The following is a 40950-nucleotide window of genomic DNA, read 5'->3' as shown; positions in this document are numbered from 1 at the left end:
TGCACGCTAACTTACTCTCCATTTTTGGAAACAATACCTAATTTACCAGGGTTTGAGCCTTAACTGAACCGTATTGACACAGAATCCGTGCATCGGTAGGAAGTTCAGAAAGTACAAAGCGGATCAGTAAATGAAGTGCGTCGCGCATCGGAGCCAATTTAGCGAATCTTTTGTCGTAGGAAGAAGCGCGTTCTCGATCGAAAACAATAGGTGACTCTTGATTGTGCATGATGAAAGCAAATAAGCTTGCAATCTGTATTTTAATAGCTATGTGAATTAGATTTTAGCGCCTCGCTTCAAAACTTACTGGGTTCCGGCAAAACAAAAGTAATAAGAATCCTAAAAGCTCGATCGCCCTAAAAAAAATAGAAAACCCCAAAACCCGTTTAATCATCGAGGTTTTGGGGTTTTCTTCCTCGCATCCGGTTCAAATTACAACTTGCGAGGGTGCGATCGCCCTTGACAAACATCGCACTCTTCGCATAACAATAACCCGATAAACTAAGAGATCGCATTGAATTGAAAGGCGATCGACCTTATGGTAATTTTGAAGTATTGGGTATGGCGATCGCGATCTAAGGGCTAAGATGAGTGGCGGCAGATCACCTCGGTATCACAGCCGACATCTCCCGTCCGTCAGCAGAAAGTGCGTTGTGAGGTGGCTGGTCAGCAGATGAATTTTTGATTCCCTGTAAGCTATCACGATTTTGGACTAATACGAATGTGGCGACTACTAGCAGGAAGTAACCGAAGCCTTTTTGAAGTTGTTGCGCTGGAATAAACTGTGCAAGATAAGCCCCAATCACCGTTCCGCATCCAGCTAAAAAGGTGAATGAAACCGTGAGATTCCAGTCTAAGGAAATATGCCCTAAATAACCTAGCAAACCCGCGACAGAATTACACGCAATAATTAGCAGAGAAGTCCCGATCGCCTGTCGCATGGGTACGTTCCCCAATAAAACCAAGGCCGGGACGATCGCAAACCCGCCACCCACACCGACTAATCCTGTCAAAATCCCTACTGCAATCCCTTCAGTCATCAGCCATAGCCAGCAGTATTTGCAAACAGGTTTGACGTACTGGATGGCCTCTAGCTCATCCTTACTAGATACGGTCTTTGATAAGGTGGTGCGATAAATCATCAAGCCTGCGGCAATCAGCATCGACAATCCAAATAGGGTCATCTGGAATGCGCTGGTAATGAACGGCAGCGTCGCAATTCTTGCACCGAGGTAAGCCCCCAACATGGTTGCAGTTCCAAAAATAACTGCGGTTTTGAGATTAAGATTACCGCGCCGCCCATGGGGAATGCTGCCCAATAAGCTAACAGTCCCGACAATAATCAAAGTCATGGCGATCGCAGGTTTAGGCGCAACACCCATCACATAAACCAGCACAGGCAGTGCTAGCACAGAACCACCACCGCCCAATAAGCCTAAACTCACACCAATGCCAACTGCCAGGAAATGTCCAATTATCCAGATCATGATTTATTTCCGGCTTGTTGGTTATAAGGTAACTTTGCCAGTAGCATTCCCATCGCACAGGTGTTAGTGATTCCAGCAAACACTAAGCCAGCACCCACAAATCCACTCAGAAGTAAAAAATTAGGTGAGACAAACACCCCTAAAACTGTTCCCAGCACAACCAATGAGCCTGCAACAATCTGCACTTGCCTAAACAAGCTAATCGGCGCATTGTGACTTTTTTCAATTGGATAGCCTGCATTTTTCCAAGTAGGAATTCCGCCATGCAGATGAATCACAGAATTGAATCCTGCGTCTAAACATTGTCTGGCGGCTTTGGCAGAGCGATTTCCCGATTGACAGTAGAGAACGAGTTTTTGTCCCGCAGACGGTCGTACTTGAAGTGGATCGAACTGTGAAAGTGGATGAAATTTTGCGCCGGGAATACGTTCAGTTGCATATTCGGCAGATTCCCGAACATCCACTAAAGTTACGGCTTTTTCCTCAAGCAATTGTTTCAAGGTTTGAGCATCAATTTCTTGAAGTTGAGAATCGTTAGTCAGTGTCATAGTTGTACTCCAAAAAAAATAGATCAAAGGTCTAGGCAGAAATTGAGGTGAGGTTGCCACACCGTTCATTAGCTGGCACGGCTTCCATCATTTTTTGAGGGTTGGGCAGATTCAGTGCATTCATAAATTGAATAAACTCATCCCGACTGCGCCCTGTAAACCTAGGGTTCCAGCGTTTTTCTTCCTCAATGGAAGAAACAGTTTGCCCGCGATAGTCGTGTCCTGGATAGATCGAGGTAGAGTCAGGCAAGGTAAATAATCGTTGAGTGACTGAATCAAACAAGGTTCCTGCATCCCCGCTTTGAAAATCTGTGCGTCCACAGCCGCGAATAAATAACGCATCGCCGGTCAGCAAGTGACTTCCATTGACGAGGTATGCCATATGGCTATCTGTGTGTCCTGGCGTGGCGATCGCCTGCACTTCCACAGTTCCAAGCTGTAGCGTTTCCCCTGGATGGATAAAACGGTCTGCACAGTTAACCTGTGCTTGGGCTGGAACCACACTCACACAGCCTGTTGCTTCCCGCAGTTGAGACGCACTGGTAATGTGATCGGCATGAACATGGGTTTCCAAGCAATAACGCAATGTCAAACCCAGTTCTTTCAGCAATTTGAGATCTCGCTCAACCTGTTCCAACACTGGATCGACCAATACGGCTTCTGCGGAACCCCGATCGGCAATCAGGTAAGTATAGGTACTGCTTTCCCGATCAAAAAGTTGACGAAACAGCATAGCCATCAGCCTCTCATTACATATTTAGTGATAATATTACTATATAGTAGTATTATTTTAAAAACAAGTCTCGCTCAAAATCTATTCACTCCTGCTTATGTCTCAAATTCCTGTTTCCGCTCTCGCTCAGGTTGCTGACTACTTCAAAGTTTTATCAGAGCTTAGCCGCCTGCAAGTGCTGTGCGCGCTTAAGAGTGGTGCTAAAAATGTCACTGAAATCATTGAAGAAACAGGGCTGGGGCAAGCCAATGTTTCCAAGCACCTCAAGATTTTGACCCAGGCAGGCATCGTTCAACGGCAGCCGCAGGGAGTCAGTGTTTACTATCAAATCACTGACCCGATGATTTTTGATTTATGCGAACTTGTGTGTCAGAAGCTCGAAACTCGATTGCAAGAACAGTCACAACAGTTAAAAAAGCTCGACAGATTGCGTCAACTCTAACCACGCTTTGTTGGCTGCAACTGTTGTGTGCGCTCAAGAGTGGTGCTAAAAATGTCACTAAATCTAGCTATCTGCACGCTTATAATTCATCACCAATGTCGCAATAGTCAGACCATTCTGTCAAGCTTGACAGATAAGCATTCTGTCAAACGGATCGCGATGTAATGGTGGCAGTTTAGCCAGTTGAGCTACGCTACTTTCATGAAGAGCAAGACTGACAAGTTGATGAAGATCACGCTGTTTGGGTAAATATGTTTCGGGAGGTTCCGGCAGAGGTAACTGACCCAACTGGTACTTGACAATTGCTTCCCAGACTGAAACTGCACTCAAATAGACCTGATTATCTGGATCGCGAATTGCATCTCGAACATCTGTTGATAACTGGGCGTCACCACTGATGAACCATAAAAAGATGTGCGTATCTAGCAGAATCTTCATTTACCTTCAAATGCACAGAGGATATCTTCTGGCAAAGGATCGTCGAAATCATCTGGAACAGTAAACTCGCCTGCACACAAACCGAATGGTCGCAATTGCTTGCTGCTAGAAATAGGCCTGAGTTCGGCGATCGGCTTATCTGCAAGCAGAATAACAAAAGTTTCGCCTGCTTCCACTTGACGAAGAAACTTTGAAGGATCGCCCTGAATTTCATCAACTGTCACGTTCAACATAAAAATGCCTCAGTATAAAGCTCACTCAATTGTATAGTCCTGGACGCATCAGGGCCTAGAAACCGGGTTTTTTTACTAAAAGGCGCGTTCCAGCCCGCAGATTCGGTAAAAAACCCGGTTTCTCAACGTGATACTCAGCCATTGCGTAGGCGGGTTTACTCGTAGAGCTTAGGCTGTGGCATAACGTTCGTGTTCAGCGGCGGTGAGTAACTACTGCGTCACAACAAATATCTCCAAACTGTCCGCTGCAACATGGTTGTTATGTACTGATATTACTGACGGTTTCATTAATTTCATGGATTGCAGTCTTCAACACGTGGAGACAGATTTTTGCAGTGTCCTGTCGAGGGTTAAAGCCCGATCTCATCTGATCGAAAGGATGAATATAGTTTCTGAATTCCCTCATAGAATGGCTAAACTTCTCGGTATCATGTTGAATTAGATTTATATCTCTTGCAACATCAATAAAAGAACTCAGCGACCACTCATGGAACTTCTTTACGTTTCCAGAAGGGTCCTTTGGTGCCTTTCTGGAGGTATTAAATTGCTGTGGATGCTTTTTTGCCAAGCCCAAGAGAATTCCTTCAAGTGTGCTGCCAGCCAATAAGATCACTGATAAATATGCACCGACCGAAAAGCACTGTTCAATTTCCTTGATCCTTTGCTGAAGAATATCTGACAAATCACTTTCAAGACCGATTTCCGCAATCGAAATATTAGAGAACTCTCTCTTCAAGAATTCATCTTCTGTTGGAGTTGCAGTTTCATCGATTTCGATTTTCTCAAGCTTAGCAAAACCTATATTAGCGCCATCACGAACTACCTTCCATTGGTCAAAGGCGATATATTGGTTGAATTCTGCAATATGCTTGTCTAGTTCGGGAATCCGATTGATAAAATTTACTGGTGAAAGAACACTTTTTATACATTCATCAAGTTCGGGCTTGCCATTAAGCTGGCGGAGACGCTCATCAGTGAATATCCAGCGAGACGGAAAACCTTGACGGTAAGAATCACTGAACCCTAACGCATTAAAAAATTCAACGAGTTGCGGCCCTGAGCGATACTCAGTTTCTTCATTGATTAGGTTCCTAAGCTTCTCAAGTGATTTTGGATTTAGGATCATTGACTTATTGCATATCTAGCAAAGTGCATAACTATCAATTATACCGAAGTTGCGGTCTAACACTCCGATCGCCCTACTTGACCGCCTGCCCATTTTATTTCTCAAACCCAACTCCAAATTGCTTGAGAGCAAAAGTTTCCCTGAGCTGTCTATCAATAAAAATAGAAAACCCCCAAACTCTATCTTTCTAAGATTTTGGGGGTTTTCTTCCTAAATCCAGTTTAAATCACAACTTGCTCGGCTCGATCGCCGGAGCACGCAGAGAGACAGTTTGATCCGCAGCAGCCTTAGCCACAAGCGACGGCACAGAATCGCGCAACTTTGCAGTCAACTGAACAGTAGTCGCATCGTAAACCTGAGTCAGCATCTTCGGATACAAACCAATGCCAATAATCGGCACTAACAGAGCCGCAATAATAAACACTTCTCGCGGTTCGGCATCCACCAATTCTTCGTGTTCCGACAATTCCTTATTCTCCGGGCCGTAGAAGATTTCACGTAGCATAGACAGCAGGTAAATCGGAGTCAAAATCACCCCGACAGCAGCTAGAAATACCACACAAACCTTAAACACAGGATTGTAAGCATCGCTGGTTGCAAAACCTACAAACACCATCAATTCTGCTACAAAACCGCTCATTCCCGGCAAAGCCAAGGAAGCCATAGAACAAGCAGTCCACATCGCAAAAACCTTACGCATTTTCTTCCCGACACCGCCCATTTCGTCGAGCATGAGCGTGTGAGTGCGATCGTACGTGCAACCCACCATAAAGAACAAACTCGCCCCAATTAAACCGTGGGAAACCATTTGCAGCATTGCACCGCTAATTCCCAAATCAGTAAACGAAGCTATCCCAATCAGTACAAACCCCATGTGCGAAATCGAAGAATAAGCAATTTTCCGCTTCAAATTTCGCTGAGCAAAAGAAGTTAATGCCGCGTAAACAATGTTAACCACACCCAAAATTACCAAGATGGGCGCGAAGGTAGCGTGAGCATCTGGGAGCATTCCCGCATTCATCCGCAGTAAAGCGTAACCGCCCATTTTTAGCAGAATTCCTGCTAGCAACATATGGGCGGGTGCGGTTGCTTCGCCGTGAGCGTCAGGAAGCCAAGTGTGCAGCGGAAAAATTGGCAGTTTGACGCCGTAAGCTATTAAAAAACCTGTATACAGGATCAATTCTACATTGGGGGCATAATCTTTAGCTGCGATCGCCCGCATATCGAAAGTCACCGTATCGCCGTAAAACGCCATCGTCAGCCCGCCAAGCAAAATAAACAGCGAACCGCCTGCGGTGTACAGGATAAACTTAGTTGCTGCGTAGAGGCGCTTTTTGCCGCCCCAGATGGACAAAATCAGGTAAATCGGGACTAATTCCAGTTCCCAAACCAGGAAAAACAGCAACATATCCTGCACGGCAAAAACTGCGATTTGGCCGCCGTACATTGTCAGCATCAAAAAGTAAAAAAGCTTCGGTTTAAATGTGACAGGCCAAGCAGCTAAAGTAGCCAGCGTAGTAATAAAACCAGTCAGCAGAATCAGCGGCATTGATAAACCGTCAGCACCCACCGACCAATTCAAATCGAGTTGCTGCACCCAAGTATAGCTTTCTACCAGTTGCAAATCTGGATTGCTGAAGTCGTACTGAGTGTAAAAAGCGTAAACAAGTAGGGCAAAATCGATTAAACCCACAATTAGGGCATACCACCGCACCGTCTTGCCATCCTTATCGGGAATTAAAGGAATCAGCAAGGACGCAGCAATGGGAAACAGAATTGTTGTTGTTAACCAGGGAAAGTTAGCTGTATCCATTGCGTTTTAAAATGATCCATCAGTTATTAGGTTTAAACACATTTTGGCAATTTTGGCCTAAATTTTATACTTTCTTTAGACGGAACATTTTTTTTTGCTATTATTTGGACAATTTATGCGATCGCAACAGTTAAGTTTAATGAAAGATTTATTTCTATAGCAATCCTCGCATCATTTGTGAATTTCTTACTCCCTCCCCTTGGCAAGGGGATGGTTGGGGTGGCGTAAAAAATTTATGACTCCTGCAAGGATTGCTATATTTGCTAATTGTCAATTGTGATTTATTAACCTAATACCATTTTTTAAAATATCTCCTAGTGGGGATACGGTCATGCCCAAAGCGTGTATACTTACGCCTAAAATCCTTGATAAATATTGCTTTTACCTGAGTCTAGATCCTCCTAAATCCCCCTTAAGAAGGGGGACTTTGAGAAGATTCCTGTCCCCCCCTTAAGAAGGGGGGCTAGGGGGAATAGAACCCTAATCGTCAGAGAGCAGACCCGTACTAGGTTTGACATGGTTGTTGACACCATTTGGACAAGGCCGTGTCCCTACAGATTTAACCGACTCCAGAAACGATCGCAAAACCCAGAACTGCGACAAACACAATCAGGGCATAAAATTGAGCGCGACCGCTCTCAAAGTATTTCAAACCTTCGCCGCTAACAAGGGTGATAAGCCCGGTTAAGTTGACGACACCATCGACGACTCGCAAATCCACTTCCATGACTTGCCGCGCTAAACGGCGGCTGCCTTTGACAAAAAGAAAATCGTTGATATCGTCGAGATACCACTTGTTGAGGGAGAACTCGTAAAGCGGTTTGATTTTTTGGGCGATCGCACTTGCGTCAATTTTACGGCTCAAATACATCAGAGAAGCCAAAGTAATGCCCAGCAAAGCAATACCTACAGAGCTTCCGCCCATAATCAAAAATTCCGTCAAATTGAACTCCGCAGCGTGTTCCAAAACTTCTTCAAGAGACTCGCCTGGAGCGCGAACAAACTGCTCGAAATAATTGGCAAACGGCGTACCGAGAAAACCGATAAACACAGAAGGTACTGCCAGCAACACTAACGGCAGAGCCATTGTCAGAGGAGATTCGTGAGGCAAATGGTCGTGCTCATCGTGACTGTCGCCCGTTGATGCCAATTCCTTAACGTTCATCGCTCCCGGGCCGAAAACAACACTGGGTTGCAAGAGTTGCCGCTTGATGGCGCTGTCATTGCCCCGGAATTCGCCCTCAAAGGTGCTGAAATACATTCGGAACATATAAAAGGCGGTCATCCCGGCCGTCAGCCAGCTAACAGCCCACAAAGCGGGATTTGCTGCGAAGGCGCTGGCGAGGATTTCGTCTTTTGACCAAAAACCAGCAAACGGCGGAATTCCGCAGATTGCCAAATTTCCGATTAAAAAGCAAGCAGAGGTAATCGGCATATATTTCCGCAACCCGCCCATGACTCGCATATCTTGAGCAAGTGCGGGGTTGTGGCCTACAACTGCTTCCATACCGTGAATCACTGAACCTGAACACAGGAACAGCATTGCTTTGAAATAAGCGTGAGTCATCAAGTGGAAAAGTCCGGCACTGTAAGCGCCGACGCCCATTGCCATCACCATGTAGCCGAGTTGGGAGATGGTGGAGTAGGCGAGGCCTTTTTTGATGTCATTTTGGGTAATCGCGATCGAAGCACCCATAAATGCCGTAAAACAGCCAGTACAGGCGATCAAATTCATGACAGCAGGCAGCCCTTCAAACACCGGGTACATCCGAGCGATCAGGAATACGCCGGCGGCTACCATTGTCGCGGCGTGGATCAGGGCCGAAATCGGTGTCGGGCCTTCCATTGCGTCTGGCAGCCAGACGTGGAGGGGGAATTGAGCGGATTTGGCTGCTGGTCCCAAAAATATGAGGACGCCGAAGATGGTCGCCAGAGTCGCGCTGAGGGCGCCGGATTCGACTAATGAGTGCAGGCGTTCGCCCATCACCTCAAATTCAAAGCTGCCGGTGGCCCAGTAAATGCCGAGGATGCCCAGCAGCAGGCCGAAGTCGCCGACGCGGTTGGTGACAAAAGCTTTTTGGCAAGCGTCAGCAGCGGGTTTGCGATCGTACCAAAATCCGACTAGCAGGTACGAACACATACCTACGAGTTCCCAAAAAATGTAAATCTGAACGATGTTCGGGCTGATTACCAGACCCAACATCGACGCGCTGAAGATGCTCAGGTAGGCGTAAAAGCGCACGTACCCGTCATCGTGAGCCATGTAGCCGTCGGTGTAAATCATCACCAAAAAGGCGACCGTAGTGACGATCGCCAGCATCACCGCCGTCAGCGGGTCGATGATATAGCCCATATTCAGCGAGAAGTCGCCTGCAGAAGCCCACTGAATAGTGCGGGTGTAGGGTGCGTGGCCCTGTAGTTGACTCCACAGCAATGCGAAGGATAGTACCATTGACCCTCCGAGCGCGGAGACGATTAATATCGCATTCGCTTGTCGGAGTTTGTTGGTTGCCTGGTTAAAGGTGATTAAGCCTAGACCTACTAGCATTGCGCCTGCCAGCGGCAGGACTGGAATCAGCCAAGCGTATTGATAAAGCAGTTCCATGACTGATAGGTAGTTTAAAGTTTCTACTAGATTGACAAAACTGTAAACAATTGTGACACAGGCTTGGACGACTGGGCATAAATGCTTGATATTTTTTGAAGTATGCTGAGTTGGCGGCCTTATGGATTTAGGTTGTTAGGAGTTAATGTGCCATAAATCTCACCCCGAACAGAGTCGGGATGAATGAATGCCCGTGAAACTGATATTGCGGAGGTCGATCGCGATTACCCCAAGTTTAGAATCGAATCTGTAGTGGATGCGATGAATGTGGAACTGCGAACAGTTGCCGGTGTTGCATTTAAAACATTCGCTAAAATGTCGCCATTAGCTAACAAGATTAGCGTGTTTGCACCCTCCGCATTGAAAGTGATGTCATTAAGACTTATACTGCCTGCGATCGCAATTCTATCCCCTTGATTTAAATCGGTAATTCGATCGGCAAAATTTGCATCCCGCACCCCTGCATCAACATCTATTTTGATAATAAAATTATCTATTTCGCCGCCGCCCGTAAGAATGTCAAAACCTGCATCGCCTAATAAAAAATCATTACCTTCGCCGCCGCTGAGAGTATCATTTTCTCTCCCTCCCCGCAAAAAATCACTGCCACTTCCGCCGTCTAGACTATCATTATCTTGACCGCCGGTGAGCAGATCGCTACCATCATCTCCGAAAATTAAATCGCTGCCTTTGCCACCCCGCAGCAAGTCGCTACCAGCGCCGCCGCGCAGCAGATCATTTTCAGCATTCCCATTAATTACATCATCATCTGATGAACCACTCACGGTATCGTTACCGTCTAAGGCTCGCACGCCGCCAGGAAATTGAGTCGCACTGTTTGGAGGTATTTGAAATAAATCATTGCCCAGAGTTAAGTCAAAAAAACCTCCGCTAGCGGATGCAGTCAATAACTTATTAAAAACGCTCAACTGCTCAAAGTCTGTGATACTTCCAGGAAGCTGGCGCACAAATTCCCGCGACTCCTGCGAGGGAATCAAAATCAATTGGTTCAAGAACGCGTCGTCCTCAGTACGCAAAGCTTCCAAAACGCTCTCCAAGTTCACCACCTCAATCTTAATTGTGGCAGTGAGATTCGGCTGCTGCTGCTGGAAGCGCTCCACCAGTTCCTGCAGTTCTTCCTTGTTAAAAAACAAGGGAATCACCTCTTGCTGGTTGCGCTGAATCGTCAAATAACCATTTTCCGGGCCACCTCTGGCCAAAAACAGAGGTACACCGTTGAACTCGTTAACCTGTTGACCAGTCTGCTGAAGTACAGTTTTAGCCAACTGCACCTGCTGCGGAGCCGGAACGTAAGAAAATTGGATCTCCTCCGGCTTGCCTTTATTTGCTTGAGAAAGCTGGTAAATTTCCCCTAGCGACACCGGCGTCACGCGCACGGAGGCCGCCAACTGAGGGTTTGTAGTTTTCAGTTGATCGATAAAAGCTTGAGCATCCTGCTGGCTGATAAAAATTCGTGCCACTGAATCATTGCCGGTTTGACCCTGACCTTGTTTGGGAACAGTAGAGATGAGGGGAGCACCCTGAGCATCTGTAATCACAAACACCGGCACCGAGCGCAGCTTTTCGTCAATTTCTGTATTAGACAGTGCTAATGCTGTGAGATTTCCCGCTTCCGAGGCAGGGAGCAAGTCAACATTAACTAAATTAGACATGGTGGTATTAACACGTGTTAAATTCGTTAAATCTTGTACTTACCGGCACAATAGGTGTTATATCCCCGAATTTTTTAAGAAGTCGGGGGTCTAACACCTATGGGACTTAAAAATGTTACCTGTTGGCTACTTCCTGAAGTTGCAGCCGTTGAGATGGGGAAGCTAGGTGAGCTGCGAGCATCCAGGAATCCAGAGTTCGCCGCAGTTCCTCGCGTCCTTTGTAGTCTTCAAATCTAAATCGAACTTTATCGCCTTCAAACAAAATCAGCGTGGGCAGACTTGTCAGCCGATAAGTGTGGGCCAACTTGAAACATTGATCGGCATTCACCCCAACCAGCTTGATTTTTTCTGCCCACTCTGCCTCAAAAGTCTTAAGCGTGGGGTCGATCGCGCGGCACAAACCGCACCAAGGAGCCGAAAAGTGAACTAAAACGGGGGTAGAGGCTTGAAACACCTCTTGTGCAAAAGTGCGTTCGCTAACCGACAACACCATGAGCCCTCAAAATTTAATAATTTTTTTTCTATCCTAGGGATCATGCTACCAGTATATGTTCCTAGTGACACGCATCAAAAAAGGATGAATTTCCCACAGCAAACCAGTAAAAATGACTACACCTACGTAGGAAGGGCGGAGAAACTCAAGCAAATCAAGGGTTTGACGCTTTTGTAGGATTGCCAAAAAAGGCATGATTGAGGTTCGAGATTTGATGGTTTCAAAGGATTCTCCAAAACGAGCCTGAAGTCGCCTGTCGCCGTGCCACACTCCGAAGAGGTGGTGAAGTACCAAACCGATGGAAGTGACGAGGGTAAAGCTAGTGCCAATCCACAGGGTGTGGGCCACGCACCAAATCACCTGTCCCACCATTTGCGGGTGACGGGTGATGCGAATGATGCCTGTTTCGTAGAGGTGCACTTGGGGCTTTTGGACGGCGGCAATTTCTAGGAGGTTGAAAGTTGCTGGGTACAGAAACAGAAAGGAAATTGCCGAAAGTATCCAAACTGCAGGTTTAACTCCGGGTAATCCCTGTACTTGCCAAAGCTGCACGCCGTCGTAGCGGTGGTTGAAAAAGTAGACAATCAGAATGACGGCTAGCGGCAAACTGACAAGGGCAAACAAAACGCGGTAAAGTCTCGCCCCGATAAGCTTTTCACCTTTGGGCCGGAGGGCTGCTAAACCGCTGTGGGCGATCGCAAAAACCAGTAACAGGCCCAGAATAACTAAGTGGGAGTCGAGCGCCAAGTCGATCGTCATTGCAAATATTAAGAAAAGTTATTGATTCTCGGCCAATTTGTGTCACAAAGTATCTATGGGAGCATTCAGCGGTTATCAGTCAGTTAACTGTTCACTGTTCGCTGTTGACTGTTGACTGTTCGCTGTTCGCTGTTGACTGTTCGCTGTTGACTGTTCGCTGTTTGCTGTTCGCTGCCTACAGTCAACCGTCAACCGTCAACTGACAACTGACAACTGACAACTGACAATTTAGATATATGTCTGACCTTCCTTTCACTTTAGACCAGTTACGCATTCTCAAGGCGATCGCCTCTGAAGGAAGCTTCAAACGCGCCGCGGACAGCCTCTATGTATCCCAGCCAGCAGTTAGCTTGCAGGTGCAAAACTTAGAGAGACAGTTGGACGTGCCGCTGTTTGACCGGGGGGGGCGGCGGGCGCAACTGACCGAAGCCGGACACCTGCTGCTGAGTTACGGCGAGAAAATTTTATCGCTTTGCCAGGAAACTTGTCGAGCTCTGGAAGACTTGCAAAACCTCCAAGGCGGTACTTTGATCGTCGGCGCTTCTCAAACAACGGGAACCTATTTGCTGCCCCGGATGATCGGGATGTTTCGTCAAAAGTACCCGGATGTAGCAGTACAGCTTCACGTTCACTCTACCCGCCGCACGGCGTGGAGTGTGGCAAACGGGCAAATCGATTTGGCAATTGTTGGCGGAGAAATTCCTACCGAACTTGTAGAAGCTTTAGAAATTGTTCCTTACGCTGAGGACGAACTGGCTTTAATTCTTCCTCCATCTCACCCGATGGTACAACAAGAAAGTATCCAAAAAGAAGACCTTTACAAATTGCAGTTTATATCCCTCGATTCGCAGTCTACGATCCGCAAAGTAATCGATCAGGTACTGACTCGCTGCGGCATAGACACGCGCCGCTTGAAAATAGAGATGGAACTAAATTCGATCGAAGCCATTAAAAATGCCGTTCAGTCGGGCCTGGGAGCTGCTTTTGTCTCGGTTTCGGCGATCGAAAAAGAGTTGCTCATGGGCGTCTTGCACAAATCTCAAATGGACGAAGTTTTGGTAACTCGCATTTTGTCGCTGATTTACAACCCCAACCGCTACCGTTCTAAAGCAGCAGAGGCCTTCAGCAATGAAATTTTGCCGCAGTTTGCTACTTATTCGACCATCCTGGAGAAGAAAGAACCCCCTGCGCTCGATTTGGGATTCATAGAAATAGCAACTCCCAACTCGGCTGGAAGTTAATCTCTTAGGTCGCTGGCAGTTAGCAGTTCGCGGTTAGTTGAGAAATCGAAATCTGGTTTAACCATCACTTTTTCTTCGTTCTTCCCTTTTCCTTCTTCCCTCTTCTTAGCAAACAAAAATGGAAGTTTACTGCACCCGACCGGGCTGCCCGCGCCCTCAAAACTATTTTCCCGACCTCGATGACAGTTCGCTGCTGAAAACCGTGCAGCAAAAGTTTTGCACGACTTGCGGGATGCCCCTGATTTTGGGCGGGCGCTATTTGCCCGTGAGGTTGTTGGGTCAAGGCGGTTTTGGGGCGGCATTTTTGGCTAGAGACCGCTATACTCCAGCGATGCGGCAATGCGTTGCTAAACTTTTGCAGCCGTCGGTAAGTCTGACTCCGCCACAGCTACAAATCGCTCAAACTCTGTTTGAACGGGAAGCGGCGGTGCTGGAAGAACTGGGAAACGAACATTCCCAAATTCCGAGTTTGCTGGCTTTTTTTGAGCTGACTGTTACGAGTTTGCAGCCGGGAAAAAACGATCAGTTTTTCTATCTGGTTCAAGAATTTATTGACGGTAAAAATTTGGAGGATGAACTAGCTGTTAAAGGCAGGTTTTCGGAGGCGGAAACGGTGGAGGTGCTGCGGGAAATTTTGAAGGTTCTCGATTTTGTGCACTCTCGCGGTTCGATTCACCGGGATATTAAACCTGCTAATATTATGCGGGCTAAAAACGGTCGGCTTTATTTATTAGATTTTGGGGCTGTTAAACAAGTAACGCAAAGTGTTGGGGGTGCAAAAGCTTCGACTGGTATTTATTCTTTGGGTTACGCTCCGCCAGAACAGATGAGCGGGCAAGAAGTTTATCCGGCAACGGATTTGTATGCTTTGGCTGTGACTTGTATTACTTTGCTGAGTGGTTTGCAGCCGACGGAGTTGTTTGATAGTTACAGAAACGAGTGGAATTGGCAGTCACGGGTGCAGGTAAGTTCGCGTTTGGCTCACGTTCTCGATCGAATGTTATTATCAGCTCCCAGCCAGCGTTTTCAATCTGCGAGTGAGGTGGAAGCGGCTCTGATGTCTCGGCCTCAACAACATTCTCAACCACCTACAGTCGTGGTGGCGCCGCCTCCGATACCTCTTCAACCGACTCTGCCTCCTCCTGTACGGGTTCCTGCGACTCATCCAGGAGCGCTGCAATCTTCGCAGAGAGCGACTTTTTCGATTTGGGAGGTTTTGTCGGGGGCGGCGTTTACGGGTTTTGAGGCGGGGGTGCTGGCGATCGCCCTGACGAGTTTGCTGCCGTCTCCAGGCTTGAGTATCGGATTGTTGGGGATGATTGTGGCGGGTTTGATTTACGGCCAGTACCGCAGGGCGATCGAACAAACTGAGATGTTGATTATTGGCGCAGGCACTCTGGCTTTGCTGTGGTTTTTCCCAACTTTACAGACGGCGGCAGTTGCGATTTATCCGAATTCTCCGATCACTGGCGTTTTGTTTGTGGGATGGTTGGGTGCTTTGGGTGCGATCGCTGGAACAGCTATTTTTCGCTTGATTTATAAGTTACTTTCAAACGTTTTTTAATGTAATATTCATCGCAAGAATTGCCTGTTTTGAACAGGCTTTCCGGCCTGTTCCACAATAATTAATTATGGGAGATGTTTTATTTAAAATGCAGACTCAGAAGTCTATCTACCCTCATTGGGTGATTGCTTGGGGGCCAGAAGCCCGATCGCACCCTGCAACTTGGGAAACTTCCGGTTTTGCCATAATCGGAGCTGAACCCACCTTCAGCCCCAATCAGCGATTTGTGCTGGTAGGTGACTGCTGCTTCGATCGCACCCCCATGCTCAAACAACAGATTGACACAGATGGATTGACCGATTTGGCGATCGTCGCGCGGCTGTGGGAGCAGTACGCTACTAAAACACTGAGCTTGCTGTCAGGACAATTTGCCCTTGCCGTGTGGGATAGAGACGAGCAAACCTTGTGTCTGGGGCGCGATCGCGTGGGAGCCAAAACCCTCTATTACACCCGGACAGGAACAACTCGCTGGATTTCGCCCCGACTGCGATCGCTCAATCCGTATCACGATCGAGAACTTGATTTAGTTGCTTTGCGCGACTACTTGTGCTGTGCCTTTGTACCCGGATCACAAACGCTGTGGGAAGCCGTGCGAGAGTTGCGGCCCGGTAGCTACTTGTACTTATCGGATATTGAGGCGCAGAGATACTGGCATCCACAGGAGCAAATTACTAACGCCGATCGCCCTTTGGAATGGCACAGTCAACAAGTGCGATCGCTTTTGGAACAACTGGTGCAGGAAGCGCTACCAGCGGGAGAACCAGTCGCAGCATATCTTTCGGGTGGTATTGATTCAAGTTGCGTCGCGGCGATCGCCACAAGGCTGCACGATCGTCCGGTGCACACTTTTTCGATGCACTTTGGCGCTCAATATCCCAGCGAGATTGAATTTGCCAACATCGTCGCAGCGCATTGTGGCACTGAGCACCACGTTTTGGAAGTTTCGCCGCAGCAAATTTGGGAGTTGCTGCCGGAAACGCTGGCGGCGATGGACGATCCGGTGGGGGAAGGCTTGACGGTGCCAAATTTGCTGCTGGGGCGATCGGCAAAGCAATTCGCAGACGTGGTACTCAATGGCGAAGGCGGCGATCCGTGCTTTGGCGGCCCGAAAAATAAGCCGATGTTACTCAACAGTTTGTATGGTTCGATTCAGGGTAAACCAGATCCGATCGCAGCTTACTTGACTTCGTTTCAAAAATGCTATGTGGATTTGCCGCGTTTGCTGAAGCCGCAGGTTTGGGAAAAGGTGAAGAATGCGCCTTCCGTCTTTGCTGAGGAATTGCAACAGACAGAAACGACGTTTTTGAATCGGCTGATGCGGCTCAACATTGAGTTTAAAGGAGCCGATTACATTTTGACCAAGGTGAATAATCTCACGGCTGCGGCGGGACTAAAAGCTCGATCGCCTTTGTTTGATTCGCGGATGGTGGCACTGAGTTTGCAAATTCCGCCAGAATATAAGCTTTCGGGCGCGCAGGAAAAAGCGGTTCTCAAGGCTGCTGTGGCGGATTTGCTGCCCGATATCATTGTCAACCGTCCGAAAAGTGGCATGGTGATGTCGATGCAGCAGTGGTTTTTGAGGGATTGGCAGCGGCAAGCGCGATCGTTGCTGCTAAATCGTCATGCGGCGATCGCCCCTTACCTCGATCGAACACTAATCCGCGAGTGGCTAAACTATCGTGGCGAAGTTTTTCCCCGCTATGGGCTGAAGCTGTGGCTGCTGGTGACGCTGGAAATTTGGTTACAAGTGAATCGCCGTTAGTTATCCCAAATTAGGAGACGGCGCTGTGCCTTTCGTCATGTTAACTTCAGCAGTTGACGCCCAAATTGCTCGATCGACAATGGCATTTTCCCTATGCGGTTTTCGCTCTTGTTTATACCACCAGTTGACATTTTTAGGCTGCCAGCCTTTTAATCATCAGCGTAATAATATGAATTCCGGTTGTATTGGAATGATGAAACCGCAGAGGATACAGAGAAACGGAAGAGACAGATGGATCATTCCGATGCCAATTGATTTTATATAAAACAAAGATTTACCTTTGTCGAATTAGCCAGAACTCTCTCAAGATTATTAACGAGGATTTTGCACCTTTCTATCCAAAAAATTCATATCATGTCCGCTCAATTAACCATAATATCCCGGTCGGGACGGGTTTTTGAGATTGTCAATTATTGGCAGGTATTCTTGGCTCACGGGCCCATACAAAAATCTCGATCGCTCGACCGGACATGATATCAGTTGTGAATTTCTTATTTAACCAGGCGCATTTTTATCCCCCAATTTCAAGCACTATTTTCCCAGTTACTGAGCCTGTTTCTAACAGTTCGTGAGCGGTTTGCGCTTCTTCGAGAGGGAAAGTTTTGCTGACGTGAATTTTTAGCAAGTTGCGATCGCACAAACGAGCACACTTCTGCAAAATATGAGCCTGCTGTTCCTGTTCCTCCACCAAACCTTCCAGCATCGGTGTTAACATTAATTCCAGACTAATTCTCAGATTCCGCATTCTCGCTGTTTTCAAATTGCCCAAACCTGGATCGGGTTCCAAAATTGTTACCAAATCTCCATAAATCTTCACAGCCGGAATAGTTTGGTAAAAAGTTTCTCCCCCGACTGTATCGAAAGCCAAATCAACTCCTTGTCCTTGAGTCCAAGTCAAAACCTCATCGACAACATTGGTATTTTTGTATAAAATAACTGAATCTGCACCTAAGTTCTTGACAAAATTGGCTTTTTCCTCAGAACTAACAGTCGTGCAAACCTCTGCCCCCTGTAATTTCGCCAACTGTACCGCGACGTGGCCGACACCGCCGGCACCAGCTTGAATCAGCACTTTTTGGCCGGCTTGCAAGCGCCCTCGATCGTACAGCGATTCCCAAGCTGTAATTAAAACTAACGGTGCCGCCGCCGCCTCAGCAAAACTTAAAGCAGCAGGCTTGAGGGCGAGAAAGCGTTCGTCTACAACGGCAAACTCAGCATAAGTACCGATCGACCCGCCCAAACCGCCATTGCAGAAAAAAACCTCGTCTCCCACTTGGAAACTTTGCACACCAGCACCGACAGCCTCTACGACTCCAGCACCGTCGCACCCCAAAACGTGAGGAGCTTTATCGGGGTAAAACGTGCCGCGCGATCGCAACTTAGTATCTATCGGATTGATACCAGCCGCTCGCAACCGCACCAAAACTTCAGTTTCTGTTTGTATAGTAGGGGCGGGGATATCTTGCAGTTTCAATACGGACGGGCTTCCGGGGGTTTGAAAAACGATCGCTTTCATCATGGGTGTTACACTAGATCAGATAATCCCTAGACTTTATTGTATATTGCTTAGCAAAGCAACAAAAAAGTTTTCGTTTATCCCAAAATTTATGATTGTTGTTGAAAGGCCTTACATAGATCGTCAGCATCAGTTTTATAAACAGTTTGATGACTTATAATTTCTGTATAAAAATCTCAACGACCATGGTAAATATTTATGAGGAAACAGTTTTTCACTTCTGAACCTAAAGTTAGTGGCACTAAAATTATCAGACAGTTATTTGCCATCTTAAAACCTAGAGACGGCTCTCAATCATTCCCTGCTAAAATTAGCTATCAAGTTCTCAAACAAATTGTTCACGCTTGGGAGGATTGCCAAAAGTCAAGGATAGCTTATGACCGAGATATACCTACATTTTTATTCATCCCCAGCATCCCCCAATACCAACCTAAAATCTGTACAGGTAACTTGTTCAGTTATGATAACCAATCCATAGAAAAAAGGGGGATAAACCCCAATAAGGGACTAATTTATTTATCTCAAAGTGACATAATATTTTCTACAAACTCCCAAAATGTCTTAAAGGTAAGGGTAGTTCCTGCAAAAGCGCTATACTTTTTTGAGGTGGCTAATCTAAAGCCTGTAACGTTGGTGGATTTAAATTACCACCTCAGAGCAGGTATATGTTTAGGGATTGATAACCTCGTCGCTGTGACATCTAATAAGCCAACATTTACTCCAACTATTTATGATAAAAAACCTCTCAAATCAATTAATAAAGGTGTCAATCACCACCAAGCATTTTTACTCAAAATTTGGTCAGGGAAAATCTACCACGCGCCCAATCCAGCAAATCACCTTTAATCGAAACAAGCAATTAGAAAACTACCTTCATCAGACCAGCAGTTGGATTGTCAAGCGGTTGGGGGATGAGAAAATAATCCAGTTAATTATTGGCACAAATGTGAGGGGGAAACAAAATATAAAATTAGAAAAAAAACCTCACATTTTTGGAATGATTTCTCATATCCCGCTCATAAGATTTATTACTTACAAAACTGAGTTAGTCGGTATCAAGGTAATAGTTACACAAGCATATTATACAAATAAGTGCAGATTTGGGGATTTAGAGCCTGTCGGTAAGCAAGAGTCTTGCCAGGATAAGAGCGGTAAACGCGGGTGGTTTCGGTCTTGGAATGAAAGTCGGATTAATGCTGATGTAAATGCAGCGTTAAATATGATTAGAGAAGTAAACGTAAACTTACCCCATTAGAGGAGTGCCACAACCGTATATATGTGTTTGCAATTTCACCTGCACGGGTTCAGCCTGTACGAAAAAAAACACAAAAACTTCGGTAATGTCAAGTATTGCCAGGTTTTTTGTGAACTGTTAACTCTCTTGTCGCCTTCGCGGCGATCTGACCTTGTATTCGTTACCCATCCGTGACGATACTTAGTTATTTTTAAATAGATTGGCTTCAGATAACTACAACAATTGTCAAGCGGTGCTAATCGATGTTCGATCTAGATTTATTTTTTTACTTTGAGATTCTTGCATATCTTCTGGGATTATTGGCGACTTTAGCCGTGGTGTCCGCGATTTATATCAAGTGGCACCGAAGGCTTTCCAGTCTACCGCTAGCCCAAGAGCAACGGCAGTTGGTAGACTTAAAGCCCGACGATTTATCTGCAGGATTGAAAATGCGGAAAAACTTTTTGATTTTCCCCAACTCAAATCGGTGGCCGGCAACTGACAGCTTCTTGGGTAAAGTTTTAGGTATAAGCCGCGCTGTATTCTTTGCCAAGCAACAGCGCCTAACTGTGAATTCTTCGCCTATTGTGGGGCCTGGAACCAGCAAAACCCTAAGTCTGAGCATTTCGGGTTCGAGGGGGGAAAATCCCGATCGGCCGAATGCCGAGAATCCTCCCAAAGTTAATGCTTTCGCGCAATTAGAGGAAGATTTGCTGGGCGAAATCCTAGCAGGTACTGATTCGCCGGGGGGAGCAGAATTCTTTGATGCCTTAGTTTGCCACTTAGCCTCAGCACTCGGAGTTCGCACCGCCGTCGCTGCCAAATCGATTAAGTCGAAGGCACGCACCGATGCTGCTGCCGATAGATTGCAACTTATCAGTTTTTGGAGCGACGGACAGCAGCAGCCAAACTTTGAGTGCGACACGGCCAATACTCCCGAAGCGCTGGTGCTGGAGGCGGGAATGTATTCCTGTCCCGACAACCTCGGGGAAACCTTTCCAGAAGACCGCAGACCGGTAGTTACAGGTGCGCGCAGTTTCCTGGGAGTCTTGCTGAAAAACTCTTACGGCGAACCTTTAGGCATTATTTGTATTTTCCACGATCGACCCCTGGTGGAAGCACATCTTGCCAAATTCCGATTAATTCTCAGCATCTTTGCGGGACGGGCCGCCGCCGAATTAGAGCGGCAGCGCCTAGAAGCAGCACTGTCCACTGTAGAAGCGAAATACTGCGCCCTGGTAGAACAAATGCCCGCTGTCACCTACATTTCTCCCCTCAACCGCAAGGCTGCCAAACTTTACATCAGCCCGCAAATCGAGACTTTTCTCGGTTATTCTGTAGCTGAATGGAGAGCAGACCCTGACCTGTGGCTGAAACTCGTTCACCCAGAAGACCGTGATCGGGTGTTAGTTGAAAACGCCACACAGAAATTCAGCGATGGAGAAGATATTTTCTGCGAGGGGTCGCTGGTTTCAGAATACCGCGCGATCGCCCGCAACGGCCGAGTCGTCTGGTTCCGCGATCAAGCGACCGCAGTTCGCGATGAAGCAAGCAAGTCTGTCATCCTTCAAGGCGCAATGTTTGACATCACCGAGACGAAAGTAGCTGCCAGCGCGCTGCTAGAAAGCGAATACCGCTATTACACCTTGGCAAAAATACTACCTGTCGGGATTTTCCGCGCCGACGCTGCTGGAGATTGCTTGTACGTCAATGAGCGATTTTTGGAGATGGCGGGACTGACTGCGCCAAAGGCACTAGGCGAAGGTTGGGCGCAAAGTTTGCATCCCGAAGACCGCGACCGCGTTTTGAGCCAGTGGTATCGCGCTGTCACAGACAAGTTGCCCTGTAAGTTAGAGTACCGTTTTTGCAAGGGTGACTTCACAACCTGGGTCTTTTGGCAAGCAGTGCCAGAAATGACCAAAAGCGGTGAAGTTCTAGGCTATCTCGTCACGTTGACGGATATCACCGATCGCAAGCAGGCAGAATTCGCCCTGCAACAGGCGGAAGAGAAATACCGCAGTATCTTTGAAAATGCGATCGAAGGCATTTTCCAGACAACGACCGACGGACGCTACCTCAGCGCTAACCCTGCTTTGGCGAGAATTTACGGCTACGAGTCGGCCGCGGAATTGATCGCGAATATTCAAGACATAGACCGCCAACTTTACCTCGATCCCAACCGGCGCGTCGAGTTTTTGCGCACGATCGAAAAACAAGGTTTTGTGTCTGAGTTCGAGTCCCAAGTTTATCGCGCTGATGGCACTACTATCTGGGTTTCCGAGAACGGCCGGGCAGTTCGCGATCCTGAGGGAAATTTACTTTACTACGAAGGAACTGTCGAAGATATTACCCTCCGCAAAATAGCAGAAGATAAGTTAGTACACGATGCTTTGCACGATATGCTAACCGGTTTGCCCAACCGAGCTTTATTTATGGATCGCTTGGGGCACGCGATCAATCTTTCAAAACGCCGCCCCGAAATTTTGTTTGCGGTGCTGTTTATCGATCTCGATCGCTTTAAGGTTGTTAACGACAGTTTGGGGCATTTAGTGGGCGATCGATTGCTAATCGCGATCGCGCAGCGTCTGGGAATCTGTTTGCGCGGTGGAGATACCGTTGCCCGTCTCGGCGGCGACGAATTCGCTATTTTGCTGGAAAATATCAAAAGCACCGAGGATGCGATCCTGATTGCCGAACGAGTGCAAGCGGAACTGGCAGAGCCTTTTTACCTTAACGAATATCAAGTTTTTACCAGTGCTAGCATTGGGATTGTTTGTTCTGGTTTGCCTCCGTATCCAAGGGAAACCAGCACATTGTCGAGTCCCGAGAATCTGGGAAATATCGATCGGGAAACTTCTTTGTCTTGCTTATCTTCCGACTCTCCTGTTCCCAATGCCCCGTTCCCCATGTTGTACGATCGGCCTGAAGAACTGCTCCGAGATGCAGATGCTGCCATGTATCATGCCAAGGGATTGGGCAAAGCTCGCCACGAAGTTTTTGACTTAAGTATGCACACTCGCGCCGTCGCCCTTTTGCAACTGGAAAACGACCTGCGACGCGCTTTAGACTCTCAGGAATTTCAGCTTTACTATCAGCCTATCGTCTCTCTAGTTACTGGTAGAATCAGCGGTTTTGAAGCGCTGCTGCGGTGGTATCACCCGGAGCGCGGTGTCGTATCTCCTGGCGAGTTTATTTTAGTAGCGGAAGAAACTAGATTGATTATACCTATGGGCTGGTGGATGATGCGATCGGCTTGTCATCAGATCCACGAGTGGCACCAAAAATTCCCAGCAAATCCGCCGCTGACTGTCAGCGTCAACCTTTCTAACCAACAATTTAAACAACCGGATTTAATCGATCGCATTAGCGAAATTTTACAAGAAACTCAGCTTGACCCTCGCACTTTAAAGGTAGAAATTACTGAAGGCGTTATCATGGAGAATGCCGAATCTGCAGTCGCTATCCTCGCGGAATTGAAAAATTTAGAAATTCAATTATATATTGACGATTTCGGCACTGGCTATTCTTCTTTGAGCCGCCTGCACACTTTTCCAACTGATGCTTTAAAAATCGATCAAGCTTTTGTTAGTCGTATGACTGAAGATGAAGGCAACGAAGCGATTGTACAGACTATTTTAATTTTAGCCAGTCATTTAGGAATGGATGTAATTGCTGAAGGAATCGAAACCATCGAACAGCTTAATTTACTTAGAGCGCTGCAATGCGAATACGGACAAGGATACTTTTTCTCAAAGCCGATAGACAGCATCGCAGCCACACTTTTGATAGAAAGTGAACCTAAATGGTAATTTGACTGTTGACTGTTGACTGTTGACTGTTGACTGTTAACCTTTGGCTTTTTGTTTGAGTGAATTAAGATAGGCATTGAGTTTTGGTGAAAGTTCATTTAATAAGGGATGCAGGCGATCGATCTGTTCTTGAGTTAAAAGATTTCGAGCGTAGGCAAGTCTTAACCAGTGTCTTGTTTCGTTTAAGGAACCCAAAAGCAATTTTCACAAAACGCTGATTATCTTGGCAGCTATAGCGTCCATGTCCTTCTGCAAGATTAGCACCAACACTATCAGCCGATCGCACTATTTGTTTGCCCATCGTATCCTTCGTAAACTCGTCCCATTTTTTAACAATAAACCATATTTCGTTTGATATTTTTTCAGCTAATTGATAAACTTGTAGCTGTTGAAAGCTTTCCATATTAGCTTGTTTAAATAATTAATAGCAAACAATTAATTAATGACCAATACAAGTTAACCGTCAACCGTCAACCCTCAACAGTCAACAGTCAACAGTCAACAGTCAACAGTCAACTAACTTAAACTTTCGCTTCCAAAGATTTGAGAAACTCAGTATTTACCCCCGACTCCCGCGTCAGGGCAATTTTCCCAGTACGAGCAATTTCCTTAATCCCAAATCTATTCAGAACTTGGACGATCGCCACCATTTTACCGGGATCTCCGACAACTTCCAATGTCAGCGTATCATCACCAATATCCACCACTCGCGCTCTAAAAATTTGAGCTAACTCAATGATCTCCGATCGCGTCCCGCTAGCAGCATTAACTTTCAGCAACATCAACTCCCGTTCGACACAGGGAATTTCCGTTATATCCTGAACTTTAAGCACGTTAATCAACTTGTACAGTTGCTTTGTCAACTGTTCGATAATTTGGTCATCTCCCGGTACAACCATCGTAATCCGAGAAACTCCCCCTTGTTCCGCCGGGCCAACGGCCAGACTTTCAATATTAAAACCCCGACGGGCAAACAAACCAGCAATTCGAGTGAGGACACCCGCTTCATCTTCAACTAAAACCGAAAGAGTGTGTTTCATTTCTCCAAAAAGACGCATTTCGTGCAATTCTACTTTCGCCAATTCGCCTTTTAGCAGAATTGCACAGTCATTGAACCTGTATTAAACAATATATAGCAGTTGACAGTTGACAGTTACATATAGCAGTTCGCTCGCTTTGTGAGGTACGCCCGCTGTGCCCTATATCCCAGAACACCTGATGTTACTGAGAAAGACTCTAGTATCCGACTCAAACCGTTGACGAAGCAAGGGCTCGCGGGATCTATTCATGACGTTATTTATGTCAAGACCGATGTAGCGGTTACTATATTATCTTGTACCAGCAGGTATGGGGTCGATTCTTCAATTCTAAAATTGCTTTGGCATTGTTCCCGATCGCCCTGCAACCTCTAAAATCTAAAATCTAAAATCGATTGACGGGAACTGAAATTTTGAGACCCATTGGGTCTCAAAATTCCTTCAAAGAAAAACCCGGTGTTGCAGAGATGGCATCTGGCGGCGGACTTGTTCTAGTCTATCGGGATTAATTTCTGCAATCGCCACACCCGGTTCCTCTCCAGCATCCGCCAACACAACACCCCAAGGGTCTATAATCATCGCGTGACCGTGAGTTTGACGGCGACCGTAGTGGCGGCCAGTTTGTGCTGGGGCAATCATATAACAAGTATTCTCGATCGCCCTAGCTTGCAACAAAACCTTCCAGTGATCCTTGCCAGTGTAAGCGGTAAACGCCGCCGGCACGAACAAAATATCAGCCCCCTTGTACGACAAATGCCTGTACACTTCCGGGAACCGCACGTCATAGCACACGGAAAGTCCCAGCGTCCCCAACTCCGGCGACACATAAAGCGATGGCAAATCTTCACCAGCTTTCACAGTGTTCGATTCCCTGTAAGTAATGCCGTCGGGAACATCCACATCGAACAAATGTACTTTTCTGTACCTTGCCACTTCAGTGCCGTTTGGGTCTACCAGCAAACAAGTATTGTATACCTTGCCCCCTGGAGTCGGCACGGGAAATCCGCCGCCCAGAATCGTTACCTGGAACCGTTGTGCCATCGTTTTGAGGAATTTTTCGCTTTGGAGTCCGATCGCCTCTGCTAAAGCAATCTTTTCCTCCTCTTCGCCCATAAACGAGAAATTTTCTGGTAAGGAAACTAACTCCGCACCCCGACGCACTGCCAGGTCGATTAATTCCTCTGCCTGAACCAAATTTTTTTGCAGGTCAGGCAAGCTAGTCATTTGAATTGCTGCGGCGAGATAAGACTTCATCGATTCACAATATTAGTCAATAGTCATTAGTCATTAGTCATTAGTCATTAGTCATTAGTCATTTGTAACTAATTTGATAACTAAATAGTTGATAGCCTTGAATTTTACCCATTTATGCGCTGTATAGCACGAACTGGTAGGTTTGAGAGTTTTGATATTTGAGTTTTAAATTAACCTGTAACTCATAATTCAAAAATCAAAACTCTCAACTTTTACCTAGGTTTTGCAACCTAATTTCCCTCAAATCTTAAGGCATTGGATGGAAAAGCAGGTCGGGGAAAAAGCGGTTAAATTCAATTAAAGCCGCAGCTTGAATAGATATCCAAAGGATAGCCAATACTGGTGCTGTCGAAAGAAACTTGACAAAGTATTGCATGAATTCTGCTCCTGAAAATTCGAGACAGTTGGTAATTGCCGATCAGTCTAGCGCTAATTGCTAATTTCTAGTTAATGAATTAACTGTTAGCTATTAGCTCTTCTCCATTTCCCAATTTTAGCGGGGGGAAACAGTAATTTCGTCGTCCTTCGCAAACATTTCACCGCTGGTGATTGATGTGAGAGCTGCCAGAGGCCATAAAACGCCGCTCAGCATACATTTGATTGCCAAAGGAACGTCGATAATAATCTCTTTTTCCTCTGGGGTTGCTGATTTTTTGGTAACTTGCAGATAAGAACGGCCGACCCAACCAATCCAACCTGCGATATACAAGAACAGTATGCTAGGAATCAAAAAGTCCCCTGCTTTGCTCAAGTTGCCGTCTACGATTAAGTGGGGGTATCCTTCCGGGCCGCACATAGCTTGAGAATAGCGATCGAATCTTGCTTTCGCAGATGCCGGGTCGCCATTGGTAGAACGTGCATTTTTAGCCAGTTCCTTGAATTCGGGAGAGTCTTTGCACGGCACTAAATTGTAAGCCGAAGCAACTGGAGCAAAACTGATCCAGACACTCAACACTAAAATTGCAGCAAACAATCGTCGCATGGAATTGTTTCCTTTTGTTACAAAACAATAAGTTTTTGTACAAGCATTTCAACTTGCCGATCTCGAATCCAGATGATCGTGTTTGTTGACAGTGTAAAGTATCCATCATTGATGCGGCAAAGCCCAATAGAATGAGGGATTGCCGTTTTCATAGGTCAATGCTGAGCTAGCAATACCGCGAGGATATTCCTTCATTGCATCAGATGATGACCTTACCTGTCGATCGGGCAAAAATCCCTTAACAATAACCTGAGTACAGGTAGAGCGGGGGACTTGCGCCGAATTAGTTAAGCTAGCAATAACTAACCTATCAAATAAAATTACCAGTTAATGGCAACCATTTTCGCAATCGAAACAAGTTGTGACGAAACAGCAGCAGCAATTGTTAAGAATCGTCAAGTTTGCAGCAATGTTGTAGCATCGCAAATTAAAATCCACGAGCAGTTTGGTGGGGTTGTGCCGGAAGTGGCTTCGCGGAGTCACCTAGAAATGCTCAATCAGGTAATTGCCCAGTGTCTCGGTGAAGCAAACCTCAGTTGGTCAGAAATTGACGGCATTGCGGCAACTTGTGCCCCCGGTTTAGTAGGTGCATTGTTAGTCGGGCTGACAGCGGCGAAAAGCTTGGCAATAGTCCATCAAAAACCTTTTTTAGGAGTCCACCACCTCGAAGGGCACATCTACGCTTCTTACCTTACCGAACCCGACTTGCAGCCACCGTTTTTGTGTTTGTTAGTTTCCGGGGGACACACTAGCTTTATTTACGTCAAAGATTGCGGCGTTTATGAAACTGTAGGACACACGCGCGACGACGCTGCCGGCGAAGCTTTTGATAAAGTCGCAAGACTCTTGCAGCTAGGATATCCCGGCGGGCCGCTGATTGACAAATTGGCCGCCCTTGGCAATCCCCAAGCATACCCTCTACCAGAAGGCAGAATTTCTTTGCCTGGTGGCGGCTACCATCCTTACGACAGCAGTTTTAGCGGCTTGAAAACCGCAGTTTTGCAATTAGTACAGAAACTCAAGAAACAAAATAACAATGTGGGTGCGGAAGGCATCTTGCCTGCCTCTACAATTAATGATATTGCGGCCAGCTTTCAGGAAACTGTAGCTAAGGGTTTAACAAAAAGAGCGATCGACTGTGCGGTAAATTTCGGGCTTACCACTATTGTAGTCGGCGGGGGAGTTGCAGCAAACAGCGGACTGCGAAAAAATTTACAAGCAGCAGCAGCAAAACACAACTTGCGAGTATTGTTTCCGCCATTAAAATATTGTACAGACAACGCAGCAATGATCGGCTGTGCGGCTGCAGAACACTTGCAGCGAGGACACACATCGCCGCTGACTTTGGGACCAAATTCGCGGATGGCTGTCAGCGATATTATGGAACTGTACAAGAGTCATTAGTTAACAGTCAACAGTCAACATTCAACAGTTAACCGTCAACCGTCAACCAAACGATGAAAATTCGCGACGCAGAAGAAAGCGATTTGCCAGCAATTGTCCAAATATATAATGCAGCAATACCGGGCAGAATGGCCACAGCAGATTTAAAGCCAGTCTCAGTCGAAAGCCGCCTCCCCTGGTACAGAGAACACTCCCCCAATTCCTGGCCGATTTTGGTAATGGAATCAGAACAAAATATTGTTGGCTGGCTGAGTTTTCAGCTTTTCTACGGACGCGCCGCCTATCAGCATACAGCAGAAGTTAGCATCTACGTCGCACCCGATCGCCAACGCTGCGGAATCGGACAAAATTTATTGCAATCGGCAATTGTGCGGAGTCCAGAATTGAAGCTTAAAACTCTAATAGGAATAATTTTTGCTCACAATCAGCCGAGTGTAAAATTGTTTGAGAAATTTGGCTTTCAGCGGTGGGGATATCTGCCACAAGTTGCCGAACTTGACGGCGTTGAAAGAGATGTCGTAATTCTGGGTTTGCGTTGTTAGCTGTAGGGAAACGGCAATGCCAATTGGTGTCAACTTAAAGTGTCAGTCCGCCCAATCCTTCCGTCCGCCCGTCAGTCCGCCAGGGAATGAATTCCCTGTCTAATAGCGAAAGTCCTCTTAAAAGGACTAATGAATCTTAAATTTTTCTTCTCAGTCCTCTTAAGAGGACTTTCGCTTTGAGGCAGGGGTTTCAACCCCTGCCGGACTATCGGTTGTACGTTAAGTTGTCACCAATGAGCTCTTGGAGTGTCCTAATTTGAAGGAAACGACAACACCGTGTCTTGATTTGTAGGGAAACGGCAATGCCGTGTCCTAATTTGGAGGAAACGGCATTGCCGTTCGTCTACCTCAATCTGCTAAAATTGTAATTTCATCCAAAGATGCGATCGCCACATCCGCATTTTCCAAATGACTAGCCTGGGCCTTCCCCCAACAAATCCCAATACAGCCAGCCGCGCCCGCATTTTTACCCATCTGAATATCGCCCGCTGAATCTCCCACCATCAAAGTTGCTGCGGGATTTACTCCGAGTTTTTCACAAGCTTCCAAAAACAATTTTGGATCTGGTTTGTGAACCGTTGAATCCACTCCCATTTCTAACTGAATGTAGTCACCTAATGCGTGGTGTTTCACAAATTTCTGCACAACCTCCGTCGTAGCCGCCGAAAGAATTCCCAGTTTTAAACCCGCTTCCGAAAGATATTTCAGCACTTCCAAACTGCCGACAAATAAAGGAGAAACAGCACTATTTTTAAACATTTCGTCAGCTTCGTCAAAAGCGCGGCGCGCAATAGTTAAAGATTCCAGCCATCCCCTGCCGGTTTCCGCGATGTATCCCGCTGCAACAATCTCATTTTCCCCGCGACTACCGACTGCTAGCAAGCCCGTGGGGTCGATGCTGCCGCTTTCGATGCCGAAAGCCATTTGTAAAGGCTCTCCAACCCCCGGAATTTGAGCGTCTGCGAGGCGCGATCGCTTCATCCCCAACAGTCTCAAAAATTCTTGAGAATCCTCTAGAGTGCCGTCTTTGTCAAAGATTACGGCTTCGATATTTGAGAAGGTAATGCCCCGACATTTAATATTTACCAAGAATCTGAACTCCGTAATTTTTATATTTTTTTATATTTTCCCATATTGCGCTATTTTTGGCAATTATTAATTGCCCGCGATCCTTGTGTTCCTACAAAATCATGAGACAACATTAGACATCTCCAATAATTATTGTGGAACAGGCATCTTGCCTGTTCAAAACAGGCTTTGCTGGAGATGACTCTTGTTGTGTCCCTACAAAATTAGGACACAACATTGTTGTGTCTCTACAATCAAGAAATTAATATCTTCCCGCTAAATTGGCAACTATTAATGCTATTTGATCGGGCTCGACAGGTTTGGCAATATGTATTTGAAATCCAGCTTCGATCGCCTTTTCGCGTTCTCGATCGCTCGCATAAGCAGTCAGCGCAACGGCTGGGATTTCTCCTCCGGCTTCTGCTGCAAGAGCTCGCACTTCTCGAATTAAGAAATATCCATCATCCTCTGGCATTCCGATATCCGAGATTAGTACGTCATATCTGCCGGGGTTTTCCTTCATAGCAACGATCGCACTTCTGGCAGATTCCACCGTCGAAACCTCCGCCCCGTAGCTTTTGAGCACAAATTCTAAGAGTTCCCGGGTATCGATCCGATCGTCTACAACTAAAACGTGCAAGCCTTCGAGAGAGGGGACAGTATCATTTGAAGGATTTAAAGGCCCTAGCAAAACAGTTGACTTTAAATTGATCGCCGAAGTCAACTCTTGAGGCAACAATCGCAGCGGCAATCTCACAGTCAGTGTAGTTCCTTGTTCGTCACCCGGACTTTCGGCTTGCACCGTTCCTCCGTGCAATTCTACCAGATGGCGCACTATCGCCAAACCCAATCCTAGCCCTTGATTCCGCTTAGTCATGCTGGAATCGACTTGATGGAAACGATCGAAAATATACGGCAAAAATTCTGCCCGAATGCCTTTTCCCGTGTCGCTGACTTGAAGTTGAGCCTGATTCTCGATCGCCGACAGCGTGACTTCTACTCGTCCCCCCGCAGAAGTAAACTTAATGGCATTAGACAGAAGATTCCACACAACTTGCTGCAAGCGAGCAGCATCACCTAAAACAGTCGCATCACTCAACTGCGAAACAATTTCAATGTTTTTTGCTGCGGCTGATAATTGAACCACATCGAGCGCAGCTTGCACCACCGCAACCAGATCGATCCAATTTATATTAAGAGCGAGCTTGCCGCTGGTAATTCTGGAAATATCCAGGATATCTTCGATTAACTGAGATTGCGTCTGCGCGCTGCGCTCGATCACCTCTAGAGCGCGATCGGCTGCTGCTTCCTTAAGCACGCCGGAGCGCAGGATGTTTGCCCACCCCAGGATCGGAGTCAGGGGATTGCGGAGTTCGTGGGAGAGATTTGCGAGAAATTCATCTTTAGCACGGTTAGCGGTTTCTGCTTGTTGGCGGGCCAACTGTTCCTGCTCCAATAACTGCGATCGCTGTGTCTCAAACTGCTTGCGCTCTGTGATGTCCTCGATCGACAACAGAATCATTAATTCTCGGTCTTCTCGTTCAAGTTTACAAGCATTGAGCAGCATAGTTTTCTCCCCTATCTGCTCAAAAACGTGCTCCAACTCAAAGTTTTGAAGCTCAACATCACTAACCAGAATATCTTCCAATATCGATCGCAATTGGGGGATATTCCACTGCCCGTTGCCTAGCTCAAACAGCGAACATCTTGTTGTTTCTGACTGTGAAACCTGAAAGGTTCTATAGAACGCTCGATTTGCTTTGTTCACTCGGAAATCAGCATCTAGCGCGACTAAAGGCGTTTGCACAGTTTCCACGATGGTTTCAGCGTAGTTTCGGGCCTCCTCCAAAGTTCTGGCACTGCGTTTAAGAGCATCAATATCGATCAAAACTATTACCACACCGTCAATCCTGTTTTCCACTGTGCGGTAAGGACGAATGCGGAGGTTGTACCAATATCCCGATAAAGTTTGAACTTCTTGTTCTTTCGTCTGGAGAGTATTAATCACCTTCAAAATCATCGCTGACAAATCTGGCAGATCGAGAGCCGAGCGAATATCGTTAAAAGGTCGTCCAATATCTGTCGGAATCAGATTAAAAATTTCCTGAGCCGTTGGTGTAAATCGCCGAATTTGTAAATCGTTTGCCAGCATTAAGACAGGGATATTAATACTAGCAAGCAAATTTTTCAGATCGTTATTGAGCTGCTGCTGTTCAAAATTTCGATTGCGAAGTTCATCGTTAATAGTGGTGAGTTCCTCGTTAGTGGCTTGAATCTCTTCTTTAGCAGTTTCTAGCTCCTCGTTGGTGCTTTGCAGCTCCTCGTTGCTCGATAGGATTTCTTCGTTCGCAATTGTGAGGTCTTGGTTGAGAATTTCCTGCTCCAGGAGCAGCGATTGCAGGTGCGCTTGAGCCACCATTTTTTCTTCGTTAGCGCTGGCAAGTGCCTGCCTCAGCAGTTTAATTTCAGGCTCTAAATCACCTCGATCGGAGCTTTCAGAAGAGAGGGTGCCGAAGTTGAGCGCCTCGGGTAAAGCCTCTTCAAATAACACCAATAAATACCGTGCTGCGGGGGGGCGTGACGGGAACGGTATCACCTCAATATTGACGATATTATATCGTCCGCCCGCTGCCACCGATACCCTTTCTTTCCTAACAGTAACGTTTTGCATTTGTGCCTGAGAAATCGCAGTCCGCAGCTCAACAATCAAGCCTTCTCTTGCCATATTCAGCAAGTTTAAGTCCGGCGTTCCGGCTGCCACTCTCAAGTAAGGATCGATGTCTCCCCGCACTTGCATGATTTTCATCTGCTCGTTGACAACCACGCTTGGTGGGGAATAGCGAGTCACTATCAGTTGGTCAGTGGCTCGCTGCAAGTCAAAGCTATTGATCAATTTTTCTTCATTCGCTCCCTGTTGTTGAGCAGCTTTAGCGACGGGATAGGAACTCGGCCTAAACGCAAAAGAGGGACGAATTGCAGTCAACTTTTTCGTATAAAGTTTACATTTTTTATCTAATGAAGTAAACAAGTATGAAAATTTTCCGGTACTCTCAGAAGTGCCTAACAGGAGAAAGCCTGTTGGGTTAAGACTGTAATGAAAAGTCGGCATCACTCTTTTTTGCAAGGGCTCTGCCAAGTAGATCATTACATTGCGACAGCTAACTAAATCGACATTGGAAAAAGGCGGATCGCTGCCTAAGTCTTGTCGGGCAAATACACACAGTTCGCGGACTGCCTTGCAGATTCTATAACCGTCTGCTTGTTCGGCGCGAACAAAGAAGCGAGTACGCCGTTCTGGTGAAACGTCTACCATCTGGTTTTCTAAGTAGAAACCAGACCTCGCTTTGGCGATCGCGTTCTCGCTAATGTCGGTGGCAAAAATCTGGATCGGCGGCTGGGTGATTCGATCGCTCAAAAACTCTAACAAGCAAATGGCGATCGAATAAACTTCTTCACCTGTGGAACATCCCGCCACCCAGATCCGAATCGGATCGTTTGCCGATTTATTTTGGGTAATTGTGGGGAAAACCAGCTCTTTTAACTTTTCAAATACTTCGGGATCGCGGAAGAAACTGGTAACGTGGATCAGGATTTCTTCATATAAAGCTTTGACTTCAGCCGAATTTTGTCGGAGGTGTTGGGCGTAATCTTCCAAGCTTTCCAGCTTGTACAACACCATCCGCCGCTGGATGCGCCGAGCGATCGTAGTGGGTTTATAGTGTCTAAAATCAACGCCTGCGGTCGATTTGATCAGCGCAAAAATAGTTGCCAGGGCATCTGCGTATTGGGGCGATTTCTCAAGTTTTTTCAGGAAAATCGTGGAAGAGAGAAGGCGACTGCGACGACTGTAGTTTGCCAGTTCCTCGGCAATTTTTTCCGGTGGCAGAATGAAATCGACATTGCCTGTGGCAACAGCGGTATTCGGCATACTATCGAATTTTGCCGTGTCTTCACATTGAGCAAAAGTAATGCCTCCGGCTGCTTTGATTGCCCTCAGCCCCTGTGAACCGTCTCCGTCTCCCCCGGATAATACTACGCCGATCGCTTTGTGTCCGCGATCGGCTGCCAATGACGTAAAAAACGCATCTCCCGGCATATATTTGCCATAAACCTTCTCGCGGGGTGATAGTTGCAGCAGGCCTTTAGATAGCACCATCTTGGTGTTGGGCGTAATGACGTAGACTTGATTCGGCTCTACAGCCATGCCGTCTTCTGCCTCATTAACATGCATTTCCGTGACTCTCCCGAGAATCTCGGCGAGCAGGCTCTTGTGATCGGGCGCTAAATGCTGAATCAGCACAAACGCCATACCCGTATCTGCAGGTAAATTGCTCAGTAACCCCCTGAATGCTTCCAACCCTCCTGCTGAGGCGGCAATCCCAACTATGGGAAAGGGGGCATCGGTTTTTGCTGATGGTTCCATGTCGATGGTAGCTGGCGCGATCGATTATCGTGTATTTTGTGGAAATAAGTTTATAAGATCCATTTAAACCGCACTTATTCGCAGCCAACCAATCTCGTCAGCCTCGAAGTATGTCATGCGGACTACTCTAATTGCACCTTGAGTTGCTCGCATAGCGCAACCGTCTTAAGGATTAGGCGCAGTGTGAAGCGATTATACGATTTACGTATAAATACGGAATAAATCGGTTTTTTTATATTTTTGTGCCGACGATTTTTTTTGTATAAAAACCAGGTTTCTACGTAATACCAATTTTTTATGAGGCCCCGTAGAATCCGATCCCCCCTAGCCCCCCTTAATAAGGGGGGACAAGAGTTTAACTGCCTAATTTAATCTCAAACATCATCAATCAAAACTCCACAATATTTAATATCTTCCCGCTAAATTGGCAACTATTAATGCTATTTGATCGGGCGGGACAGGTTTGGAAATATGCATTTGAAAACCGGCTTGGATCGCTCTAGAGCGTTCTTTATCACTCGCATAAGCAGTCAGGGCAACGGCTGGGATTTCTCCTCCGGCTTCTGCTGCAAGAGCTCGCACTTCTCGAATTAAGAAATACCCATCATCCTTTGGCATTCCGATATCCGAGATTAGCACGTCATATCTGCCGGGGTTTTCCTTCATAGCAACGATCGCACTTCTGGCAGATTCCATCGTCGAAACCTCAGCCCCGTAGCTTTCGAGTACAAATTCTAAGAGTTCCCGCGTATCGATCTGATCGTCTACAACTAAAACGTGCAAGCCTTCGAGAGAGGGGACGACATCATTTGAGGGGTTTAAAGGCCCTACCAAAACAGTTGACTTTAAATCGATCGCCGATGTCAACTCTGGAGGCAACAATCGCAGCGGCAATCTCAGAGTCATTGTAGTTCCTTGTTCCTCACCCGGACTTTCGGCTTGCACCGTTCCTCCGTGCAATTCAACCAGGTGACGCACGATCGACAAACCCAATCCTAACCCTTGATTCCGCTTAGTGATGCTGGAATCGACTTGACGGAAACGATCGAAAATATACGGCAAACAGTCTGCCCGAATGCCTTTTCCCGTGTCGCTGATTTGAAGTTGAGCCTGATTCTCGATCGCCGACAGCGTGACTTCTACTCGCCCCCCCGCAGGAGTAAACTTAATGGCATTAGACAGAAGATTCCACACAACTTGTTGCAATCTATCAGCATCGCCTAAAACAGTTGCACCACTCAACTGCGAAACAACTTGAATATTTTTTGCCTCCGCTGATAATTGAACCCCATCCAGCGCAGCTTGCACCACCACAACCAGATCCATCAAACTGCTATTAAGAGCGAGCTTGCCACTGGTAATCCTGGCAATATCTAGGATATCTTCGATTAACTGAGATTGCGTCCTAGCGCAGCGCTCGATCACTTCTAGAGCGCGATTAGCCGCTGCTTCGTTAAGCTGGCCGGAGCGCAGGATTTTTGCCCATCCCAGGATCGGAGTCAGGGGATTGCGGAGTTCGTGGGAGAGATTCGCGAGAAATTCATCTTTAGCACGGTTAGCACTTTCTGCTTGTTGGCGGGCCAACTGTTCCTGCTCCAATAACTGCGATCGTAGTATCTCCAACTGCTTGCGCTCGGTGATATCCTCGATCGACAACAGAATCATTAAAGCTTGGTCTTCTTGTTGAAGTTTATAAGCATTAAGCAGCATAGTTTTCTGCCCTATCTGCTCAAAAACGTGATCCAACTCAAAGTTTTTAAGCTGAACATCGCTAACGAGAATATCTTCCAATATCCATCGTAATTGGGGGATATTCCACTGCCCGTTTCCTAGCTCAAACAGCGAATATTGCGCTATTTCTAAGGATGAAACATGAAACGTTTTATAGAAGGCTCGATTTGCTTTATTCACTCGGAAATTAGCATCTAGCGTGACTAAAGGCGTTTGCACAGTTTCCACGATCGCCTCAGCATAATTTCGTGCTGCCTCTAAGGTTTTGGTACTGCGTTTGAGCGCGTCAATATCTATCAAAACCATGACCACACCGTCAATCTGGTTTTCCGTTGTCCGGTAAGGACGAATGCGGAGGTTGTACCAATATCCCGATAAAGTTTGAACTTCTTGTTCTTTCGTCTGGAGAGTATCAATCACCTCCAAAATCATCTGTTCCAAGTCGGGAGCGTTCAGAGTCGATCGGATGTCGCTAAAGGGTCGTCCCACATCTGTGGGAATCAGACTAAAAATTTGCGGTGCCGTTGGCGTAAAACGTCGAATCTGTAAATCGTTTGTCAGCATTAAGATAGGGATATTGATACTGGAAAGCAAATTTATCAGATCGTTATTGACGAGGCTTTGTTCAATATTTCGGCTGCGAAGTTCCTCGTTAGTGGTAGTAAGTTCCTCATTAGTGGCTTGAATCTCTTCTTTGGCAGTTTCTAACTCCTCATTGGTGCTTTGCAACTCCTCGTTGCTCGATAGGATTTCTTCGTTCGCAACTTTGAGGTCTTGGTTGAGACTTTCCTGAGCCTGGATTACCGCTTGCAGTTGGGCTTGAGCGGCATTTTTTTCTTGGTTAGCGACTGCAAGTTGCTGCCTCTGCAGCTCAATTTCGCGCACTAAATCAGCTTGCTCGAAGCTTTCAGAAGGGAGGGTGCTGAAGTTAAGCACCGGCGGTAAACCCTCTTCAAATACCACCAAAAAGTAGCGTCCTTCGACTGCCTGTGGCGGGAAGGGCATCACCTCAAAATTGACGAGACTCGATCGTCCGCCCGATTCAAGCAATACCCCTTCTTTCCTAATGGTTACGTTCTGCGTTTGTGCCTGATAAATCGCGGTGCGAAGCTCAACCAGCAAGCCTGCCCTTGCCATAGCCAGCAAGTTTAAGTCGAGCGTTTCGGCTACCACTCTCAAGTAAGGATCGATGTCTCCCCGCAGTTGGATGATTTTCATCTGCTCGTTGACAACCACACTTGGTGGGGAATAGCGATTCAAAATCAGTTGGTCAGTTGCTCGCTGTAAGTCAAAGCTATTCATTAATTTTTCTTCATTCGCTCCCTGCTGTTGAGCAGCTTTAGCGACGGGATAGGAACTCGGCGTAAACGAAAAAGTGGGACGACTCGCAGTCAAATTTTTCGCATAAAGTTTACACTTTTTATCCACTGAAGTAAACAAGTAGGAAAATTCTCCGGTACTTTCAGAAGTGCCTAACAGGAGAAAGCCCGTTGGGTTAAGACTGTAATGGAAAATCGGCATCACTTTTTTTTGTAATGACTCTCCCAAGTAGATCAGCACATTGCGACAGCTAACTAAATCGAGATTGGAAAAAGGCGGGTCGCTGCCTAAGTCTTGTCGGGCAAATATACAGAGTTCGCGGACTGCCTTGCTGATTCTATAGCTACCTTCCTCTTGGGCAATAAAGAAGCGAGTACGTCGCTCTGGTGAAACATCTACCATCTGGTTTTCTGAGTAGAGGCCAGACCTCGCTTTGCCGATCGCCTGTTCGCCAATGTCCGTGGCAAAAATCTGGATCGGTGGCTGGATAGCTCGATCGCCCAAAAACTCTAACAAGCAAATGGCGATCGAATAAACTTCTTCACCTGTCGAACATCCCGCCACCCAAATCCGAATCGGAGTTTCGGCCGATTTATTTTGGCTGATCGTGGGGAAAACCAGCTCTTTTAACTTTTCAAAGGCTTCCGGGTCACGGAAGAAACTGGTAACGTGGATCAAGATTTCTTCATATAAAGCTTTGACTTCAGCCGAATTGTGTCGAAGATGTTGGGCGTAATCATCCAAGCTATCGAGCTTGTACAGCACCATCCGTCGCTGGATGCGTCGAGCGATCGTCGTGGGTTTGTAGTGGCTGAAATCTACGCCTGTGGCCGATTTTAGCAGCGCAAAAATACTTGCCAAGGCCTCTCCCTCTTCGGGCGATTCCTCAACTTTTCTTAGGTGAAGCGAACCGGTGAGAAGGGGATTGCGACTATAGTTTGCCAATTCCTCGGCAATTTTTTCCGGTGGCAGAACGAAATCGACATTGCCTGTGGCAACAGCGGTAATCGGCATACTATCGAATTTTGCCGTGCCTTGACATTGAGCAAAAGTCATGCCTCCGGCTGCTTTGATGGCGTTGAGCCCGAGTGAACCGTCTCCGTCTCCCCCGGATAATACTACGGCGATTGCTTTGTGTCCGCGATCGACTGCCAATGACGTAAAAAACGCATCTCCCGGCATATATTTGCCATAAATCTTCTCGCGGGGTGATAGTTTCAGCGCGCCGTTAGATAGCACCATCTTGGTGTTGGGCGGAATAACGTAGACTTGATTTGGCTCTACAGCTATGCCGTCTTTTACCTCATTAACAGGCATTTGCGTCGTTCTCGCGAGAATCTCGCTCAGCAGACTTTTGTGATCGGGGGCTAAATGCTGAATCAGCACAAACGCCATACCCGTATCGCTCGGTAAATGGCTCAGTAACTGCGTGAATGCTTCCAACCCTCCTGCTGAGGCGGCAATCCCAACTATGGGAAAGGGGGCATCGGTTTTTGCTGATTGTTCGATGTCGAGGGCGGGTGGTGCGATCGATTCGGGTGTATTTTCTGGAGATAATTGAGGAGAAGTCATGATGTGAAGTCCTCGACTTCAGTTATTGAGCCGCCAACATATCTGGTAAGCGTGCGGCTGATTAATTCAGACTATTTTTATCAGAGCTTAGGTTGCCATTATAACGGCAGTCGCTTCAGGATGAGCTAAACTTTTGCAGCCATGCTCTGAGGGCGATCGAAGCACTCTCTCTGCTGGCGGGACGATCGCAACGAGAGGCTGGCAATAACTAAGTAGTATATCTGCTTACCTACTTAGCTTCTTTCAGCGACCTATGAGGCACACAGCGCGATTACAGATTCAGTATTAATTCTAGCAGTATAAGCGACTTGCGCCCCTTGTATCCCTTTTAAATCTTCAACTCGTCTGTGAATTTCGGACACTCCAGCAGCTTTTAATGCTGTCAAAAATGCTTGGTCGTTGTAAACATCTTCGGAAAACGAAACTTCGTCACTTTTAGAAAGATTTTGAAGGCGGGCGGCTTTGTTGACTGTGGAGCCAAAATAGTCGATCGAATTATTGAGATTTACCAGCAAAGCCGTACCTCGGTGAATGCCAATTCTGACTTGAACCCACTCTGCTTGCGGGCGAGTTAAATTGTACTCTCTGAAACAAGCCACAGCACCGACGGCCGCCTGAATTGCTTGTTCGTTGCTGATAAAGGAAGCCATGACGGCATCGCCGATGGTTTTAATGACTTTACCGCCAAATTTCTCGATCGAGTCAAAGAAAATTTCAAAATGGTCGCGCACAATATTGTAAGCTTTAGTATCTCCCAGTGTTTCGTACATTCTGGTAGAACCGGTAATATCAGTAAACATAATAGTAATCGCCCGAATCTTGACTCGCTCTCTTTCCGATATTACTTGATCGCCGAACAAACGCTTATAATCCGGGTGATGAAGCAGTTGCATTCCTGACAGCCGCAGGGGCAGTTGTTCTACTGTAAATTCATCGGGCAATTCATCTGAATGCAAAATCAAACCGGACAAATTGTGTTCGGTATTAGTCAATTCGAGCTTAACTTTTCCCGGACGCACGGCCAGCTCTTTTTTGTCAAAATCTGGGCCGGCTAACTGCTTGAGTTTAATTTCTTGTATGGCTTCTGTTTCTTCGCCTTCAACCTTTAAAATCCCTTTAGCTAAAGTCAGGGGACAGCAGTAGCGGTATCTACCTTCTTCTAAGGTGACAATCTCGGATTCAGTGCAGTATAAAGGCGTTACCAGTTGCAGTTTGCTCTGGAGTACGGGAGGGGGAGCGCAGACGGGCCGCAGTTGCGGGTCTTCGATTTCTTTGTTTAGGGAAAAAGTAACTTCGACGCGATCGAGCAAATCAATTTTAAACTCGCGCTCGCACATCGGGCAAAAAGACATTTCTGATGTGTCTGCCAAGTCCTTAAATTCTTCTGTAATCATGTTGCAGTGGGGACAGTGAATATCCCAGTGCAAGTCGAAGGCGCCGGCTTTTACTCCGTGCAGAAATTCCGAAGTAATTCTTTTAATATTCTTGACTGTATCCCCTGCGACGTAGTAGGGGTTAATTCTCAATCTCTGCAAAATGTGGGAACCGATTAACCATTTTTCGATTTGGTCGATCGTTCCTTTGCTAGAATTGGGACGTTTTTTGAGCTGTTCTAGTTTTTCTTTTAATAGTTCGATATTCATGATATACTTGCCTTTGAGCCTCAGGGCAAGAAATTGATAATAATTTTGTTGTATACTTTGCTCATCTGCTTGGTTCTGGCGTGAGAATTATGATGAGTTTGCACCTGTGCGGATATCTCTTGCCTTTATAAATCTTAACAAATTAGCACCATGAAGGCGATGCCTATTTAGGCAGATCGATCGCGCTGTCACTTCTTTTAATTCAAAGTGCGATCGGTGCATCGGTCTACAGTAATATCTTAAATCTCGGTAATTAAGAATCGGGAATTGGGAATGGGGAATTGGGAATTGGGAATTGGGAATTGGGAATTGGGAATTGTCAACCACCCAGCAGCGACTAATGACTAATGACTAATGACTAATATCAATTCCCGCTGCCTCGGAATGATATCAAATCCTTGGTTCAAAAGTCGGGCGTAAAGCAATACGGTTCAGTTAAGAGCTATGCAGTGCTTAAAACAATAAATACAGGAGGATTCATTATTATTCCAGTACCTC

General features: G+C 46.5%; 30 protein-coding genes and 1 pseudogene. 8 read left to right on the top strand and 23 right to left on the bottom strand.

From position 1 onward, the window contains the following. Nucleotides 1-37 precede the first annotated feature (37 nt). The 4 genes from QUA57_RS21375 to QUA57_RS21360 all read right to left on the bottom strand — a co-directional run bounded on the left by QUA57_RS21375 (nt 38) and on the right by QUA57_RS21360 (nt 2768). Nucleotides 38-229: a hypothetical protein gene (locus QUA57_RS21375; RefSeq protein ID WP_333063472.1), complete on the bottom strand. Its 192-nt coding sequence runs from the start codon at nt 227-229 to the stop codon at nt 38-40. A 373-nt stretch (nt 230-602) separates the two neighbouring features. After that, nucleotides 603-1487, bottom strand: coding sequence for a sulfite exporter TauE/SafE family protein (locus QUA57_RS21370; RefSeq protein WP_333063470.1), 885 nt, complete (start codon nt 1485-1487; stop codon nt 603-605). Beyond that, nucleotides 1484-2035 (bottom strand): rhodanese-like domain-containing protein, encoded by a 552-nt coding sequence (locus tag QUA57_RS21365; protein WP_333063469.1) that lies wholly within the window; start codon nt 2033-2035, stop codon nt 1484-1486. Before QUA57_RS21365 ends, QUA57_RS21370 begins: the two co-directional genes overlap by 4 nt. Nucleotides 2036-2066: 31 nt before the next feature. After that, nucleotides 2067-2768, bottom strand: a complete 702-nt coding sequence (locus QUA57_RS21360; protein WP_333063468.1) for an MBL fold metallo-hydrolase — start codon at nt 2766-2768, stop codon at nt 2067-2069. A gap of 97 nt (nt 2769-2865) precedes the next feature. Between QUA57_RS21360 and QUA57_RS21355 the strand changes: the two genes are divergently transcribed. Next, nucleotides 2866-3210 (top strand): metalloregulator ArsR/SmtB family transcription factor, encoded by a 345-nt coding sequence (locus QUA57_RS21355; protein WP_333063467.1) that lies wholly within the window; start codon nt 2866-2868, stop codon nt 3208-3210. 120 nt (nt 3211-3330) lie between these two features. Here the strand turns inward: QUA57_RS21355 and QUA57_RS21350 are convergent, their stop codons facing one another. The 8 genes from QUA57_RS21350 to QUA57_RS21315 all read right to left on the bottom strand — a co-directional run bounded on the left by QUA57_RS21350 (nt 3331) and on the right by QUA57_RS21315 (nt 12350). Beyond that, on the bottom strand, nt 3331-3648 hold the full coding sequence (locus QUA57_RS21350; RefSeq protein WP_333063466.1) for a type II toxin-antitoxin system VapC family toxin: 318 nt from the start codon (nt 3646-3648) through the stop codon (nt 3331-3333). Further along, nucleotides 3645-3881: a type II toxin-antitoxin system Phd/YefM family antitoxin gene (locus QUA57_RS21345; RefSeq protein ID WP_333063465.1), complete on the bottom strand. Its 237-nt coding sequence runs from the start codon at nt 3879-3881 to the stop codon at nt 3645-3647. Before QUA57_RS21345 ends, QUA57_RS21350 begins: the two co-directional genes overlap by 4 nt. A 259-nt stretch (nt 3882-4140) precedes the next feature. Beyond that, nucleotides 4141-5007: a hypothetical protein gene (locus QUA57_RS21340; RefSeq protein ID WP_333063464.1), complete on the bottom strand. Its 867-nt coding sequence runs from the start codon at nt 5005-5007 to the stop codon at nt 4141-4143. Between the two features lie 226 nt (nt 5008-5233). Beyond that, nucleotides 5234-6820: an NAD(P)H-quinone oxidoreductase subunit 4 gene (locus QUA57_RS21335; RefSeq protein WP_445304499.1), complete on the bottom strand. Its 1587-nt coding sequence runs from the start codon at nt 6818-6820 to the stop codon at nt 5234-5236. A gap of 559 nt (nt 6821-7379) precedes the next feature. Continuing rightward, on the bottom strand, nt 7380-9425 hold the full coding sequence (locus QUA57_RS21330; protein ID WP_333063463.1) for an NAD(P)H-quinone oxidoreductase subunit 5: 2046 nt from the start codon (nt 9423-9425) through the stop codon (nt 7380-7382). Nucleotides 9426-9649: 224 nt separating this feature from the next. Next, nucleotides 9650-11098: a Tic22 family protein gene (locus QUA57_RS21325; protein ID WP_333063462.1), complete on the bottom strand. Its 1449-nt coding sequence runs from the start codon at nt 11096-11098 to the stop codon at nt 9650-9652. A gap of 115 nt (nt 11099-11213) precedes the next feature. Beyond that, nucleotides 11214-11591, bottom strand: a complete 378-nt coding sequence (locus tag QUA57_RS21320; RefSeq protein ID WP_333063461.1) for a thioredoxin family protein — start codon at nt 11589-11591, stop codon at nt 11214-11216. 45 nt (nt 11592-11636) lie between these two features. Continuing rightward, a complete protein-coding gene (locus QUA57_RS21315) occupies nt 11637-12350 on the bottom strand; it encodes an NnrU family protein (RefSeq protein ID WP_333063460.1) in 714 nt (237 codons plus the stop codon). A gap of 236 nt (nt 12351-12586) precedes the next feature. On the opposite strand from QUA57_RS21315, the gene QUA57_RS21310 reads away from it, so the two are divergent. The 3 genes from QUA57_RS21310 to QUA57_RS21300 all read left to right on the top strand — a co-directional run bounded on the left by QUA57_RS21310 (nt 12587) and on the right by QUA57_RS21300 (nt 16917). After that, nucleotides 12587-13591, top strand: a complete 1005-nt coding sequence (locus QUA57_RS21310) for a LysR family transcriptional regulator (protein WP_190663891.1) — start codon at nt 12587-12589, stop codon at nt 13589-13591. Nucleotides 13592-13709: 118 nt separating this feature from the next. Beyond that, nucleotides 13710-15155, top strand: a complete 1446-nt coding sequence (locus QUA57_RS21305; RefSeq protein WP_333063458.1) for a serine/threonine-protein kinase — start codon at nt 13710-13712, stop codon at nt 15153-15155. A gap of 67 nt (nt 15156-15222) precedes the next feature. Then, nucleotides 15223-16917 (top strand): asparagine synthase-related protein, encoded by a 1695-nt coding sequence (locus QUA57_RS21300; RefSeq protein WP_333063457.1) that lies wholly within the window; start codon nt 15223-15225, stop codon nt 16915-16917. A gap of 511 nt (nt 16918-17428) precedes the next feature. Here the strand turns inward: QUA57_RS21300 and QUA57_RS21295 are convergent. Further along, nucleotides 17429-18433, bottom strand: a complete 1005-nt coding sequence (locus tag QUA57_RS21295) for a zinc-dependent alcohol dehydrogenase family protein (protein ID WP_333063473.1) — start codon at nt 18431-18433, stop codon at nt 17429-17431. A gap of 763 nt (nt 18434-19196) precedes the next feature. On the opposite strand from QUA57_RS21295, the gene QUA57_RS21290 reads away from it, so the two are divergent. Both QUA57_RS21290 and QUA57_RS21285 read left to right on the top strand, forming a co-directional pair. Beyond that, nucleotides 19197-19688: a zinc ribbon domain-containing protein gene (locus tag QUA57_RS21290; protein ID WP_333063456.1), complete on the top strand. Its 492-nt coding sequence runs from the start codon at nt 19197-19199 to the stop codon at nt 19686-19688. A gap of 242 nt (nt 19689-19930) precedes the next feature. Next, nucleotides 19931-23476, top strand: a complete 3546-nt coding sequence (locus QUA57_RS21285) for an EAL domain-containing protein (RefSeq protein ID WP_333063455.1) — start codon at nt 19931-19933, stop codon at nt 23474-23476. Between the two features lie 36 nt (nt 23477-23512). Here QUA57_RS21285 and QUA57_RS21280 read toward each other — a convergent pair whose 3' ends face one another. From QUA57_RS21280 to QUA57_RS21255, 6 genes and pseudogenes are all read right to left on the bottom strand, one after another. Then, the gene (locus QUA57_RS21280; protein ID WP_333063454.1) at nt 23513-23671 is read right to left on the bottom strand and encodes a four helix bundle protein; all 159 of its coding nucleotides are present in this window, start codon (nt 23669-23671) and stop codon (nt 23513-23515) included. After that, a pseudogene (locus QUA57_RS21275) lies at nt 23670-23879 on the bottom strand (four helix bundle protein); the annotation flags it as partial. The gene QUA57_RS21280 and the pseudogene QUA57_RS21275, both read right to left, overlap by 2 nt. A gap of 118 nt (nt 23880-23997) precedes the next feature. Further along, on the bottom strand, nt 23998-24516 hold the full coding sequence (ilvN, locus tag QUA57_RS21270) for an acetolactate synthase small subunit (RefSeq protein WP_041622928.1): 519 nt from the start codon (nt 24514-24516) through the stop codon (nt 23998-24000). A 438-nt stretch (nt 24517-24954) separates the two neighbouring features. Then, nucleotides 24955-25767, bottom strand: a complete 813-nt coding sequence (locus QUA57_RS21265) for a carbon-nitrogen hydrolase family protein (protein WP_333063453.1) — start codon at nt 25765-25767, stop codon at nt 24955-24957. Nucleotides 25768-26014: 247 nt separating this feature from the next. Continuing rightward, complete coding sequence (gene psaJ / locus QUA57_RS21260; RefSeq protein ID WP_333037175.1) at nt 26015-26143, bottom strand: photosystem I reaction center subunit IX; 129 nt, start codon at nt 26141-26143, stop codon at nt 26015-26017. Nucleotides 26144-26260: 117 nt separating this feature from the next. Further along, a complete protein-coding gene (locus tag QUA57_RS21255; RefSeq protein WP_333037176.1) occupies nt 26261-26749 on the bottom strand; it encodes a Photosystem I reaction center subunit III in 489 nt (162 codons plus the stop codon). A 330-nt stretch (nt 26750-27079) separates the two neighbouring features. On the opposite strand from QUA57_RS21255, the gene tsaD reads away from it, so the two are divergent. Both tsaD and QUA57_RS21245 read left to right on the top strand, forming a co-directional pair. Continuing rightward, nucleotides 27080-28153: a tRNA (adenosine(37)-N6)-threonylcarbamoyltransferase complex transferase subunit TsaD gene (gene tsaD / locus QUA57_RS21250; protein ID WP_333063452.1), complete on the top strand. Its 1074-nt coding sequence runs from the start codon at nt 27080-27082 to the stop codon at nt 28151-28153. Between the two features lie 53 nt (nt 28154-28206). Then, a complete protein-coding gene (locus tag QUA57_RS21245; protein ID WP_333063451.1) occupies nt 28207-28695 on the top strand; it encodes an N-acetyltransferase family protein in 489 nt (162 codons plus the stop codon). A 348-nt stretch (nt 28696-29043) separates the two neighbouring features. On the opposite strand, the gene QUA57_RS21240 is transcribed toward QUA57_RS21245, so the two are convergent. The 4 genes from QUA57_RS21240 to QUA57_RS21225 all read right to left on the bottom strand — a co-directional run bounded on the left by QUA57_RS21240 (nt 29044) and on the right by QUA57_RS21225 (nt 40452). Further along, on the bottom strand, nt 29044-29784 hold the full coding sequence (locus QUA57_RS21240) for an HAD family hydrolase (RefSeq protein ID WP_333063450.1): 741 nt from the start codon (nt 29782-29784) through the stop codon (nt 29044-29046). A gap of 241 nt (nt 29785-30025) precedes the next feature. Continuing rightward, nucleotides 30026-34186, bottom strand: a complete 4161-nt coding sequence (locus tag QUA57_RS21235) for a chemotaxis protein CheB (protein WP_333063449.1) — start codon at nt 34184-34186, stop codon at nt 30026-30028. A 405-nt stretch (nt 34187-34591) separates the two neighbouring features. Further along, on the bottom strand, nt 34592-38809 hold the full coding sequence (locus QUA57_RS21230; protein WP_333063448.1) for a chemotaxis protein CheB: 4218 nt from the start codon (nt 38807-38809) through the stop codon (nt 34592-34594). A gap of 251 nt (nt 38810-39060) precedes the next feature. Continuing rightward, nucleotides 39061-40452 (bottom strand): adenylate/guanylate cyclase domain-containing protein, encoded by a 1392-nt coding sequence (locus QUA57_RS21225; protein ID WP_333063447.1) that lies wholly within the window; start codon nt 40450-40452, stop codon nt 39061-39063. Nucleotides 40453-40950 lie beyond the last annotated feature (498 nt).

This window comes from Microcoleus sp. Pol7_B2, from assembly GCF_036701035.1.
Lineage (GTDB): Bacteria > Cyanobacteriota > Cyanobacteriia > Cyanobacteriales > Microcoleaceae > Microcoleus.
This window is presented reverse-complemented; position numbering and strand designations above follow the sequence as displayed.

What these genes read in the sequence shown, in the direction of transcription:
- QUA57_RS21375 (WP_333063472.1), bottom strand. Translation starts at nt 229, where the DNA reads ATGCACAATCAAGAGTCACCTATTGTTTTCGATCGAGAACGCGCTTCT.
- QUA57_RS21370 (WP_333063470.1), bottom strand. Translation starts at nt 1,487, where the DNA reads ATGATCTGGATAATTGGACATTTCCTGGCAGTTGGCATTGGTGTGAGT.
- QUA57_RS21365 (WP_333063469.1), bottom strand. Translation starts at nt 2,035, where the DNA reads ATGACACTGACTAACGATTCTCAACTTCAAGAAATTGATGCTCAAACC.
- QUA57_RS21360 (WP_333063468.1), bottom strand. Translation starts at nt 2,768, where the DNA reads ATGCTGTTTCGTCAACTTTTTGATCGGGAAAGCAGTACCTATACTTAC.
- QUA57_RS21355 (WP_333063467.1), top strand. Translation starts at nt 2,866, where the DNA reads ATGTCTCAAATTCCTGTTTCCGCTCTCGCTCAGGTTGCTGACTACTTC.
- QUA57_RS21350 (WP_333063466.1), bottom strand. Translation starts at nt 3,648, where the DNA reads ATGAAGATTCTGCTAGATACGCACATCTTTTTATGGTTCATCAGTGGT.
- QUA57_RS21345 (WP_333063465.1), bottom strand. Translation starts at nt 3,881, where the DNA reads ATGTTGAACGTGACAGTTGATGAAATTCAGGGCGATCCTTCAAAGTTT.
- QUA57_RS21340 (WP_333063464.1), bottom strand. Translation starts at nt 5,007, where the DNA reads ATGATCCTAAATCCAAAATCACTTGAGAAGCTTAGGAACCTAATCAAT.
- QUA57_RS21335 (WP_445304499.1), bottom strand. Translation starts at nt 6,820, where the DNA reads ATGGATACAGCTAACTTTCCCTGGTTAACAACAACAATTCTGTTTCCC.
- QUA57_RS21330 (WP_333063463.1), bottom strand. Translation starts at nt 9,425, where the DNA reads ATGGAACTGCTTTATCAATACGCTTGGCTGATTCCAGTCCTGCCGCTG.
- QUA57_RS21325 (WP_333063462.1), bottom strand. Translation starts at nt 11,098, where the DNA reads ATGTCTAATTTAGTTAATGTTGACTTGCTCCCTGCCTCGGAAGCGGGA.
- QUA57_RS21320 (WP_333063461.1), bottom strand. Translation starts at nt 11,591, where the DNA reads ATGGTGTTGTCGGTTAGCGAACGCACTTTTGCACAAGAGGTGTTTCAA.
- QUA57_RS21315 (WP_333063460.1), bottom strand. Translation starts at nt 12,350, where the DNA reads ATGACGATCGACTTGGCGCTCGACTCCCACTTAGTTATTCTGGGCCTG.
- QUA57_RS21310 (WP_190663891.1), top strand. Translation starts at nt 12,587, where the DNA reads ATGTCTGACCTTCCTTTCACTTTAGACCAGTTACGCATTCTCAAGGCG.
- QUA57_RS21305 (WP_333063458.1), top strand. Translation starts at nt 13,710, where the DNA reads ATGGAAGTTTACTGCACCCGACCGGGCTGCCCGCGCCCTCAAAACTAT.
- QUA57_RS21300 (WP_333063457.1), top strand. Translation starts at nt 15,223, where the DNA reads ATGGGAGATGTTTTATTTAAAATGCAGACTCAGAAGTCTATCTACCCT.
- QUA57_RS21295 (WP_333063473.1), bottom strand. Translation starts at nt 18,433, where the DNA reads ATGAAAGCGATCGTTTTTCAAACCCCCGGAAGCCCGTCCGTATTGAAA.
- QUA57_RS21285 (WP_333063455.1), top strand. Translation starts at nt 19,931, where the DNA reads ATGTTCGATCTAGATTTATTTTTTTACTTTGAGATTCTTGCATATCTT.
- ilvN (WP_041622928.1), bottom strand. Translation starts at nt 24,516, where the DNA reads ATGAAACACACTCTTTCGGTTTTAGTTGAAGATGAAGCGGGTGTCCTC.
- QUA57_RS21265 (WP_333063453.1), bottom strand. Translation starts at nt 25,767, where the DNA reads ATGAAGTCTTATCTCGCCGCAGCAATTCAAATGACTAGCTTGCCTGAC.
- psaJ (WP_333037175.1), bottom strand. Translation starts at nt 26,143, where the DNA reads ATGCAATACTTTGTCAAGTTTCTTTCGACAGCACCAGTATTGGCTATC.
- QUA57_RS21255 (WP_333037176.1), bottom strand. Translation starts at nt 26,749, where the DNA reads ATGCGACGATTGTTTGCTGCAATTTTAGTGTTGAGTGTCTGGATCAGT.
- tsaD (WP_333063452.1), top strand. Translation starts at nt 27,080, where the DNA reads ATGGCAACCATTTTCGCAATCGAAACAAGTTGTGACGAAACAGCAGCA.
- QUA57_RS21245 (WP_333063451.1), top strand. Translation starts at nt 28,207, where the DNA reads ATGAAAATTCGCGACGCAGAAGAAAGCGATTTGCCAGCAATTGTCCAA.
- QUA57_RS21235 (WP_333063449.1), bottom strand. Translation starts at nt 34,186, where the DNA reads ATGGAACCATCAGCAAAAACCGATGCCCCCTTTCCCATAGTTGGGATT.
- QUA57_RS21230 (WP_333063448.1), bottom strand. Translation starts at nt 38,809, where the DNA reads ATGACTTCTCCTCAATTATCTCCAGAAAATACACCCGAATCGATCGCA.
- QUA57_RS21225 (WP_333063447.1), bottom strand. Translation starts at nt 40,452, where the DNA reads ATGAATATCGAACTATTAAAAGAAAAACTAGAACAGCTCAAAAAACGT.